This window comes from Paenibacillus sp. GCM10023252 (genome assembly GCF_042653305.1).
Taxonomy (GTDB): domain Bacteria; phylum Bacillota; class Bacilli; order Paenibacillales; family Paenibacillaceae; genus Pristimantibacillus.
Genome location: NZ_JBHSHW010000036.1, coordinates 114,267 through 171,937, shown reverse-complemented (window position 1 = coordinate 171,937; position 57,671 = coordinate 114,267). Strand labels below are relative to the sequence as shown.

Genomic DNA, 57,671 nt, shown 5'->3' with positions numbered 1-57,671 from the left:
GGCTCTCGTTCAAGAATGTATCCTTCGAGCTGCGTAAGGGTGAGATTCTCGGCATCGGCGGACTTGTCGGCGCGCAGCGGACGGAAGTCGTGGAAGCGCTGTTCGGTCTGCGTGCGATCAGCGAAGGCTCCATCTCTATCGGAGGACGCAAGGTTGCGATTAAGTCCCCGGTTGATGCGAAGAAGCATCGGATGGCACTGCTGACGGAGGAGCGGCGGGTGACGGGTATTTTCCCCGTGCTGTCTATTGAAGAGAATGCACTTATCGCGAACCTTGACCGCTATATGAATCCGCTGGGACTGCTGAAGCAGAAGAAGTACAAGCGGGAGATTAAGGCGAGCATTGAGAAGCTGCGGGTGAAGACGCCGAGCGTGGCGGAGCTGATCCGGAACTTGTCCGGGGGCAATCAGCAGAAGGTGCTGCTGGCGCGGTGGCTGCTGACGGAGCCGGACATTCTGCTGCTGGATGAGCCTACGCGGGGTATCGACGTCGGCGCGAAGTATGAGATTTACTCAATTATTGCGGAGCTGGCGAAGCAGGGGAAGAGCATCATTATGATCTCCTCCGAGATGCCGGAGCTGCTGGGTATGTCCGATCGGGTCATGGTCATGTGCGAAGGCCGGGTGTCCGGCATCCTGAACGGAACGGAGGCGACGGAGCAAGAGATCATGCGCCTCGCGACCAAGTACATGACTTCATAGGAGGGAGAATAACATGACGGCTGCAAGAATCAATGGTTTCCTATTGAAGTACGCGATCTATATCGTCCTGCTGCTGCTTATCGCGGGCATTGCGATCTCGGATCCTACGTTCTTATCGATTGATATACTACGAGATATTCTGCTTCAAAATTCTACCAAGGCCATTATCGCCCTAGGTGCGGCCTTCATCTTAATTACCGGCGGGACGGACTTGTCGTCCGGGCGGGTCGTGGGCCTATCCGCGGTCCTTTCTGCTTCTATGCTGCAGATGGCCGACTATCCGCGTAAGTTCTTCCCTAATCTGGGGGAACTGCCGCTCTTCGTTCCGGTCGTACTGGCGATTCTCGCCGGCCTCGTCGTTGGTCTGATTAACGGGATCATCGTCGCGAAGCTGCGCGTTCCGCCGTTCATCGCGACTCTCGGAACGATGGTCATCGTCTACGGGGCGAACTCGCTCTACTTCGACATGAAGCCGAATGAGTCGCAGCCGATCGGCAGTCTGCGCAAGGACTTCACCGATATTCTCGGCACGGGCTACTTCGGCAAGGACGGCACGTATTCCATCCCGTACATCGTTATCATCGCGATCGTCGTGGCGGTCATTGTATGGGTGATCTTCAACAAGACACGTCTTGGCAAAAACATGTACGCCATCGGAGGCAACGAGCAAGCCGCCGCCGTATCCGGGATCAACGTCTCCCGGAACCTGATCTACATCTACTCCATCGCGGGCGCGCTCTATGGTCTGGCCGGTGTGCTCGAAGCCGCTCGGACGGGAGGAGCGACGAACAACTACGGCAACATGTATGAGCTCGATGCCATCGCAGCCTGCGTCGTGGGCGGTGTGTCCACCGCGGGCGGCATCGGTACGGTGCCCGGCGTCATGGCAGGCGTGCTTATCTTCGGCGTCATCAACTATGGCCTGACGTTCATCGGCATCAGCCCTTATTGGCAGCTCATCATCAAGGGCCTCATCATCGTCGCGGCTGTGGCGTTCGATATCCGAAAGTATCTAGCTAGGAAGTAGTGAAGTAGGGGGCAGCCCAGCGAGCCGTGTTCGGCGATGCTGGGCTGTCTTAGTTGAGCGGGGGCTCGGGTGTGGATAGGTGCTGACGGGACATTTAGGCAGTCGCAGCGTGGCAGCAAGGCTATGGAACCACACGTTTTGCTAGTGGCGGTCCTATGATTTTGATTGCTAAGCCCCATTGAACGGCTATGCGGCGAACTGTAACATTGGAAGTAGATAGATAATCCGCAAGCTTACATCCCACCCTAGGATGTAGGCTTGTTTTGTATGGTTCAAATCATTTGACACCAGGTTGGGGATGTGGTTTCCTATTATCACACCATTCTGCAAAATATATCAAATTTCGACAAATACTTCGACAAATTTCGCATAATGGTGCTGTTGAGCAAAGCCAACGTCAGATTCTAAGCCCCGTGCGTACTTATGCAAAGTCCAACGCCGACTTCGCGATGTCCCACGCGGACTTACTAAGTCCGAAACGGACTCTAGCTGGAGGGTAGCCGTAAGATGAGATCACGACCTTCCCGGTTCTTCCTAATGCTATTGATCCTATGCGTCTTAGCAGCAGTGGTCACTACATGCCTGAAGAAGCGGCCATCCGAACCACCCGCGAGCCTCAGCATTCTGCCTCCCCACCGCTATGGGGCAGAGCTGGCGAAGGAGCCGCAGCTCGCGCTGCGCCAATTCATTGATATCGGCCTGACAGGGCCGGACGGAATCTACACGAACTACTTCGATACTGATCAAGCTTCGGAGCAAGCGACCGGCCATGAAGTGCTGAGCGAGTCAGCCGGCCTGACCATGCGCGCTGCCGCGCTGAACCGAGGGCACTCCCGCTTCGACGAAGCGTGGGAGCAGGCGAAGCGTACCTTCGACCTCACCACAGGGTTCAGCTACCGCTACAGCCCGAAGCTGGCGAAGCGCTACACGCTGAATGCTGCGGTAGATGATCTGAGAATGATCCGCGCGCTGTATGAGGCAAGCGAGATTTTCACAATAGAGAAGTACAAGACCTTAGCCGACACCTACAGCCGCCGCTTCTTCCTGCACAATGTGAAGAATGGGTATCTGTACGACTTCTACGACGAGACCTACAAGATCACGAATTCCTTCATTACCTTATGCTATATCGATCTATTGACGCTTAAGCAGCTGCCTATTCCGCTTGCGGAGCGGCAGACGCTCCTGACGAATATGCAGAACCTTGCAAGTGAAGGATATCTGACCGACGAATTCCCATTCTATGAGACCAGATATGATTATTCCACCCAGGCTTACAGCAATCCTACCCACAATCGAATCAACACCGTAGAGTCGCTCCTGACCATCCTGCACTTGGCCGAGGTTCAAGCGCATCAGCCTGCCAGCATCGCCTACCTGAAGGAGAGAGTGACGAAGGGCGATTTGTATGGTCAGTACACGCGTGAAGGCGTTCCGACCACGACGATTCAGTCGACGGCGATCTATGCGATAGCGGCGATGATCTTTTCTCAGGTAGGAGACGTGTATATGTACAAGGAGAGTATTGCGCGGATGAATCAGTACCAAGTGCAGCAGGAGGGCAGTCCGCTGAATGGCGGCTTCGGCGACCCTGCGACGGGTCAGGCCTATTCCTTCGACAACTTAATGGCACAGCTGGCTTACGCTTACTGATTACGAATACACCCCCACACATCGCAGCCTATGAAAAGAGGTCCACAACATGAACGCATCCGAAGAGATTCGTCCTACACAACTTAATCGAATCCTTGCCTCCTCCGGACGTTATCTAACCCCCTCCTTGGCTGCTGCTATGGGTGTCTTCCTGATTACAGTGGTCGCGCTGTTCATGCCTCCCTACATTGGCATGGCGGATAACGGCGACTACTTCCGGGTGCTGTACAGTAATGGCCTGTCCCAGATTACCCCGGATTACGGCAGCCAATACTTAGGCTACTTCATCAAGCAGTTCGGCATTCTTCACTACTATAACGAGTTCGAGGACGGCTTCTTCTCCTCCCAATCCTTGTTCATCCAGCTCGCCCTAGCACTTAACAAGGTGTTCTACAGCAGCCAGCTGTTCGATGTGCGCTTCCAGGCTGCTATTCTGCTCGTGCTGCATACGGCAGCGGTCTACTTGTTCGTGGAGAGTCTGACCTGGAGAGTGCCGCGCAAGTACGGCTACCCCATCGCGGCTCTTGCTGTGTTCATATTCGCGGATACGGCTTATACCGCTTACTTCAGTTCGTTCTACAGCGAAGGCATTGTTCTCATCATGCTGCTGTTCCTCTTATCCGCCGGCTTGCTCATCTATCGGCAGCGCTATCCTGATTGGGCGCTAATTGCCTTGTTCGCGATTAGCTCGCTCATCCTGACGACCAGCAAGCAGCAGAATGCACCAGTCGGCTTAATAGTGGCCGCTGCGGGGGTCGGACTGCTGTTCCTTCGCAAGGCGAAGTCCTTCCGTGCAGCAGTCGCCACTTGTCTAGCGGCGGTTATGCTGGCTGGTATCGGCACCTATGTGCTCATTCCGCAGGAATTCGTCAATATCAACAAGTATCATGCGATGACGCGGGGGGTGCTGCTCAGTGCGGAGGATCCGGAAGAGACACTGGGCCAGTTCGGAATCGATAAGCAATATGCCATTCTCAAGGATACGATCTACTATGCCCCTTATACGACGGTGGATGTGAATTCTCCCTTGCTCGAGAGCGAATTCTACAGCCGGTACGGCTTCGGATCCATTCTACTCTACTATGCCGCTCATCCTGGGCAGTTGAACGACATGCTGGCGCTCGCTGCCAAGAATGCCTTCACCATCAGGCCGGAAGCTATGGGCAACTATGAGAAGGCTACGGGTCGATCCTTCGGCGAGCAGACCCGCTTCTTCACCGGCTACAGCTTGCTGAAGCAAGCGTTAGCGCCGAAGACATTCGGCTTCATCGTCATCTGGATGATCCTCATTGTTGGTCTGTATCTCCCTTCCTTCTGGTCAGCCTTCAAGGCGAGGGATGCGAGAGGGGCACTGCGACTTCCCCTGCTCCTAATGCTCATCCTCATTGGGCTGTCCGGTATCCTCGTCTCGATTATCGGAGCAGGGGATGCGGATCTGGCGAAGCATGAATTCCTGTTCACAGCGGCCTTCGATCTAGTCACCTTCGTCGTAATCGCTGATCTCGTCCGGCGCAAGCTGTGGCAGAATGATTCAGCGGTTGAGGAGGCGGGAGGATGAGGAACAGGCAGACAGGTAAGATCAAGACTGGAATTGCGCTGCTTCTCCTGCTTACCCTACCGCTGGCGCTGCTTCCTGTACAGGCTGAAGCGAACGGGGTGAACGATGCCGCTGCTCCGGCCCCCCATGTCCTGCTCGTCTACGATAGCTTGGCACGGGGGACCACTCGTGAAGGCAATGTGGAATCGCTCCAGCTGATGCTTGCTGCCTTCGGAGCGAAGGTGACGATTCTCTCCATGGATGACTATGAGCCCGCTATGTTGCGGAGCTATACCAAGGTTGTGGCGGTTCACAATCAACCTGGTGGAGCATCAGGTCCAGCCGGCTCCAACAGAGAAGCCTACAACCATGACCTGACGGTCTACAATGGTGATTATATGTACATCGGTTCCTCTTCCTCCTTGCCAGACAACGTAAGGAAGGAGCTTCAGCTGAAGACCGTGGAGGCACAAGCTGACGGACTGGACGCTCTGCAGCTCACAATGGGGCAGTGGTCACAATCGGCCATTCCAGTGGAAGGGATCGACTATGTCACCGATGTGAAGGAGGATGTGGTCCGCTATGGCACACTCACCTCTGAGATCAGCTCCCTGCAATCTCCTTATGCCATTCGAGGAGGGCCTTACGCAGTAGTCCCTTATTATGAGCGGGGGAACCTGAGTGAGCTGGCCATTAGCTATGTTCTGCGGGATTGGCTCGGTATCGTGCCCGCTGAAGCACAGACCTACCTTCTGGTTCAAGATGTCTATCCCTTCAGTGATCTAGGTCTGCTGACCAAGCTGTCGGATGAGCTGTATGAATCGGGAATTCCCTTCCTCATCAGCGTACAGCCGGTGTTCAGCAACACCGATTACCCTGCTATGCAGCGGTATGTCGATGCGCTGAAGCAGGTGCAGTCGAATAACGGAGCAGTGCTTGTGAATGCCCCTGTCGTGGCCTCTACCTTGCAGCCGGATCAAGTGACCTTGCGGACCCAGATGGCCTCCTTCCTCGATGTGCTGACAGAGGGCGGAGTCGCGCCGCTTGGTGCTGCGGCAGAGCTCTATTGGTCCTATGATGAGCATTATGCCGTGCAGGGTCTCAGCTTCTTCGACTCGGGGGTGCTTAGGCGGACGGAGCGTCCGATGTACCGTGTACCGACGAACACGTCGAAGCCGTTCCGCTCCTCCTTATACCCTTTGTCTCCAGATCAGCTGGCCGCATTCGAGCAGGATGGACCTGTGATGAGCGGGCTGCCGATCAATACGGCCCTTACGATTGGGCTGCCGAAGAGCGAGGAGGAGCTGGAGCAGACCGTTCAGATGCTCCAAGAGCTGTGGATTTCCTTCTCCGACTACAAGCTGGAGCACCATCGCGTTCGGACGGATGCGAACACGGTTGAATCTCGGAATGGGCAGCTGATACTTAACGGGGAAGTGATTGGTCTTGATGAAGAGCATCTCCCTATCACCGAGGACTTCAAGTATACGGAAGAGCATCGGAAGAGCTTTACGAGGCTGTTTGCTTGGCAGAATAGATTTTTTGTCGCGGTCATTATTCTATCATTAATCGTGTTCGGCATTCTGTTCCGAATCGGCTACAAGCTGCATCGGCGCAAGTATCTGAAGTGAGGAGGACCCTATGACTATTGCAGATATTCTCATGTTGATCGCGGTAATCTGTATCTGGTCGCTGCTGCTCGTCAATGTGGTCTTAATCATTGCCGGATACTTGTACTATGTGAAGTCGGAGCAGGAGCCAGCGCCAGAGATCAAGGGCGAGCCCCCGATGGTCACCATCATGGTGCCTGCCCATAATGAGGGCAAGGTCATTACGAAAACGGTGGAATCGCTGCTCGCCCTCGACTACCCGCATGACCGGTATGAGATTATTGTCATCAACGATAATTCCTCCGACAACAGCAGCGTGCTGCTCGGTGAGCTTCAAGCTAAGCATCCCGGGCGGAACCTCATTATTATTAATACAGACAAGATTACAGGCGGCAAGGGCAAGTCCAATGCGCTGAACATCGGCTTCCAGCAGAGCAAGGGAGAGCTGATCGCCATCTATGATGCGGACAACACCCCGGAGCGGACGGCCTTGCGCTACCTAGTGGCTGAGCTTACGAATGACAGCACCCTTGGAGCGGTCATCGGCAAGTTCCGCACACGCAATCGGGATACGAATCTGCTGACGCGCTTCATTAATATTGAGACGCTGTCGTTCCAGTGGATGGCACAGGCGGGGCGGTGGAGGCTTTTCAAGCTGTGCACGATTCCGGGGACGAACTTCATCATGAGGCGAAGCATCGTGGAGGAGATTGGGGGTTGGGATGTGAAGGCGATTGCCGAGGATACCGAGATCTCCTTCCGCATCTACATGATGGGCTACCGAATCAAGTTCCAGCCGAAGTCCGTCACCTGGGAGCAGGAGCCGCAGACCGTCAAGGTATGGTTCAAGCAGCGAACGAGGTGGGCGAAGGGCAACATCTATGTCATTGTCAAAAACATCCCGCTCCTCTTCGACCCCGCCGCTCGCAACATCAGATTCGACATTCTGTATCTGCTATCGATCTATATTCTGTTGCTCACCTCGCTCGTCATGTCGGATCTGCTGCTTATCCTGCATGCGCTTGGTTATGTCCATACGACGATCGCTGGATTCAGCTCATTCTTGTGGGCTCTTGCTATTATTCTCTTCATCGTGGGGACCTATATTACACTGACGACGGAGAAGGGCGAGCTGAATCTGTCGAATCTATGGATCATTATGTTGATGTATGTGACGTATTGCCAGCTGTGGATGGTGGTAGCTGCGTATGGCCTAGTGCTGTATATCAAGGACCAGATCTTGAGGCAAGAGGCGAAGTGGTACAAGACGGAACGCTTCTAGCGTAGACAGAAGGGGAGTGGAAGAATGAGTAGGATAAGGAAGAGGGGAAGGATAGCAGGACTGCTGGCAGCCATGCAGCTGGTTATGGGAGCTGCCTTGCTGGTCGGCAGCGGGGCAGGCGTTGGCGCTGCTGCGGCTGCGGGGTCAGCGGCGACGGTGTCTCCTGAGGGTGTTGGGGCAGCAGGGATGGCGGCGACCGTGTCATCAGATGCTGTTCCGGCCGCAGCGGGATCAGCTTCCGGTAAGGGACAGGGCACACCGCAGATCTATTCGGTGCGCTTCGCGAATACGGAGGATTCGCTGAACGGTCGTGTGGCGTCCAGACAGCAGTACTGGGAGATTGCGGACTACTGGGACGTCAGCGGTGCGAGTATTACGCTGGATTACCAGGTAACACCTCTAGCTGTTGTGGAGGAGTCGAGTGCGACGCTCACGGTGAACGGTGTGAAGCTGCACTCGTTCCGCCCTCAAGTGAAGGATGGATCGAAGCAGCGTCTGCGAGTGGAGGTGCCGAAGGAGCTGCTCGTTCAGGGCAGCAATGTGCTGTCCATTGAAGCGAATACCCGGACAGGTGAGCGGATCGAGCTGTGCACGCCGGAGGACAGTCGGGACAACTGGCTGCAGCTGTACGAGACCTCGAGGATTGATGTGAAGTATCAATGGAGGCCCATTAAGGCCAGCATTGGTGACTTCTCCGAGCGATTCGAAGGCATGGATACGGTTCGTGCCGGTGCAGGGGCGATAGCTGTGCCGGAGGATAGTCTGCCGGCTGAGCTGGAGTCCGCGGTCTATGCGCTGTCGGGCTACGCCAAGGGGAACACCCTGAAGGACAAGACCATTCCACTACTAGCATTCGGTGATGCTCGGCTGGCAGACAAGGGACTCGTTGTAGCCATTGGTCTGTACGACCGGCTGCCGGATGAGCTGCTGAAGCAGCTGGGCACTGAGCAGGAAGCGGCGCTTGCTGGAGGCAAGGCCATCTTGACGCTCGTTGACGTTGGTCAGCGGCCTACGCTGATTATTACGTCGAAGGAGGAGAAGATGCTCGTGCGGGCGGGCCGCTTCGCAGCGAATCGGGAGCTGATGGCGCAGGCGGACCGTGCCACTGTCGTTGTGGGTGAAGACACAGCGGTGGCCTCGCCTACCGCTGCGGCAAGCCGCACGGTTGCATTGACTGAGACGGGCGATAAGCTGACCGGTGTATCCCATCAGGAGCGCACCTACTTCATTCGTCTGCCGGCGAATCGCTCCCTGGCAGACAACAGCAAGCTGAGCCTCGACTTCCGCTACGCGAAGAACCTGGACTTCAGCCGTTCGATGGTCACCGTTCTAGTGGATGATAAGCCGATCGGCAGCAAGCGTCTGAGCGAGGCCGTGGCGAATGGAGATCAGCTGAAGCTGCCTATTCCGAAGAACCTGGATATCTCGGGTAATTTTGCCGTGACGGTGGCCTTCGATCTGGAACTGGAGGAAGTGGTATGCGCGGCGAATCAGCAGGGGCAGATGCCATGGGCTTACGTGACGAAGGATTCCATCCTTCAGCTGAATACGAAGGATCGGACGGAGCTGCTGCTCAGCAATTATCCGTATCCGTTCCTACGTGACGGGATGTACAATCAAGTAGGCGTGGTTGTGCCTAAGGACCGGGACACCTACGTGTATGAAGCGATCTCGAACTTGTTCAATCTGCTTGGGCAGTCGGCTGAGAGCAATATGGGTGAGGTGCGATTCTACGAGGGGGATACGGCTGCCGCTGAAGAGCTGAAGGATCGGAATCTGATTGCGATCGGCTCCTATCCGTCGAATAAGGTTATTCGCGAGACTAATGATAAGCTCTACTTCCGCTATGCGGAGGATGGCTCAGGCTTCGTGTCCAATGAGAAGATGAGCATTGAGAAGGAATATGGCAAGCGGATTGGCTCGCTGCAGCTGCTGGAGTCTCCGTATGCCGATGGACATGGATTCATGGCCGTAACCGGAGCCAGCTCGGAGCTGGCGGCCATGGCCTCCAAGCTGGTAGCAACGGAGAGTAACGTATGGAAGGTATATGGAGACGGAGTGCTGGTGGACCGGGATGGCGGGCTGAATGCCTTCCGATTCAAGGTGAAGGCTGAGCAAGGTGAACCTGAGCTGGTGGATGAGCTGCTGGAGCGTGGAGATGTGCTGAAGTTCACTGTTGCCGCCGTGCTGGTGATGGTCATGGTGCTGTTATCGCTTCTGTTCCTCTACCGGAAATACCGCAAGATCGGAGGGGAGCGCGAATGAGGCGGAGATCGAGTTACCTCCTATCGGACGGAGCCTTGCTGCTCCTGTTCGTCCTTTGTTTTGTTAGTGTGCTGTTCACGGCGGGGGATCCGAACCGATACGTGGAAAATATTATTTTCCTCAACGGGGCCTTCCTGCTTGCCATTGTCACTTACTTCACCACCGTAACGACCGGACTGATCCTGAACATTCTGTTCATCTTCGGGTTCGGGACCTACACGCTGTATCAGGCGGTCGTTGAGGGAGAGGCGGTCGGCGCTCAGAGCTACTTCTGGCTGATCATGACGCCGGCCTTCACAGTCGTTGTCTGGATGCTTACTCTTGCCACGAAGCGGCTTCAGGCGGATAATGAGCGGCTGCAGCGGGCCAACAGCCGTCTGGCTACACTGGATGAGAGTACGAGCCTGCGCAACAGCTTGTCGTTCCAGAAGGACGCTTCTGTCTTCATGGCAATCTCGGAGAGGTATAACATCCCGCTCACGCTGCTCGTCATGAATGTGAAGTATTGGGATGAGCTGAAGCGGATCGTCAGTGAGGACGAGATGTCGGAGGCAGTCCTCGAGCTGTCGAAGCTGAGCGAGACGAGTCTCCGGACGAATGACTCTCTGTACATGCTGAACAAGGACAACCCGACATGGGGCGTGCTGCTGTTCACTGATCGCGAGGGGGCTCGTGTCGTTGTTGAGCGGCTGAAGCAGAAGATTGTCGAGTTGGGTGCATCCGAGTTCGAAGGCAAGTTCAAGGTTGAACTCAACCTGCGCATCGGGGTGCTGGAGTACCGGCCAGACGAGATCCCAACGCCGCTCGACTTCATCGTCAAGGCGCGCCAGCAGCTGGAGTATGATGTGTAGGGTGGGCGGTTGAGGCGGAATGAATGCCCCTCCAGTGCCCAGCTTCCCCATGCCGAAGCGTCTAGTGCTGAAAATCAGCACTAGAGCAGGCGGGCCGCCACACAAAGTCAGCCGCACTTGAACGCGATTGCAATTTTCTGAGAGAGGCGATGAGATGAAATTTAGTTATAGTAAGGTGCTCATTGCATTATTATTCACTCTATCAGGTTGCTCAATGAAACAGGCGGATCCAACGACATTGGTAACTTTGGATCAAGTTGAAGAAGCCTTTCGTACAGAAGGTATACAACTAGTTCCTAAACAATTATCTGACGATTGGAAGATAAGGAAAGTTAAAGCAAATCAATACGTAGTTGATAATACTCAACCATACGATCAAATTTTTATATACATCTTTGCTTCAGAGGAAGCTCGTAAAGATGGGCGTAAAAATTTTGATAAACAAAAGGAAAAAGAAGAATACAACCATGACATCTACGAAAGTAAAAATGTCTTAGTTGTTTATTGGAATCAAGAAAGCAGTAAAGACACTTCATTCAGCAAGACAGCTATGGACGCTCTGCACAAGTCATAGAGCCTATTCTACATAAAGTCCGACTCTAGAACGGGCAGACCACATGGTCCGCCCGTTTATTTGCATGCACATTATCAATCGCGATAGACTTGCTGATCACGTCTGCTCCCTCTCCCGCCAGGCCTTAGGGCTGAGACCCGTCCACCGCTTGAATTGCCTGCTGAAGTGTGCGGGAGCTGTGTAGCCCAGCTGATAGGCGATCTCCTCGATTGAATCCTCCGGCTGTGCCAGCCGCTGCTTGGCTGCCTTCAGCAGGATGCTGCTGTAATACTCCCTTGGCGGAATACCATACACCTGGGTGAAAATCCGATTACATTGGGACTTGCTGAGCTTCAGCTCATCGGCTGCACACCGAAGCCAATCCCGGGAGGCGGAATGGCCATCACTCAAGGAGCGGCGGCTGATCCATTCCTCCAGGAAGGCTGCAATTCGAATCGCCTTCGCAGATTGCTCGGATGGGAGCTCATCCATCGAGCTCGTCTCTAGGATTGATTCCGCAGCTGCAGCTAGCACCTCCATCACCGCAGCTTGCTGATGCATACGTGCGATGCTTGCCGTTCTCCGGCTAGACCTATTGGAGTCCAACAGATGCCGCAGCTTGCTATGGATACAGGACGCTCCTTGCTGCGATAGCTTGTGCCACGGCCTACAGGCGAAGAGTGAATTCAGGAAGTAGTCATCCAGCTTGGCGTGCAGGGTGAAGTACTCCATCGGCTGATCTCCTGCATTCCAGCAATGATGAACACTGCCCGGACGTATAATCAGAACATCTCCCGCCTGCAGCAGGACCTCCTCCTCAATGAAGCCTACATATTTCTCTCCTTCAAAAACAGCCAACAGCTCAATCGTATTATGCTTGTGATGATGAAACGACCAATCGGCCGCCACAATCCGATGGTGCATATAATAGATGTCCATGCTTTGCTGCGTATCGGCAAACAAAGTTTCCTGCAGCACATGCTTATTCGACATGGCGGTCCATCCTCCGTTCAGACCATGCGTTCTTTGGGTAAGCACTTGCAACCTAAGAGTATGGATACACCTTAGCCTGCGCGTTACCATGATTATAAACATTATGCAATCAAAGGGGTATAAGCGGATGGCGAAGGGAAATATTTTTTACAACGCTCACCACTGTCCGATTGGGGCAATGGCTACCTTCACACTTGGAATGAAGGGGAACAAGGGAGGGTTCGGTATCGAGCTGAGTAAGCCTTCCGATCAAAATATATACATCGGACTGCAGGATGCTGTGGATCCTGTACGGTACAATCTACTGCCGTTCTTCAAGTACCAGGAGGATGAGAGCTCGCAGTTCGACGTAGAGAAGACAGAGAATCAGGGCAAGGTCCGGCTGAAGCCGTTCCCCTCTGAATCGATAGAGCGGGATTATCAGCTGACATCGGATATCTGAAGCAGGCGCTGCTTCCTTCCATTCTCTGTGAGGTTGAGGTGGACAATACAGCGGGCAGCTATACCCGCCGTGCGATATTCGGTTACGTTCGGACAGATCCCTACTATGCGCTGCGCCATCTGAACGATACACAGAGCGGCTTGGAAGGTGTGGCATACGGACGGCAATTCGCTATAGCGAGCAAGGATGCGGATGTGCATAGTGCTGTCGGTACAGGCATCAACACGCTGCTCGAGGAGGAGCATGTGGACAATTGGAAGGGCGGTCTCGGTGCGACAGCCCTTATGATTATGGAGGTTCCCGCAGGCGAGCGGCGCACATATCGGTTCGCAGTCAGCTTCTATCGGGGCGGGCTAATGACGACGGGGTTGGACGCAACGTACTATTATGCACGTTACTTCCAGTCCGTTGAAGAGGTAGCCGCTTATACGCTTGAGCGTTATGATACCCTGCGCGCATCCATGCTGGAAGGAGGCAAGCTGACCGAAGTTCCACACCTTACGGAGGATCAACGCTGGATGCTGAACCACGCCATTCGCAGCTACTATAACAGCACCCAGCTGTTCGATCATGGCGGAGAGCCGCTCTGGGTTGTGAATGAAGGCGAGTACAAGATGATTAACACGTTCGACTTGACTGTTGACCATCTGTTCTACGAGATGAAGATGAACCCGTGGGTCGTGAAGAATACACTTGACCTGTTCGTGGACCGCTATTCCTATGAGGATAAGGTGGGGCTCCCTGGAGAGGAGGCGGTCTACCCTGGCGGCATTAGCTTCACACACGATATGGGTAAAATCAACTCATTCTGGAAACCCGGTTATTCCTCCTATGAGCGAATGGGATATGAAGGCTGCTTCTCCTATATGACACACGAGCAGCTAACCAATTGGGTGTGCTGTGCAACGGTATACGTAGCACGGACCAAGGACCAGGAGTGGGCCGAGAAGCGGTTGCCTGTATTTAGGGCCTGCCTCGAGAGCATGGTCAATCGGGATCACTATGATCCAGCTCAGCGTGATGGACTGATGAGCCTGGAGAGCTCCCGTACCCGCGGCGGTGCGGAGATTACGACCTATGACAGCCTCGATACCTCGTTAGGTCAGGCGCGCAACAACATCTACCTGGGGAGCAAGAGCTGGGCCTCCTACGTCGCGTTGGCCAAGCTGTTCCGTGAAGCAGGCGAGCCCGAGCTGGCTGCGCAGGCGGAAGACCAGGCTCTTCGATGCAGCCGCACCATCACCGCTCATGCCACAGCAGAGGGCTGGATTCCTGCGGTGCTGGAGGGCGACCATCCGTCGAGGATCATCCCTGCAATTGAAGGCCTAGTCTTCGTATATATGATTGGGAATGCGGATGCTCTCCAGCCGGACGGACCGTACGGCGAGTACATCCAGGCGCTGAAGCGCCATCTGGAGACCGTCCTCGTCCGTGGAATCTGCCTGTTCGAGGATGGCGGTTGGAAGCTCTCCTCCACGAGCATCAATTCCTGGCTGAGCAAGGTCTATCTGTGCCAGTTCATCGCACGGCACATTCTCGGTCTGCCGCAGGACGAGGCACTTCTTCGCGCGGACAGCACACATGTAGAGTGGCTGCTCCATCCGGAACTATCCTATTGGTGCTGGAGTGACCAGATTATCTCTGGACGTATTACAGGCAGCAAGTATTATCCACGGGGTGTTACCTCCATTCTGTGGCTGGAGGAGGGGAAGCTAGCATAAGTGTTGGCGGAGCAAGGCAGCGAATTCCAGAGTTCCTTATTGTGAAGCAGAGGAACACAGAACAGGCAGACCCTAGGGGCTGCCTGGTTATTAACGTTCGTATTTATAGTGACTATAGTCCATATTATTGAAGCTTGTTCAGGGGTATCATGCTATACTTGGGAACAGGGACAAAAATGAGGTGGAGCGGTCACGGCGCATCCTTCCGAGAGGAGGTGATGCCACGTGATCCACTTGTGACGCGTAAGATCTACCGCTGGGTGAGACGCAAGATCAACAAGCAAAAGAAGGACAAGGCACATCCGTGAATATTCTTTTGCCAAAGGAGGGGCTGGAGGTGGGTGAGATCACTTTATTTAATAGACGTAAATTATGGATAGTTGGACTCATACTCGTCCTTCTTGGAACAGCAGTATGTTTCATCATAAGCAACAAACATATGAGTGGGACGTTATATTAATTAAAAAAGGACGTAGTTCTTGGAAAGTCGTGGAATAGCCACATGCAACATGAAGGAGACTCACTATGGAAACTAAAGGAAAGATAATCGCAGCTATTCTATCCGTGAGCATTCTGGCTAATGTATGGGGAGCCTATCACTTACATACAGTCAAGCAAGATAATCAAGAAGAAATGTATCGGCTGTATCAGAATTCTACTATATTCGAAGGTCACTTGAGTTCTGCAGTTTCCTCCATGGAGAATGTACTTGTCAACCGGAGCAAAAAGCCGGATATTAAGGTCATAAGCAGCATGCATACGCTTGTTTTTGCTACTGCTGGATTAAGTTATTTCTTCGATTACAGTGCTGAATCAGCCCTAGGTGTACAAAGCCACCTCTCTACAACACTAGGGCTATACGAGAAAGATATTTATAAATTCTATTCAAAAGCAATGAAGGGGGAACTAACGGACAAAGATTGGGAGCAGCTTAAAATAACGACCGAGAAATTGAAGGAAATAACTATTATTCTCGATCGTGATAAGCTCTTCCAAGCGGATAAAGAAGAGCTTACAAAGCTTCTAGCCCAACTTAAAGATTAATTCCGACTCTGCTGCACCTAGGCGGGGGCATCTGTCTCCCTGCTGCCATCTGCCTCCCTTGACGGAGCGGACATTCGCATCAACCACCCGATATAGGTTATGATGGGGGGAACATATTCTATAGGAGTTGTGTGCAGATGGCGGAAGAAGAGATCATCCTGACGAAGGAAGGTCTGGCGAAGCTCGAGGAAGAGCTGGAGGATCTGAAGGTGAGAGGGCGCAGGGAGCTGGCGGAGCGGATTAAGCTAGCGATCAGCTACGGCGACCTGAAGGAGAACAGCGAGTACCACTCAGCGAAGAACGACCAGTCCTTCATGGAGACACGGATCATCATCCTTGAGAAAATGATCAACAAAGCCAGTGTCGTAGATGCCTCCGAGCTCAGCTTGAGCAAGGTTAGCGTAGGGTGTACGGTTGTACTTCACGATATCGAGTTCGATGAGAAGCTCGAATATCGGATTGTCGGCGCAGCCGAGGCGAATGTCGCCGAGAACAACATCTCATATGAGAGCCCGCTCGGCGCGGCGCTCATGGGCAAGGAAGTGGGCAGCGTCATCGCAGTCGCTGCCCCCATGGGTGAGATTCAATATAAGCTGCTCGAGATTCGAGCGTAATCGCACGCCATTGAAGGTGGCAGCCCCTGCAAGGTCGTATGGACCTGGCAGGGGCTGTTTTTTGTTTTTTTTTGCAACGCTGGTGGGCGTTCGTCTATACTCCCGGGCTGCTGCCTGCATAGGCTGATATCATCTAGTGGAGCGAGGAGCTGAGCCAATGCCTGGTAAGGTGCGCAAGAGGAACCCTGCTGGGGATCTGGATCTCCAACTCGATCTGTCTGCTGACGATCTGGCCTTGTTGTCCGCTGTCATTATTGTTGTAGGGGATGTGCTAGGGTTGTTATCCGTATTGAAGGCAAGGCTTGAGAGCAGCGAAGAGGAGAAGGAAGGGAAGAGGTGAAGGGATAGTGGCGAAGGATACAGGCATTACGTCAGATCAGCTGGCTTATCTTGCTCTTACCCTGTCATTCATAGGAGACGGTATAGGGCTGCTTGCATTAGAGAAGCTTAAGGAGGAGACAGAAGCGGATGCTGGAGCAGGATTGGTCGAACGCAGGAAGGCTCAGCAGACACAGAGAGCGATGCAGCGAATGCTGAAGCGCAGGCGGTAGATCATTCATGCACACCTGCTGACTGACAACTCTTATCTGTCGGCGTACTCGTTCTACTCTCTCGAGAAGATTAGTTCAGCAGAGGGGGTGTCAGGGGTTGACGCAGGGTTCAGCTCCTTGTATAGTTGTATGTACAAACAATATTAATGCGGTTAGAGGGAAGAAGAGGTGGATGGTCCATGTTAGATGACTATGCTAAGCATTGCATGTTCTTCGCGTCGAATCTGCTGAATCGCTCATTAACCAAGATGGCCGATGAGGCATTCGGGCCAACAGGACTGTCACCCACTTACGGCTTCCTGCTGATGGCCGTTGAAGAGAAGCCCGGTATCACGCAGAAGGAGCTGGGAGAGGCTCTGCATGTGACTCCGTCCACCATTACCAGGTTCATAGAGAAGCTGGTCTACAAGGGATTAGTCACTTCACGCACCGAAGGCCGCATCTCTCGCATTGACCTGACCCCAAGCGGGCAGCAGCTCATGGTGACGGTGAAGCAGGCGTGGAAGAGTCTTGGTGCACGGTATTCAGAAGTACTTGGCAGCGAGCAGGGGAAGCAGGTTACCTCACTATTGTACGAGACGGGACGTAAGCTGGGGCAAGAGGGGTAGTGACGATACTCTGTCAAGAGCGGGCATGATGCAGAGGCAGGGTATTTTATTTCAATTAATTAGTTGTATGTACACACAATATGAAGAGGAGAGGAACAACTATGAGAACCTTAGTAATCGTTGCACATCCCCGGATGGAGGCATCCAGAGTGAATCGTGCGCTTGCCGAGACGGCGGCCACAGTTCAAGACGTCACCGTTCACAACCTATATGAAGTATACCCTGACGAGAAGGTGGATGCAGCACGGGAGCAAGCTCTGCTGGAGGCACATGACCGTATCATTCTGCAATTCCCGTTCTATTGGTACAGCTCCCCCTCGCTGCTGAAGAAGTGGCAGGATGAAGTGCTCGCCTATGGCTGGGCTTATGGTTCCGGGGGGGATCGCCTGCACGGCAAGGAGCTTGGACTGGCAGTCTCAACCGGCGGACCTGCGGAGGCGTATCGTCCAGACGGATATAACCGATATACGTTAGAGGAGCTGCTGCTGCCGCTGCGTGCAACAAGTAATCTTGTCGGCACCATTTTCCTGCCGATCTTCTCCTTAAGCGGAGTGCGAACGATGACCGATGAGGAGCTGGCAGGTCACGCACAGTCTTATGCTGCGTACCTCACTCAGCCGATAGCAGAAGTTTCTCATCAGAAGTAAGCTGGCTGCTCCGTTCCTCTTGGGAACGGGGCTTTTTTTTATAACCTTCTATAGAGCTGCTGAGGCGAGTTCGTTGATTATATAACATAAAGAATTGATTATATGGATAGCCAATGGTCGGGACGATTCTCTACACTGTATTCATCAAGGATGAAGCGGCAGAGAGGAACGATGCAGACCATGATTAATAACAAGCTTCCCAAGGTATGGTACGGTGGAGATTATAACCCGGAGCAATGGGACCGAGCGATCTGGGCGGAAGATATGAAATTATTCGACAAGGCGAATATTGATATCGCTACGATTAATGTATTCAACTGGGCGATGCTTCAGCCGAGCGAGGAGGAATATGACTTCTCGGTGCTCGATGAGGTGATGAAGCATCTGCTGGATCACAATATTGGGGTGTGCATGGGAACGAGCACTGCTGCTCACCCTGCCTGGATGGCGAAGCGATATCCCGATATTCTGCGCGTCGATTGGGAAGGGCGGAAGCGGAAGTATGGCGGCCGGCATAACTCCTGTCCGCATAGTCCCACCTACAGGAAGTACTCGGTTAGGCTTGCGCGCAAGCTTGCCGAGCGATATGGAGATTGGCCGAATCTGCTGATGTGGCATATCTCGAATGAGTATTGCGGCTACTGCTATTGCAATCAGTGCGCAGCCGCGTTCCGGACATGGCTGAAGGGCCGATACGGTACGCTTGATCAGCTCAATACAGCATGGTACACCAGGTTCTGGGGACATACCTTCTACGATTGGGAGGAGATCGTACCGCCCAATATGCTTAGTGAAGGGGTTCACTGGAACTATCAGCGCAGCAATCAGAACAGTATCTCGCTCGACTATTGCCGGTTCCAATCCGACAGTCTGCTGGAGTGCTACCTGCTGGAGAGAGAGGAGCTTCGCGGCATCACGCCGAGTATTCCGATTACAACGAACTTCATGGGGACCTACAAGGAGCTGGACTACTTCCGGTGGGCGAAGGAGCTCGATGTCATCTCCTGGGACAGCTACCCGGCTCCCCATCAGCCGCCTAGCGTCAACGCGATGACGCATGATCTGATGCGCGGCTTGAAGGCAGGCCAGCCGTTCATGCTCATGGAGCAGACGCCAAGCCATGCGAATTGGCAGCCCTATTGCAGTCTGAAGGTGCCGGGAGAGATGCGGAAGTGGAGCTATCAAGCCGTATCACGCGGTGCGGATACCGTCATGTTCTTCCAGCTGCGCAAGTCAGCCGGCTCCTGCGAGAAGTTCCACGGCGCGGTCATTGAACATGCCGGGCATGGCAACACGAGGGTGTTCCGGGAATGTGCAGAACTCGGGGCAGAGCTTGCCCAGCTGGGAGAGGCCTTCCTCGACGCTCGTGTAGAGGCCGAAGTCGGCATCCTGTACGATTGGGAGAACCGCTGGGCGGTCGAGCTGTCTAGCGGGCCAAGTAATGATCTTGACTATGTGAACGAGGTTCATAAGTTCTATGGTGCGCTGTACGCGGAGCATATTCAGACGGACTTGGTTGGACTAGACGCGGACTGGAGCAGATATAAGGTGCTCATCGCTCCCGTACTCTATATGGTGAAGCCGGGTGTGGCGGACAAGCTGGAGCAATTCGCTCGGCAAGGCGGCACCATCATTACCACCTACTTCTCCGGCATTGTGAGCGAGAGCGACTTGGTTACAGTTGGCGGCTATCCTGGGGAGCTTCGTTCCTTACTCGGAATCTGGTCGGAGGAGATTGATGCTCTGTATCCTGGGAAGCACAACAAGCTCGTGCTGGAGCGGCCGTTCCCAGGAAGTGAACAGCTTGAATACGCTTGTGAATTCCTATGTGATCTCATTCATGCTGAGACCGCAGAGGTGGCTGCGGTATATGGAGGAGACAAGTTCTACAAGGGCCGTCCTGCTCTCACGGTGAACAAGTATGGCGAAGGGGAAGCTTGGTATATGGCAACGACGCCGGAGCCTGCGTTCATGCAAGCGTTCCTACGGGAGAGATGCGAGGCGGCTGACATTAAGCCGCTCATTCCGAAGCATCCCGGCATCGAAGCGAGTCGGCGGACGAAGGACGGGGTTCATTATCTGTTCCTGCTTAATCATACCGAGGCCGAGATTGAGGTTCGGCCGGAGCTGCGGCAAGCAGCTGTGAATATCCTGAATGGTGAAGCGGCAGCGGAGGCGATTATGATTCCTCCGCAAGGGACGGTTATATTAACCTATCCCAGTTAGGTTTAGTTTTGCTTATGCTCCGTTCCTCTTGGGAACGGGGCTTGTTTGTGTCTTTTTTTTCTGTAGTAACCACCTGTTGTTCCTGACGCTGCTTATGTCTGCCTATAGCCCTATCGAGTCATGACGGAACTTCCGCCAGTTGCTATAATGCTCTGGAAGTCTATAGACAAGAGAGAATACAGAGAACAGATCAGAGAATAGGGGAAGATACGGCGATGAATGAACAGAAGGTACATGGAGACACGGCTGGCCGTGCTGGACTATATCGCTTCATCTGGCGCTGGCACTTCTATGCCGGGCTGCTATTCGCACCAATCCTAGTCATGTTGGCGGTGACTGGAGGACTCTATCTATTCAAGCCTTATGTGGAGCCTCTGATGCATCCGGGCTTGCATAACGTGCAAGTTGGAAGCGAGGCGCTGCCTCCGAGCAAGCAGCTTGCCGCCGTGGCGGAAGCTTATCCTGATGGTTATGTGATGTCGTTCACCGATGTGGACGATAAGAAGCGGGCGACGGAGATTGGCCTGATGAAGGGCGATACCGCGTATACCGTATTCGTAAATCCCTATACGGGCAAGTTGCTCGGCGAGCTGCAGAATGACAAGCGGCTAATGAGCATCCTCATTGCTCTGCACGGGGAGCTGATGGTTGGCGAGAAGGGAGACATCATCGTTGAGCTCTCCGCCTCTTGGGCCATTATCCTGCTGGCGACCGGCCTCTATCTCTACTGGCCGCGCAGCAAGCAGACATTCCTGGACGTATTCCGCATTCGTATGAGGCAGGGGAAGCGCTTGTTCTGGCGTGATCTGCATGCGTCGACCGGCTTCTGGATGTCGGCCATTCTACTGGTGCTCATCTTGACCGGCCTCCCTTGGGCGAGCTCATTCGGAGATCGTCTAGGTAAGGTCGTCGAGGCAGGCAACCTGTCGAATGCACCGGTGAATCTGTATGGAGCAGAGTCGACGATGGTCATGAAGGATGTTGCAGAGACGAACTGGGCCGCGGAGAATCTTCCTCTTCCTGAATCTGTCTATGCTCATACGGGTATGCTTCCCATTGAGTACATGATTCAGCTTGCAGCGGATAAGCAGATAGAGCCCGGCTACACGGTTACGATGCCGGAGGGCGACACCGGTGTGTATGTAATCTCCACCTATGGCTGGGCGGCGAAGAGCGTGAGCAACTATGCTACAATGAATATCGATCAGTACAGCGGGGAGGTGCTAGTCGATTACCGCTGGAAGGATTACAGCCCCTTCGACAAGACGGTTGAGATCGGCATCGCTCTGCATGAAGGCCGTTACTTCGGCTGGCCTAATCTGCTGATTGGCTTGCTGGCTTGCTTGTCACTCGTTCTCATCGCAGCGAGCGGTATAATCATGTGGTGGAAGCGCCGGCCTGCGGGCTCCTTCGGTGCTCCTGCTTCAAGGAAGCTGGAAGGCAACCGTGTGCGGATCGGACTTATTGTCCTTACGATCCTCTTAGCCGCACTGATGCCGCTAGTAGGGATATCTATTTTAGCAGTTGTCGTGATTGATCTGATCGCAAGACTGGCCAGGCGCCTGCGTCGTTCCTAGCCAGATGTTAGAGGATAGGAGCTGCACCCGATAGATGATGATGAAAAAAACAGAAAAACAAAACGGGCTAAACAAACTAGCCCGAAAATTAAATAGGCTACCGCTGCTCCTCGCGCTATCCGTTATGATGCTGGCTCTCGCTGGCTGCGGAGGCAGCGGGGAGAAGGGCTCGACCCCTTATCTCGACGGGATAAGCGTCTCTCTCGCCGACGAGTCTACAGGCGATTCCTTAGACCATAAGTATACCGTGAAGCTGAGGGATGCGGATGGTAAGCCGGCAGAGATCGACTCGGTAGGTCTGTCGCTCACGATGACTGGCATGGATCACAAGCAGGAAGCCGAGCTGGAGCCTGCAGGCGAAGGTGTCTATGAGGTGAAGCTGACCATGCTCATGAACGCGAACTGGCGCAAGGTGGTCATCCTGAAGAAGGATAATCACGTCCGCAAGGTCGCAGGTGCAGCGATTCGCACGCAGCTGAAGTAGAGGGAGAGTGCGTCTGCGGACTCACTGTCTATAGTCTTATTCATCAGCGGCATTGGACCATGCTGTAACGAGGAGTGAAGGTGTGAACAACGAACGGCAAGACCATCTATCAAGCCGTGTGCAGGAATGGGCTGTGCAGGCAGCAGCGGGTAAGGGCGCAATCGTCCTTGGGACGGAGCGCCTGTATGGCGGAATGTCTGCATTGATGCATAAGGTAATCTTACAGAGTGCAGAAGGGGCTATCAGGCAGATCGTAGTTCGACAGTTCACGAACCAAGACTGGCTGCAAGAGGAGCCCGATCTAGCACGCCATGAGGCAGGAAGCCTGCGTCTGGCAGGGAGAGCAGCTATACAGACACCTGAGCTCATCGCTTACGATGAGTCAGGCACGGATTGCGGGATACCCGCTGTCGTCATGTCGATGCTGCCGGGGAGAGTGATCCTGCAGCCGCCAGATCGGGATACATGGCTGGACAAGCTGGCTGAAGCCCTTGTGCGAATCCATGCGGTAGATATAGAAGCGGCCTCGCCTGATGACGCAGATGGATTCCATTGGCGCTACTCTAGCTATCAGAATCATGACACCTTCGAGGTACCCGAGTGGTCCCGTTATCCAGAGCTGTGGACACGGGCAATTGCAATCCTTAGAGGAGGCGGGCCCAAGAGCCCGACCTGCTTCATCCACCGGGATTACCATCCGAACAATGTGCTGTGGGAGGATGGGGCAGTGGGCGGTGTAGTAGATTGGGTGAACGCCTGTGAAGGTCCACCGGGCGTTGATATCGGTCATTGCCGGGTGAACCTCGCTCAGCTGTATGGCATAGATGAAGCAGACAGCTTCCTTAGCGCCTACATGCGCTATTCCCATGCGCTACTGGATACAGAGTTCGATTACAATCCGTATTGGGATCTGGTCTCCCTGGCGGATATCTTGTTCGGTCCGCCTACCGTCTACGCCGGCTGGACGGATCTCGGTATGACAGGCCTCACGGATGAGCGAATAACCGAGAGGCTGGACGAGTACTTCGTCAGCATCATGCATAGGCTCGAGTAGCCCGCACCGCTCATCTATGGTCCGGCTGTCCGCGTTCAGGACTTCAATCGATAGATGAGCTGCACGACACCAGAGGAGAATGTTCTAGTATGAACCAGCTTCAAGTTCAACCTCTGACCAATATCCATGAATAGCGGAGTACCTGATCCCAGTACCACAGGATGGACGGACAGTCTGAACTCATCCACTAGGCCTAGATGAACGAAGGTTTTAATAAGCTTCCCGCCGCCATACAGCCAGATGTCTTTACCTGGCTTCCTTTTTATTTTATCAACTTCGTCGGCAATCGAATCATTGATGAAGATAGCGTGATCGTCAGTCCCCTGCTGCTTCCTGGAGAACACATATTTTTGTTTACTATGGATTGAATCCCACATCTCCTGTTCTGATTCTGTAAGCTCCGTATCTGGCGTGAATTGTCCCCATAAGTCATAGCTCTTCCTTCCGTAGAATATCGTATCAATCTCGTTCAAAAAGTCATGGAAATTCATATCAGGGTCCATGATGCACCAGTCGACTTCCCCGTTAACCCCTTCAATAAATCCGTCTAAAGTAACGGCTAAATCCAAAATAACCTTTCGTGTCATCCCAAACTGCTCCCCTCGACAATTTCCTTGATCTCCACCCATTATAAAACTTAAATAAGTCATCTTCCGTCTTATATATAACCAGTCGCAACTGCGACTATCCTCCTTGGCTACCGTCTAGACAGCATGATAGACTGAAGGCAGCTATGTACAATTACTATTCTCATCCAGATAGGGGGTGATGCAGTATAAGTACCGGGAAGGAAGGGAGTCTGATTATCCAAATGCTCGTCCGTACCTATTGTCCGCCACTGCCACTCGCTGATTATGTAACGTACTTCTGGTATATGAGGGGTTATGCCCCGTCTCATCACAAGGAGCTGTCTATCCCAGACGGCGGGGCCGTCGATCTGGTGTTCGATCTGAAGGAGCCGACCATTCGCCTATGGGATGCAGACAACAAGCCCCACCACTTAAGCCATTCCATCCTCTGCGGTCCGCACACAAGGCACTTCGTTATTGATACATTAAGCCAATCCCCTACTTGCGCTCCGTCCGAGGTGGCAGGCATTCGCTTCAAGCCCGGCGGAGCTCGGGCCTTCTTGGGCGCGACTAGCCTTGCGCTGCGAGATCAGCTGCTCTCGCTGGATGGTCTGTGGGGCAGCGAGGCTGGCGAGCTGCGCGAGGAACTCCGGCTGAGCGACACGCCGGAGGAGAAGTTCCTGGCCATGGAGCGGCGGCTGCTCGCGCGGCATGGCCAGTGGCTCTTGAAGCAGCGGCGGGGGGACAATCATGGCGCCGCCGTAAGTCATGCTCTGGAGCGGCTGAAGCGGGACAGCGTTGGGGTTGTGGTGGATGGGGTGGGGATGAGCCACCGGCGGTTTAATGAGATTTTCCAAGGGGAGGTGGGGTTGTCCCCCAAGCGGTACGCGAGGATGATTCGGTTCCAGCAAGCCCTCCACCTGCTCGGCAGCGGAATGGAAGTGGACTGGACGGGTCTGGCCATTGACTGTGGCTACTACGATCAGGCGCACTTCATCAAGGAATTCCGGTCGTTCTCCGGCCTGTCTCCAACGAGCTATACCCCAATCGCAGGGCGGCACTCCAATCATACTCCCGTCCGAGCGTGACGAAGGTCAGAATTATACAATACAACCTAGAAGCCACAGGCTATCCTGATGAGGAAGAGGCCTTCCGTGGCTTCTTCACCATATTCTCTACTAATCGAAGGAGGTTCATCACATGAGCGAGATTCAACCATCAAGTCCAGCAAGTTATGCCCCGAAGGGGTTCCGTTCGGTCACCAGCTACTTCACCGTGGAGGATGCGAAGGCGTTCCTTGTGTTCGTCCAGGGAGTATTCCAAGGGGAAGTGCTGCACCAAGCCGAAGTCTCTTCCGGCCGAATCCAGCATGCCGAAGTTCGAATCGGCGACAGCATCATTGAGGTATCTGATGCTCATGATGCCTACCCGGCACGCCGTAACACGCTCCATGTGTTCGTACCGGATGCGGATGCGTGCTACGAGCGGGCACTCGCCGCAGGTGCGGTATCCGTCTATGAGCCAGCCGACATGCCATACGGGGAGCGGAGTGCCGGCATCGAGGACGCGTTCGGCAACCACTGGTATATCGCTACCTTCACAGGCGGCGAGGGGAAGGGATATTATAGCTAGAGCATTATAACTATATGATGATTTAAAAAAAGAGCCGCTCGGACAATGCCCGAGCGGCAACTCTAGTCTAGTATGAGTCAAACTCAGCGTTATAACCTCATATCCTCAATGTTGACGTTCTTAGTATGCTCTGTACGAACCCATACCCGTCTGCTGGAGGTTACCATCGACCACATGAACAACGGAACATACGTGTAGTTGATGAACAACAAGCTGATGATGGCTCGGAACCAATCAATCTTGTGTGCAGAATCACGGAGTGTGGCTGATACATAGATGAAGTTGAAGGTAACTAAGCCAAGCCACACCCATAAGGGGAGAATCGGCTCTACAATTGATACGTTTGTGAAGTAGGCCGTATAGAATATTGCAGACGCAATTGCGCCAATTACGATTTTGCCAGGATTAATCAGATACAGGAATCCGTCGAATGCTCGTATATCAAGCTTCCTCACAGCTCTCCATAGAAGCGGCCCGGCATACTTGAAGCATACGTCCCAATGACCTCTTGCCCAGCGCAGCCTTTGAATGCAGGAAGCCAAGAATCCTGTCGGTTTCTCGTCGTACACTCTGGCATGGTGACACCATGTTGCTTTTTCTCCTCGCAACAAGCATTGCACGGTGAATTCCAAGTCCTCGGTTAAGCTCTTAGCCGTCCAGCCCACTTCCTCCAACAGGCTGCGTTCTACACAGAACCCCGTACCGCCAACCGCATTACCTAAGCCGAGGCGATACTTGGCCAGTTGCCAGGAGCGGTTCATATAATAATAAGAAGCGGCATAACCCAAGCTAATGACATTGTCATTAGGGTTTTTGCTATCTAGATAGCATTGAATAAGGCGCTCACCTGAGAGCAGGTGATCATTCATTAGCTGAAGGTAATTAAGCGTCACTAGATTATCAGCGTCGAATACACACACCGCATCGTATTTCTCCATAGGTAGCTCTTCGAGAGCATATTTGATTGCATAAGGCTTGCCTTTGGGTTCGCCTGGTACACTGAAGTGTTCCAAGACGATGGCGCCGTGACGCCTTGCGATTGCTGCTGTATCGTCATCACTGTTATCAGCGATGACTACGATATCATACAGCTCTTTCGGATATTTCATTTTACCTAAGTTCTGAACCAGGTTACCGATAACGGCTTCTTCGTTGTGAGCCGGTACGAGGATAACGAACTTTTTCTCGGGAGCCTTATTGCGAAGCTCCCCAGCCTTGCCGAAGCCGAACAGTGATACAATGAACCAATAACTGAACCAGAATAATAGACCGTACTGCAGAATGGTGAAAAATATCATGATGTAAAATCCTCTCTAAGATGTGCTATAGGTTCCACATACACCTCTGATTATTATATTTTCATAGGGCTGGTACTTCTAATAGTACATAATGGTAAGGAATAATATGGACAGCAAAAGGAGTGCTCATCATCCATACACATCAGCAGCTTCTCTTCATCTATAATGCGCAGAGCGGTCTGGTTAACGGCATGCTGGACATGGTGCATAAGCTGGTCTCCCCCGGGACTTATCCCTGTCACCTGTGTGCGGTCACCTATGGACTGACTGGTATGCGAACGGATTGGAAGCAATATGTGAAGAAGCTCGAAGAGTCATACACCGTTATGTTCCTGCATCTGGACGAGCTGTACCCAGATCTGCCGACTACCGAATATCCTTGCGTGCTGCTGGCTCGGAATAGTGGTTACCTTGAGCTTGTCACGGCAGAGGAGATGAAGGGCTGCGCCACGGCGACCCAGCTCATGGCTCTGTTGGATAGGAAGCTTGCTGAGACAGATAAGAGTTAGCCTTGGGCTAGCTCTAACGAGTGATTACGGGGGTAAGGAGAAAGAATGTATCCATTCTGTCGATAGGTTGTAACCGGATTGGGCTCCGCGGCCCAGATATCATGAGCCGTAAGCTGTCTGAAGGGATTGCACGAAGAATGTCAATCATGAACCTGCCGTTGAAGCTTATCGTATTCATCTCGCCAATCCGGGTTAGGGGATATACTTCTTCGGATACATGTCCGATTGTGGCAGCTCTCGCTGATAATACAAGAGTTCCATTCTGAACGGTACATAGCTGAATAACATGACTGTCGCCTGCCAAGAGGGTAACTCGTTCGACAATCGCGAGGAAGTTCTGTGTGGAGAGGATAAGTTCATTCCCATAACAAGAAGATGAGACTCTGTCGAGAGAAGGGAAGGATCCTTCAATAACGGAAGATTGCATGACGAAGCCCGAAGAAGACAAGGTCATACTGGAGTCGTATAATGCGATCTCAGTAGAGCATTCCTCAGTGAGCAGCTTCGCATAACTGGCAAGATGACGCTTAGGAATGATGACTTCTATCCCTGTCTGATGGTCCAATAGACTAGAGAGGCTGCGGCTTGTCTTGCTTGAAGCAAATCGTACACCATCTGTTGCTGTAAGGTGAATATGGCTGCTGTCCATATAACAGTGTACTCCGCTAAGAACGGGTCTAGCATCTGAAGTGGAAGCAGCCCATGCCACCTCTCTTACTATACGTCTAAGAAGAGAGCTTGGAAGGTGTGCAGTTGCTAAGGGAGAGGCATTGCTAGGGAACTTGATTGATATAGGTGCTTCAGAACCGCATAATTCATATACAGCTGAGCCTGAGCGAATGACAAGGATGTTGCCTTGGCTTGCTTCTAAGTTGACAATCTCTTCGGATAATGAGCGAATAATGTCATTGAGAGTTGAACAAGGAAGTGCAGCCTGACCAGCCCTCATGATATGTAGTCTTGCTTGGTGATTCGGAATGGTATAGCTCAGCACCATGTCGGTCTGTCCAGCCGTAACCGTTAAGCCTTGCGCATCAGCCAGTAGAACGACATCGGCTGGAGTGGTCGTATTCCTCTTGCCATACAAGGCCGGCATGACCGCAGACAATGCACTCTTCAAGGTATGTGCAGCTACCTCAATACGCATGAACACATCCCCTATCTCTCTTGATCCATAGAAGACTCAATTATTCTGCGAAGCAATTCCGATCTGGAACAATCTAATTCACTGCATTGATGATCGAGTGCCGTCCATACTTCATCTGTCAAGGTTAGAGATACCTTCCTCGTCTCACCCGTTCTCTTCCTGCCTGCACCTGCTCGCGGGCCGCCTCTTGAGAACATCATGGCTACTTGGCCTTCTTCATTAGGAATTCCTAGCCTGAGCGTGGGATCAGAGTTCGTCATACACTTTCATCCCTTCAAAAAGTTCAATTATGATTGATTAAGGTAACTAAATTCAAATAATCATCTAAGCTAAGCTTATCATATAGCCTCACCAACTGCCAATAAATTCTGAACACCTAACAGAGCGTTACATCCGCTCCCTCTCAATCGAGTATAATAAGAGACAGTACATAAGACATCCAAGCAGAATGAGGTTATCCGATGAATGATAAGCAGTTCACCGATTACGGATTAAGTGAAGAGATTACAAGGGCGCTGGACAGCCTCGGCTACAAGGCACCGACGGATGTACAGGCGCGTGTGATGGCTATCGCGCTGAAGGGCAAGGACCTCGTCGTGAAGTCGCAGACGGGAAGCGGGAAGACGGCGGCGTTCGGCATTCCGCTATGCCAGATGGTCGATTGGGAGGAGAACAAGCCGCAAGCGCTCGTCCTCGCCCCTACCCGCGAGCTGGCGATGCAGGTGAAGGAGGATCTCACCAACATCGGCCGGTTCAAGCGGGTGAAGGCGGCGGCCATCTATGGGAAGCACCCGTTCGCCTTGCAGAAGGTCGAGCTGAAGCAGAAGTGCCACATCGTTGTCGGCACGCCGGGGCGCGTGCTGGATCATATCGAGAGAGGCTCGCTGCCGCTCACTCGAATCAAGTACCTCGTCATCGACGAAGCGGACGAGATGCTGAATATGGGCTTCATCGAACAGGTGCAGGCGATCATTCAGGCACTTCCTGCCGAGCGGATGACCATGCTCTTCTCCGCGACTCTCCCTGGAGACATCGAGAAGCTGAGCCGCCGCTATATGAACGATCCTGCTCTCATTGAAGTGCAATCGGAGGGCGTCACGACGAATAAGATCGAGCACTCTCTCATCGAGGTGCGCGAGGCGGACAAGCTGCAGCTGCTGAAGGACATCACCACGGTCGAGAATCCCGACAGCTGCATCATCTTCTGCCGCACGCAAGAGCAAGTAAACCTCGTGTTCCGGCAGCTGGCTGCTGCGGAATACCCATGCGACCGCATCCATGGCGGGCTGGCGCAGGAGGAGCGGTTCGAGGTGATGAATGCCTACCGCAGGGGGCAGTTCCGTTACTTAATCGCAACGGATGTCGCCGCGCGAGGCATCGATATCGACAACATTACGCATGTCATTAACTATGACCTGCCGCTCGACAAGGAGAGCTATGTGCATCGGACAGGCCGGACGGGCCGCGCGGGCAAGACGGGCATCGCCATCACGTTCGCTACCTCGAAGGAAGAGCGGTTCGTTGCAGACATTGAGAGCTATATCGGCTTCGAGATTCCAAGGCGGAATGCTCCGACGGAGGAGGAGGTTGCTGAAGGGGAGCGGGCTTTTCACCAGAAGATTAACAAGACCCCTGCGCCCAAGAAGGCGAAGAATGAGCAGATTAATCAGGATATTATGAAGCTGTACTTCAACGGCGGGAAGAAGAAGAAGCTGCGGGCGGTGGACTTCGTTGGGACGATTGCGCGGATTGACGGGGTGACGGCGGACGATATCGGCATTATTGCGATCCAGGACAATGTGACGTATGTCGACATTCTGAACGGCAAGGGTCCGCATGTGCTCAAGGTGATGAAGGATACGACGATCAAGGGCAAGCTGCTGAAGGTGCATAAGGCGAATAGGTAGGGGACGGGGGGACGCAGGATGGGAGAGGGAACGAAGCCTGGCAGGAATCTGAGGTTCGATTGGCCGTATCACTTCGCGGCTATGCCGCTGTTAGTTGCGGTGCTCATCGGGTCAATTGTGAATGTAATTGGAGCCATTCGTGATGACGAGCAGACGGGGATGGACTGGCTGCTCGTCGTGCTGGGCGTGTGTCTGCTGTTCGCTGTGACGCGTATTCGCGTATACGCAACGAAGACGCAGGACCGCATCATCCGGATGGAAGAGCAGTTCCGTTATTATCGGTTAACGGGCAAGGAGCTGGATTCGAGGCTCACGATCAACCAGATCATTGCCCTGCGCAACGCGGGGGACAAGGAATTCCCGGCACTATGCGACCGCGCGGCTGCTTCCGGGATGAAGCCGGCTGACATCCGCGAGGCTATCAAGGACTGGCGTCCGGACACGATGCGGATCTAATTAGGCATAGGATATTTTGAGTAGAGGGAGCGTTTGGCTTCCTTTTTGTCGTTATTAAGCCCTGTTAACAGCATGATGTCGGAGAGAAGAGTATGGGGTTTAAGGGGGTTAAGCCCGGTTAGCGGTCTTAAGTCAGTAGAGAGAGGTGGAATTGGTGAGTTTAAGCCCTCTAACCGGTCTTAACTTTCCAAGAGGCCAGCGTTTTGGACGCTTTGGGGAGATTTAAGCCCATTCAGCGGTCTTAAGTCGGCGAGATGAGAGGGTAGTTGTGGGATTAAGCCCTCTGCAAGGTCTTAAGTTAACAATTAGCCGATCCCCCTCGACGATATCTTACAAATACAGCCAGCCCAATTGTGGTACACTATGAGGGCTAATATTTTTCCACGCCTTGTGGTGAGAAAAGAGGTGAGCCGTTAATGTCCTTCGTGACACGGCTTCAGTGGTTTTTCAAATGGAGATGGGGCTATTATGCTCTAGCAATTACGATAATGGCGGCAGTGAATCTGCTCATGACCGTGCCTCCCCGCATGATTGGTGATACAATCGACCGGATTAAGGTTAGTTCTCTAACCTCAGCTGAGCTGAGCCAGACGGTCATGCTGCTAGTAGGTCTATCCCTGCTGCTCTACGTCCTTACATACATATGGATTACGACCTTATTCGGCAATTCTGCCTTAATTGAGAAGCTGCTCCGCGGACGGCTGCTGGCTCACCTGACGAAGATGACGCCATCGTTCTTCCAGCGCAACAGCACCGGACAGCTGATGGCGCTCGCGACGAACGACATTCTGGCTATCGGCCAGACGGCGGGCTACGGCGTCATGACGCTCGTGAACACGCTGGTCGGAGCATCGGTCGTCATCATCACGATGGTGACGCTCATTAACTTCAAGCTGATGCTGGCTGCGCTTATCCCTCTGCCGTTCCTGGCTATAGTAATCTCCAAGCTGGGCAAGCAGGTCCGCACACGCTTCCTCGAAGCGCAGGCCTCCTTCGGCGTCATGAATGACCACGCGCTGGAGTCGATCTCCGGCATTCGGGTCATTCGCTCTTACGTCCAGGAAGACAATGACCTTAACGCGTTCGACAAGGTAACGAAGCAGGTAATGGTGAAAAACCAGCGTGTCTCCATCCTGAACGCGCTGTTCCAGCCGCTCATCTCGCTCATCGTCGGGGTCAGCTATACAATCGGGATCGGCTACGGGTCATACCTGGTATTCCAAGATGAGATTACGCTCGGGCAGCTGATCTCCTTCAACATCTATCTCGGCATGCTCATATGGCCGATGATCTCCTTCGGGGAATTCATTAATGTACTCCAGCGCGGCAGCGCCTCGGCCGATCGGCTGGACACTTCGCTTAAGGTAGAGCCTGATCTGAAGGACACGGCCTCGCCCGCGAAGGTGGATATCCCAACCTCCATCGAGATGAAGGGGCTGACGTTCACTTATCCGACCGCGACGCAGCCGAGCCTAGTCGATGTCTCCTTCTGCCTGGAGCGCGGGCAGACGCTTGGCATCGTCGGGCGAACGGGAAGCGGGAAGAGCACGCTGCTGAAGCAGCTGCTTCGCCAGTATCCGGTGGAGCAGGAGAAGTTGTTCTTAGCTGGTCACCCGGTGGAGCAGATTGCCATCGACCAAGTGAAGCGCTGGGTCGCCTACGTTCCCCAGGAGCATCTGCTCTTGTCCAAGTCGATTCGCGACAATATCGCCCTGGGCAAGCCGGATGCGACGGACGCCGAGATTGCCCGCGCGGTCGAGATGGCCTCGTTCACCTCGGATGTGGAGGGAATGCCGGAAGGGCTGCGCACGATCGTCGGCGAGAACGGCGTTATGCTCTCCGGAGGGCAGAAGCAGCGCCTCGCCATCGCGCGTGCGCTCCTCATTGACTCCGAGATTCTGCTGCTGGACGATTCCCTGTCTGCCGTAGATGCTCGTACGGAGAGCCGAATCCTGCACCATATCAGATTGGAACGTGCAGGCAAGACGACCTTGATTAGCACGCACCGTCTATCCGCGGTGAGCCATGCGAACTGGATTCTTGTGCTCGATGAAGGGCGTGTGGTAGAGGAAGGGACGCATGAGGAGCTGATGCACATCGGCGGCTGGTACCGGGAACAGTGGGATCGGCAGCAGATGGAAGCGAGTCTGGAGGAATGATTGAACGATGAAGCCTAATCAATCAACGGCGAGAAGACTTATTGGATATGCTCTCGGCTACAAGTTCAGAATTATCGGCGCCCTGCTCATCCTGTGTGTAGCAGTCGGTGCGGAGCTGGGCGGACCTTATATTACGAAGACCATTATTGATAAGCACCTGTCGAACCAAGGCGATCAGGACCTGACTGCCGTACTTACGCTGCTAGGCTTATACCTGGGCTTGCTGCTGCTCGCGGCGGTGTGCAACTTCGCACAGTCCTACATCTTGCAGTCGACAGCGCTGCAGATCATTCGCAACATGCGAATGGACTTGATGAAGCACATCCAGCGGATTCCGCTCCGTTACTTCGACAACACGCCGATCGGGCAAGTGGTGTCGCGGATAGCGAATGATACGGAGGCGGTTCGCGATCTGTTCATGAGCTTCATGGCGACGTTTGTTGTGAGCTTGGTGCAGCTGACGGGGATTTTCACCGCCTTGTTCATCCTGGATGCTCGTCTCGCCTTGTTCACACTGCTGCTGCCGCCGCTGTTCGCCATCATTATGGTTGTTCATCTGAAGTACTCTAAGGGCTTCATTACGATTATGCGCGCGCGGCTGAGCGATATGAATGCCATGATTAACGAATCCATCACCGTCATGCCTATCATACAAGCGTTCCGTCGGGAGAAGGTCACCCTGGACGAGTTCGAGACGCTCAATCAGGACCGCTACATCAATCAGGTGCGTCAGTTCCGCGTATTCTCGCTCTCCTCGCGTAATATTGTAGGAACGATCGGCTCTCTGGTGACCGCCTTCGTCATCTGGTACTTCGGACGGGAATCGCTGCAGACTGCTATCTCCTTCGGCGTGTTCTATGCGTTCATCGATTACTTGGGCCGGATCTTCCAACCCATTATCGGGATCTTCGACCAGCTGACGAATGCGCAGCGAGCGTTCGTATCGGCCGATAAGGTGTTCGCGATTATGGACATGGAGGGCGAGGAGGTCGCGAAGACCGATTCGGTGCCGCGTCCACAGGGCGTCGTGAAGTTCGACGATGTGACGTTCGCGTACAAGGAAGGCGAGAATGTGCTGAAGCATATCTCCTTCGAGGCTCGCCAAGGGGAGACGATTGCGCTGGTGGGGCATACCGGTTCCGGCAAAAGCTCCATCATGAACCTGCTCCTCGGCTTCTACGAACCGAACGCAGGCGCCATTACGATCGACGGCCGCAACATTAGCGGCATGTCCAAGCAGGCGCTGCGCAAGCATATGGGCATCGTGCTGCAGGATCCGTACTTGTTCGCCGGTGACATCAAGTTCAACGTCAGCCTGTACAACGAGGAGATTACGCTCGACCGGGTGAAGACCGCGCTCCGCGACGTAGGCGCAGCCCCGTTCATCGAGCAGCTGCCGAACGGCTACGACGAGCAGGTCGTCGAGCGGGGCAGCACGCTGTCGTCGGGACAGCGGCAGCTCATCTCCTTCGCGCGGGCGCTCGCCTTCGACCCGTCCATCCTGATTCTCGATGAGGCCACGGCCAGCATCGATAGCGAGACGGAGGGCCTCATCCAGCAGGCGCTCAAGGTCGTCAGCCACGGCCGGACGACGCTCGTCATCGCGCACCGGCTCTCCACGATCCGCGAGGCGGACCAGATTCTGGTGCTCCACCGCGGCGAGATTGTGGAGCGCGGCAACCACGAGGCGCTCATGGCGCTGGAGGGCCGCTACTTCAAGATGTACCAGCTGCAGAAGGGTGCTGGGGCTGGAGCGTCAGCCTCTTCCGAGGCGGCTGAGGCTGTCTCGAAGTAAGTATGATATAAATTACAGAAAACCGTCAGTATGACAGCATGTAGCCGCTGTCTTCTGACGGTTTTGCTTTCCAACAAAATAATTTATTACGCGCCTAATTCCGAATTAGTCTCAAGGTTAATGGCAGCATAGGCAACGAGGATTCAACTTAAGTTCATTCATCCACCAGTACGATCGGTATCACTCTTTTTCTCCTTTTGAACACTATCCCCTTCACTCAGTAGCAGGATGTCCAGATATTCGATACCCTGAGTGAAGGGGATAGTAGAGAAAAGGAACGCAAAAGCCGCAACGTACCTGGAAAGAGACAGGTGCATCTACCCAGTGTTAGCGCGGGTATCGTGACGGGCGTCGTCTTGCTGACCCGCCCGAGGTGCTTTTAAAGCAACAATTCAAGAAGCCTTGGCGTCCGAATAAAGAGATGTGCACTCAGAGGGGGGATGGCAAATGATTAGAAAGAAGACTGTTGTCATGATGCTTAGTCTAGTTCTGCTGATAGTGACGGGATGCGCGAACAAGCCTTACGGACATTACAAGGACAATGAAATGATTGGGTTCGTGGAGAGTGTGGACGTGGATGAGCAGACGATCAACTTCGACATCTCCGAGTGGACGAAGCGTGATATCAGTGGTCCGAATATGAATGACTGGGGTGCTGGGTATACAGCGAAGCTCACAAAGAGCACGATCGTGGAGGACGAGAGCGGCAATCCCGTGAATTGGCAGGAGCTGAAGTCTGGCCAGAAGGTGCAGATTATTCCACCGAAGACAAGCAACGACACCCCGAAGAAGCTGCTGGTCTTAGAAATGTCCAAGCACGAGTTATACAAGAGAGCAGGATTGCTAGCCAACAACAAAGGTACCTTCCGTACAACGGTCATTGATGTCCCAGGCGGGTCCAATAAGCTGAGTAATACCGTGTTAGGCATGAAGCTTGAGGGAGGCGTAAATGTCGGAGGAAGCTACGATTCCAATCAGGTGCTGGACGTCAAGAAGGAATTCGAAGTGGAGTCCCTGCCAGTCATTCTTGTCTTCGATACGGATAAGCTAGTCCTGAAGACCGAGCGGTTGGAGGAATTCAAGAAGTTCATGGAGGAGCACAAGGAATGACGATTGCAGCTCACCCTAACCCGCCAGCGGTGTTCATATAGAGCCAAGAGACCCTGCCAGCCAGAATACGTTCATAGACCGTCAGTAAGACAGCTTGGCTGCTGTCATACTGACGGTATTTTGTTGTTGCAGAGAAGGAGCCTATCCATTACCGTATACAGGAAGGACGTGAACGGAATATCATGACTAATATGCGATAGGGGGTATAGGAGTGATTCAGAAGGTCAGAAGCTCCTTGCATTTGAAGCTAATTATTCTTATCTCAATGATTATCATTATGGTGGTAACAGCGATAGGAAGCTTCAGCTTCTACAAGAGCTCATCGGCGATTGATTCGGATGTAACCCGGTTCAGCAATCAGATACTGAAGCAAGCGAATTATAATTTAACCCGCTATATTAATGACAATGAGCAGTTTTTTCAGACGATCGCTGGAAGTCAAGATTTCCGTAAATGGTCAAGCGCAGCTCCTGATGATACATTCGGGTTATACCATGCTTACAAATCCATAGAGGATCGGTTCATCATCCCCTATATCAGCTATCATCCGGAGGTGCTCTCCGTCATTCTCTATAATCCTAGCGGCAGTGAGAGTATCTATCAGAATCCCGATCTTACGGATACGGTGCTTGATCCCGAATATAGCCTCGCGAACCTAGACTGGGTTCAGAAGCTGGACGCAACTGGGAAGGCACTCCCCATTGTGAAGGTTCGAGATGAATATTATGATCGTGCCCATAGGCAGCTTAAAATTCCTGTACTCACTTACTACCAGAAATTGACATATGATAATCATACCTCCTACTTAGCACTTGATATCTCTCTGCTGCATGTTCAAAAGATATTGAATGAGATTGAGCTTGGTGCGGATGGGGTAGCCTTAATCGCTGATCAGACGGGCAGGGTCCTCTCCTCGCCGGATATGAATCAGATTACGAAGATGCTTGAGCCATCTGTAATGGAAGCGATTACTAAGGAGAGTTCAGGCTCTACCTATGATGCCGAAGAGAAGCGGTTCATCGTGTATCAGTCGATCCCTAAGATGAATTGGAAGGTCATCGTCTTCGTCCCCTATTCGAATCTGGCTCAGAGTATTACTGAGATACGGAATTGGACGATTGTTATGACAGTGGTCAGCCTGCTGGTAGCGATAGCGTTAGTGTACTGGGTGTCGCATTCCATTACGAGCCGAATTATGGAGCTAATGCGTGCGATGAAGATGACCAAGATGAACCGATTCGATGTTCGGATTGCGCTGAAAGGGACCGATGAGGTAGCAGAGCTCAGTGATGCCTATAATCTGCTGCTTGATCGTATCGAACAATCTATCGTGGAACTAACGGAATCCCGGCTTGTCCAGCAGCGAGCCATCTTATCTGCTCTTCAGTCTCAGATCCATTCTCACTTCTTGTATAATGCGCTTGAGTCTATTAATGCCATGGCCAATCTAGCGAATCAACACCATATCAGGCGAACAGCGATCGCCTTATCCAAGATGCTTCGCTATACGTCCAATTACCAGGAAACGCTGGTTAGGGTAGAGGATGAAATAAGCCACATCAAGGACTATCTGCATATTATGCAAAATCTGTATCCAGACAAGATTGAATATTCCGTTGATGTTGATTCATTAGTCAGCCACTGCAGCTGTCTCAAGGCGATTGTTCAGCCATTCGTAGAGAACTCCATTAAGCATGGATTCGAGATGACAGGTCATAGCACATCCATTCAGATTAGAGTAAGGTTATATCAACAGGAATACATTCGAATTGACATTGAGGATGACGGAATAGGGATCATGGAGGACAAGCTTCAAGAGCTGCAGCAAGCGCTTGATCAGACGAAGCCCGAGCAGGAATATCTGCTGCTGTCACGGGTCGGCATGCTGAATGTCCAGTACCGACTCAAGACCTTCTATAATCAAGATCCGCACACAGGAATCACCATTGAACGAGTGACGGAGCTTGGCGGCAATCGGATATCGCTTACCTTCCCAATTCAATCAAGGAGTGGATAGAGCTATGATTAGAGTGCTTATTGTTGATGATTCTGCCTTAATTCGTGATAGTCTGGCTGCTTCTGTCGCTCATTACAGTGAATCCTTCATCGTGTGCGGAACAGCGGAGAATGGCGGGGCCGCCCTAAGCTGGCTGGAGCTTCACTATGCAGACTTATGTATTACCGATATTCGAATGCCTGTTATGGACGGATTAACGTTAATCGGAGAGATTAATAACAAGTACCCATGGATGAGATGTATGGTCATTTCCTCTTATGATGATTTTCAATATGCCAAGCAGAGTATTCAGTTGAACGCGCTTGATTATATTATGAAGCCTGTAGAGGACGAGATGCTTCATGCGGCGCTGGATAAGGCTTCGGAATGTATTAGTAGAGACCGTAATCATGCAGCTGCGCAGCTGATGCTGAACAAGCTGCCGCATCAGCGAAGGATGATTGATCGCTGGGTGAATCAGATTCAGACCCTGCATGTGGAGACCTTGCCGCTTCTCATTGTGGACACGCTGGAGCTGCTTGAGCATTGGGTAGACGGCAATTATCCATTATTAGCTCCGATATCTAATCTGTGGCTGCGTATGATGATTGAGGAGCTATCAACGAATAGGCTTCAGCTGGAGCTTGAAGAGGGGACAGATGCAGGGCTGGGAGATAGAATTCTTACTCTGCAGCAGATTCGCAGCTACTTCCGCTTGTGTTCGGTCCGAAGGCTGGAGGAAGGAGCCTATCAGATGGTTGAGGTGATGCGCGGAGTACGTGATCAGCAATCGATTAAGGTTATTAGTAATATTATCGCATTCATTAATGAGCATTACACCGAGCAGATTAACCTGCAGGATCTAGCGGATTATGCAGACATGAATAAGAATTATATGTGCACCCTGTTCAAGCAGGAGACCGAGATGACCATTGGTAATTACATAGTCACGGTTCGAATGCGAGAGGCACGCAATATGCTTCTTGAGTCCTCTGATAAGATCTATGAGATTGCTAACAAAGTAGGAATAGAGGACGTCAATTATTTTTCGCAGCTGTTTAAGAAGCATTATGGATTAAGCCCTTTAGATTACAAAAAGAGAATGAAGTCATAATTATGCTCATGGACAAGATAGCCGCAGAGAATTTTGCTGGATATCTTGTTTTTTTTGTAGATTCTGAAGAATACCATGAATTTCCGAAGATTCACTATGTTTTTAAAAACCTGGATTCATTACACTTACGATAGTAAGAGTAACTCATGAGTTATCGAAGCATGAAGCAAGGAGTGGAGCGGGATGAAGAGAGAAGGAGCCAGCGGTGTAACGCTTGACAGGCAGCAGATTACCGCTGCAGCTAGCAGCAGGAGGCAGTCTAAGGATATTTCATTTATCCGATTTGTTAGGAAGAATAAGGCTTTATACTTGATGCTTCTGCCGGCCATCCTTTATTTTATTGTTTTTAAGTATGTGCCTATGGCGGGCAGTGTGATTGCCTTTAAGGATTACAATATTTTTGACGGGTTTGCGAAGAGCCCGTGGGTAGGATTGCAATGGTTTGAGATGATGTTTACCAACCCCGTTTATATCCGGCTGTTCAAGAATACGTTGATCATTAGTCTCTATCAGATTCTATTCTCATTCCCGGCCCCCATTATTCTGGCTTGCCTTCTTAATGAAGTTCGGCAAGTAGCATTCAAGAGATCGATTCAGACCATTCTGTATCTGCCGCATTTCCTGTCCTGGACGCTCGTATATGGGCTTGCTTACATGTTGCTATCGGAGCAGTCGGGGCTTGTGAATCATGTGCTTGCTAATCTGGATATGCCAATCGTCAATTTCCTCCAATCGAATGAGACCTTCCGCTCCGTCGTTATCGGATCAGGCATATGGAAGGAGATGGGCTGGAGTACGATTATCTTCTTGGCTGCTCTTGCTGGCATTAACCCGTCCTTGTATGAAGCCGCCAAGATCGATGGAGCAGGCCGCTGGAAGCAGTTCCAGTATGTGACCTTCCCAGGCTTGCTCCCAGCCTTAGTCATCCTGCTCCTGCTTAAGATTGGGAATGTATTAGATGTAGGATTCGAGCAAGTCTATATTTTCTTAAGTCCGATCACTTATCAGGTTGGGGAGATTCTGGATACGTACTCCTACCGGCTCGGTATTCAGAATGGTCAATTCAGCATAACGACGGCAATTGGCTTGTCCAAGTCTGTCATTGGTCTCATTCTGCTCGTTGCTGCTAATAAGCTAAGTAAATCGATAACAGGAGAGAGCTTATATTAGGGGGTATACCATGCAAATCAGACAATCTCTAGGGGAACGAGTTTTTGACATCTGCAATATTATCTTTCTCAGTATGCTAAGTGCTGCAGCGCTGTTCCCTCTGCTCCATGTGCTTGCCGGCTCGTTAAGCTCCGTGAATGCCATTATACAATCGAAGGTTACGATCTTCCCGGTAGAGCCTACCTTAGAGCACTTTCGCTTAGTTACCAGAACGGACAGCTTCTGGCAGGCAGGCTGGATGACCATTAAGGTTGTATTCGTGGCGACGCTGCTCAACATGGTCATTACAGTGTTCGGTTCCTATCCATTGTCGAAGATCTACCTAAGAGGACGCAGTGTCATTCTATTATTTATTGTCTTCACGATGATCTTCCACGCTCCCTTAATTCCCGTCTATATGGTAGTGAAGGAGCTGGGCATGATTAACACCATGTGGGCGCTTATTATTCCTAGTGCTGTAAGCGCATTTAATATGATCCTATGCATCACCTTCTTCCGGAACCTGCCGGAAGAGCTGTTCGACGCTGCCAAGGTAGATGGCATGGGGGAGTTCCGAATTGTCCTGCAGATTGTCGTTCCACTATCGCTTCCTATTCTAGTCACCTTGTTATTATTCTATGCCGTGGGCCACTGGAACAGCTATATGACTCCACTGCTCTATATAACCGATAAGTCCATGGCCACGCTCCAGATGTATCTCTACTCACTCATCGCAGCGGGCTCCAGTGATACAGCAGGGGCTGCCAATGATACTGGCGGGATGCTCGTGCCCAAGGCCATTGAGATGGCAACGATCGTCTTGGCAACGATTCCTATCGCTATCCTCTATCCCTTCCTGCAGAAGCACTTCGTTAAGGGCGCCACACTGGGCTCTGTGAAGGGGTAGTCAGCTTAGTATGTTGGCGAACAGCCTTCATATAGATGCAATTGGTCATACAGATGAAAGGGAGGCAATGTGAATGAATAAAGTGAAGAAGTGGATGGTCGTAACCTTAGCCTTAAGTATGACGGCTATGGCAGCATGCTCAACGGGGAATGAGAAGAATACGGTTGAACCAGCAGCAAGCAAGGCACCACCTGCTGAGGCTTCCAAGGATCCAGTGAAGTTCACCTTCTGGACAACGGACGGGAATCAGGCCGTGCCTGGAGGCAATCTGATGGAGGACCCAACGATTAAGTATCTAGCTGAGAAGACGAATACGATTCCTGAGATTACCTTCCTTCCTCATGGACAATTGGATAATCAGAAGCGAGTGAAGTTCGCCAGTGGGGAATTACCGGATGTATCGATGGACTTCGGAGTGAATGGTGACCTGTTCCGCAATAATCAATTAATTGCTCTAGATGAGTATATCGAACAGTATGGTCCTAACTTGAAAAAAGAAATTCCTCAAGAGGCTTGGGATGCGGTGAAGCGCAACGGCAAGATCTACGCCATTCCGACTGTGCAATATGGCAATATCCCTGTCAACCGAATCATGTACGTCCGTAAAGATTGGATGAACAAGGTAGGCATTACAGAGAATCCAAAAACGTCGGATGAGTTCCTGGCCATGCTGCGTGCCTTCCGGGATAAAGATCCGAATGGTAACGGACAGAAGGATGAGATCGCCTTCTCCGCACGTGAGCAATTCACTTGGCTCGATAATGTGCTCGGCATGTTCGGCACCTCTGTATTCGGCGGTGTACCTGTAGACGGTCAGCTGGTGCCGAGGAATACGACGCAAGAGATGAAGAATGCGCTCGGCTTCGTGAAGCAGCTATATGATGAGAAGCTGCTGGACAGTGAGTTCATGACGAACAAACGGAACACATGGGAGCAAAAAATATTAAGCGATAAAGTAGGCGTATGGGTTCATGCTCCTAATCTAGCTTGGGATTGGCAGGATAAGCTGAACAAAGCCTACCCTGGTAAAGAGTTAGAGGTCATTGCTATTCCAACTCCGAAGGCTCCTGGTGTAACAGAGTCAGGCTTCATCAAAACTCCGTTCAACCAAGCCTTCAACATTACAAAGAATGCCAAGGATCCAGCTGCTATTGTCAAGTTCTTCGATTGGCTTGTATCGGAAGAGGGTCAGGAATTCGTAAGCTTCGGTATCCCTGGCGTTACCTATACGAAGGAGAATGGAAAAATTACTTACAATGCTCAAAAGGATGCCGATGATAAAACCGATCTATGGCGCAAAGGCACCTTCACGATCTTGGGCTGGAACGAGGAATTGGAGAAGGTGAAGCTTGGTGAGAAGGCGGTAGCTAAGCTGAAGGAGGTCTATGCCGTTGGAAATGCAGACGGTATGACCAACTATACGCTAGGCATTCCTCCGTTCAAAGCGGCTCAGCCTGAAATCGGAGAATTCGGCACAGCCGGCACGATGTTCGTTGAAACAGCGGGCAGAATCGTAATGGGCGACCAGCCGCTTGAATACTTCGACGAATACGTAGCAACTTGGAAGAAGCAAGGCGGCGATGACTTGATTAAACAAGCGACGGAGTGGTACAACACGAACAACAAGAAGTAGACATTCGGAATACTTACAGTAGTAAAGTCAAAGGCTGCGCAAGCCTTTGACTTTATCTCAAGTAATGTATGCGGTTACTAAATGAATAGAGGAGGAATTCATCATGTTCACTTCAATATCAAAAAGAAGAAGGATAGGCCGAGTCGTCATCCTGCACGTTATTGCAGCGATGCTGCTTACCCTAATCCCCCCATTCAGCCATAAGGTACAAGCTGCAGAGGTTGCCAGCATACTGCCTGAAGCAGATGCCTACGTCTCCAGCAAAGAGGGTGAGAAGGATATCAACTATAATGGTGCAGTATCTCCTCATCAGATTGTAGTGAGGGAAGATAATACGGCGCTTACGAATTCCAAGCGCGGGTATATGAGATTCGATCTGTCCTCCATGCCGGCTGAATCGGAAGGCATATCGGTCAAGCTGAAGCTGTATGCGGAAGCGGGCGGAACATCAACCACCATCGATATACACGAGGTTGCTGCGGATACATGGGATGAGACAGCTATAACGTGGAATACTCGGCCGGATAACGGTGCTTATGGTGATCGAGTCGCTCAGATCGTCATGGCGCCAGAGGCAGGATATTATGAAGTAGACCTTACAGACTACGTCCTAAGTCAGAAGTCGCTTAACAAGAAGGCAAATCTTATCTTGATGAACACGGTTGGCGGGGGACAACGCAATCTTAAATCAAAAGAGCGTTATGTCGGACAGCAGCCCTTCCTTGTTGTGTCCAAAACAGTAGTTGTGAATCCTTGGATACCAGCAAGCTTGAACGTAAGCAACTACGAGAAGAAAGTGACGATTACATTCAATGACACCGTTACCGATCTTACTGGTGGACGTCTTAGAGAAGCTGTCTCCATAGCCAGTGATAGCGGTGCAACTTATAAAGCGCTTACCGTATGGGATAAAGTAACGCTGTCTGGCAACCAGCTCATTATCGATCTGCTTAATCCATTGTCAGGTATTACGAACAAAATTAAAATAGCAGCACATTCATTGCAAGGCGGTGCAGCCACTAGCCAGCCCAATGATATCTTGACGAATACCTTTGCAGCGGGGTTAATTCCTGATCCGAAGTTCTATCCCAAGCTCCCTGCTAATGACTTCTATACTCATACACCAAGCCAAGCTGCATTAGACCAGTATGAGAATGTTCATCCCAAGCTGTTCCTTGACAGCGACAGAGTAAGCGAGCTTAGAGAAGCCATTAAGCCTGGAGGCACTCATGCTAAGGTGTGGAGCCGGTATCAGGTTCAGATGAATTCGATTCTGCTCAAGAAGCTGGTCTACGGAGACCAACCGGAATTCAGTAAGGATGAATCTAATATTGTTAAAAACACAGCAATTGATACGAAGGGGCTCGTTGCAGCTGCGCTGCTGACCCAGTCAGCTTCCGTACCGGTGACCAGATGGCTTGAGGCCGAGGAGGCCATGCTGACTGCAACAACGACAGCGGTGCTGGATGGGCAGGCTTCAGGCGGCAAATATGTGGATACAGGTATAACAGACGCAGTCGAGCTTCCTAACGAAGCAGAGACGGCAGATGTTGAATTCAGAGTGACACTTCCTGCAACGCAGGGGTACCAGGTATGGGCCAGAGTATGGGCGGATACGGCTGCTCCTGAACTACATCTAGCTGCGGATATCGGTGCTTATCAGCCATCCTCTGCGATCACAGCCGGAGATTGGACATGGGTCAAGGCAGCTGATTATACAACACTTGCTGAAGGCGAGCATATCCTTAAGGTCATGACGAATACGAAGCTGGATAAGCTCATGATTACAACGGATTCCGGTTACACACCTGCAGGAGTTGAGAAGGAAGAGCATTGGACAGAGGTAGAGAATGCAGCAGTAGCAGCTCCCATGACTCTATATTCTGATGATTCAACAGCTTCGCGCAATCGTTACGCTACAGTCCGAACAGGCTCAGATGCGAATACGACTCCAGCTAGCGGGGCAGCCGGAGATATTAGCTACACCTTCCACTCAGGTGAGGGAGGGAATTACAATGTATGGGTTAGAGTGAAGACGGAGGATGTGGCCAGGAACGGGTTCTATACCAGCCTGGACGGCGGAGCGTATGCAGTCGCAGCTCCTACAATTGATAAGGCACAAGAGTGGCAGTGGGTCAAGGCGGCCTCCCTAGAGGGGCTTGCATCCGGGCAGCATACGATTCAACTGAAGTTCAAGCATATTAAGCTGAAGATGGACACTATGCTGGTTACCTCAGATATGGAGGCCAGTGCGCCTGTCGATCCTAATAAGTACTTGATGGCAGCCAAGGAATTCGCAAGAGCATCAATCAGCTATCCTACGTGGGAGTCGAGCATGAAGGATCCAGCCAATCCCCAGTGGAACCTGAACCGAGACCTTGGTGCGGGACATAGTCTGGAATCGCTCGGGCTCGTCTACGATTGGTTCTATGACAGCTTGAATGAGGCGGAGAAGAAGAGTCTTCGTGACAAAATGATCTACATGGGCGAGTATCTCTATGACACGCTGGAGGGAGAAGATGGGCAGTATAGCTGGTTCATGTACTCTTATCTGAATAACCATCTGTGGATATCAGCTGGAGGGCTTGCTGCAGCAGGTGCAGCTATCTATGGCGAATATCCTGAAGCGAATAAATGGTTCACCTTGTTGACGAAGAGATTCGACAATGTACTTGCGAATATAAGCGATGACGGGAGCAGTCAGGAAGGTCCATTCTATGCCCTGTACGGCGGATTCAGCTTAATTAAGTATATGGAGATAGCTAAGAAGTTCCTGGATATCGATTACTTCGAGACAGATGGAATGAAGAACTTCTTCGATTATAGGCTGTATAATCAGATTCCGCTCAACTCCAGTACGCCTAGGAACATAATCGTTGATACGGCGGATACGCCGCGTGATAACTTCGGCCAAACCTACGACGCCCTCATTCGTAATCTGGCCAAAAACTATCAGGATGGAACCGCACAGTGGCTCGTTGATGAATATGAAGCTAGAGGCATTAATACGAGCAATACGATGGAGTTCGGTGATCTTGTCTTCTATGATGCTTCCGTTGCGCCCGTTGATCCTGTTACGGCTAACAAGCCTTTCTTCAAGTTATTCGAGGATCTGGGGCTTGTCTATGCAAGGAATGATTGGTCGGGCAATGAGTCGCTGGTCACCTTCAAGTCAGGGCCGTATGTGGGCAAGAAAGCAATGGAGCTGAATCCAACGACCCGTGAAGCTTATGCGAATGGCGGACATGTCCATCCGGATCAGAATAACTTCACAATCTATGGAAACGGGGAGTGGCTCATTCGAGATGACGGGTATGCGGCCAAATATACGAGCAACCATAATACACTTCTTATTAATGGTCTCGGGCAGCTAGGAGATAGGAATGCAGATAGCGAACTCGGCAACGGCCCGCTGTGGGGCGGCAGCGATACCGAGCAGATGAATATTCAACGAAGCGCACCAACGATCGACAAGACGGAATCGACACCATTGCTCGATTATTTCGTAGGTGACGCTGCATCACAGTACCATCAGAACAAAGGGCTGACTAAGTACAAAAGACATATGCTGTACCTGAAGCCGGATGTGGTCATTGTTGTAGATGATATAGCCTTAACTAGTCCGCAAAACCTTGAGCTGCGTTTCTTCCCTGAGCAGAACAGCTTCCTTAAGCTGGCCGGCAAATATCTGACTGTTGGACAGAAAACAAAGCTGGAGTACACACCGCTTACAACAACGAATGTGACGGTCAAAACGGAAAACGTCAAGTATTATGACAAGGATAACAAAGCGCTGCAAAAGCTTGCCTACCGCGTCCAAACGAATACCGACAGCTGGAAGAATGTGTCTGCCTTCGCTTGGTCGGATCTGAACGGTACACCTAAGCAGGTAAGCCTTACAGGGAACAACGGTTCGCTATACACGTTCGAAGTGGACAATAAAAAAATAACGCTGGATGTAACCACGATGACGACGGAGGTTACAGATCTTACCGTTAGTGAGAGACCAAAAGGAACGGATGCGACAGTAGCCGGCATATATTCGGAAGGTCTGCTGATGAACGGATTCTCGCCGGACCAGCTGACTTATGAGCTCACAGCAAAAAGCACGATTCCACCAAAATTGAATATTATCCCTGCTGACAGCAAAGCGATTGTGAATGTGACGAAGCCGGTCAGTATTCCGGGAGAATTCAAGATTGAGGTAACATCTGAGGACGGAGCTTCGCAGAAGATATATACCTTGAAGTATAACTTCACACCTAATACAGGGATAGGTAATATCCATGTAGATGCGATGGAAGAATCAGAGCCCTATATTGGTCTTAAGGTTGCTGCAACAGGTGAATACGCGACACTGGACAAGAATCTTAGTACGAATGTAGCGAAAAGTCCTTACGGATCTTGGATTCAATATGACTTCGGAAAGTTAAATAAAGTGGATACGGCTCTAATTGGCTTCGGCAGCGGGAATGCTAGAACCGCGAAGTTCGAGGTCATGGTATCCAAGGATAAGGTGAACTGGACGTCAGTATTCGCTGGACAGAGCAGCGGCACGACGTTAGAGCCTCAGAGCTTCGTATTTGATCCTGTCATTGCTAGATACGCTAGAGTTGTAGGCTATGGCAACTCGGCTAGTGTATGGAATACCTTCACCGAGATCGGCTTCCTTGGGGAAGAAGCCGTAGATCCAGGTGTGGATAGGAGTATCCTTACTGGCGCAATAAACGCAGCACAAGCGATTATAGGTGCAGCAGTTGAAGGCTACAACAACGGACAATACCCGACAGGTACGAAGGATAGGCTGCAGAGTGCGGTGTCGGCAGCAGCTGCTGTACGAGATCTTAATGAAGCAACGAACGAACAAGTCTCGCAAGCGGCTGCTGAGCTGCAAGCTGCGGTCAACACATTCCAGAGTCTTGTCATTACTAGTAAGACGGGAGACTTCAACTTCGAGCAGCGTCCGGGTTATGACCTTGAAGACTTATGGGTGGTGTACTCCAATTATGGGAAGAACACGGGCTCAAGTGATTGGACTACGGTTAAGAGGCTAGACATTAATGGGGATGGCAAGATCGGGTGGTATGAGCTGTCCTTCGTAACCAAGCGGCTTCTGAATAAGTAACAATGATGGCGCAGGACCGTTCTGGCGAGAACGGTCCTGCAATTACACATGAGAAGAGGAGTGAATGATGAATGAGAAGGCAGTTGAAGCGGTTGACAACGTTCGCAGGAGTGGTGACAGGAGCAGTCATAACCTTGTGGTTAGCACCGGCACATGCTTCTGCCAGTGAGCTGATTTTCCAATCTGGATTTGAGAGCGGTTCCAATCTGACCAATCAGTCTGCGCAGTTCGATGACATTACAGGTACAGACACTTCGCTGAGCATCAAGAACAACTGGGTCACAGATCTGGAGGATCATCCTCAGATAGGTAAGTTCGAGATTCAATATGAAGGGGGAGCCGCCACGGATCGATATGCCGATATTATTCAAGATCCTGCAGACTCGGGTAATCAAGTGCTCCACTACTGGATGAAGAACGCGGTTATTCAAGATAATGGGTTCAAGAAGGGGAGGATTCAGACCAATATATATGATCAATCAGGCAATCCGCAGCAGTCGCTCAATGAAGTGTATTATAAGGTTCGTCTCAAGCTTCATCCAGATATGCAGAAGCTGGAGAGCTACGGCAATGCAATTCCTTGGATAACGCTGGCGGAATTCTGGAATGATGCGACCTGGACGGGAAGCCCTTACCCATTCCGCATTACCTTCGGACTGAACAAGGAGGCGAATGCAGGTTCGAACAAACCATTGTACTTCCATGTAATCTCGGAGAATATGGACAATAATACACGAGTGGAGATATGGAAGGAGGATGCCAAGTCCTTCCCTGTGCAGTATGGTGAGTGGATTACCCTTGAGTTCTACTATAAGAAGGGGAACGCTGCCACTGGACGATTCTACGTGGCAGCAACGCCGGAAGGCGGCAGCAGGCAGGTGCTGTTCGATGTGACGAACTGGACCTATAATGACAAGAATCCTTCGCCTAACGGTCTGGCTCACTTCAATCCGCTCAAGCTCTATACCAGTGAAGTCTATGTTAATCATGTAAGGAATAACGGAGGCATTATGCAGCTATACTGGGATGACTTCGAGCTATGGAATGGATGGCCGCCTAATGTGTATGAAGCCGAAGAGATGACGGTTGGAACAACATCGGGAGAGACGCTGACAAGTGCTTACGACCAGAGCTGCAGCGGTGATGTATGCCATATATTCAATAGTAATGGAGCAGGAGATTATGTGAACTACTTCGCCAATGTTCCGCATACTGGCAAGTATGATATCGTAGTCGGTGTCAAAAAAACGAGTACCCGCGGGATGTTCCAGCTCTCTGTAGACGGGGTGAATAAAGGATCGATTCAAAACTTATATGCCAGCTCGGCCCAATACACAGAAATGTCTGTCGCCAGCGATGTCCAGCTGAGTGCCGGAGACCGCAGATTCAAGTTCTATGTGACAGGCACGACTGGAACGGGGTACCAGCTGGGAATAGACTATATCAAGCTGATTCCCAAGGATTAGTATAGACCAAGTGATCAACGGATGCTGACTGAGGTAAGCAGTCTGTATACTTGAACGAGCTTGTACCCTTCTGATAGAATGCAGGTAACTTACACGAGCGAACATAGATGAATGATCGGCAAGCTGGAATCGTGGAGCACAGGCTTTAAGCCTGTGTTCTTTCCTTTGAATACCCATATACGAGGGCTAGCTTGCGATAGGAGGGAGGGGTGGTTTTGCAGCCTTTTACAGAGAGAGTGGTTGCCATCATTAAGAGCATTCCAGCCGGACAAGTGGCCTCCTACGGTCAGATTGCGGAGCTGGCGGGAAGCCGGCGCGGGGCGAGGCAGGTCGTGCGCATCCTTCATTCCATGAGTATGAAGTACGATCTTCCGTGGCATCGGGTCGTGAACAGCAAGGGCGAGATTGCCGTTGCAGACGAGGAAGCGCGGGATACGCAGGTGTATCGCTTGGAGCAGGAGGGTGTGTACGTAGACCATCTGAACCGAGTCGATCTGGAAGCTTGTCGGTTCATTCCGAGCCATGATATAGTTGATCCTCCATCCTTATAGAGCTCAAGTTCATCTTAGGAAAGTCCAACATAGGAAGAAGGATCTGCATATGCCGAGGCTCGTCTACATGGCACTTATCGGGCTCAGCCTCATCTGGGGCGGCTCGTTCTACTTCGTTAAGGTACTGCTGCACGACTTCGGTCCTGCCACCATCGCCTTCCTGCGATCCTCGGCGGGGCTCGTGACGGTAACGTTGATTATGCTGGTGCTGGGCAAGCCGTTCGGCTTCCGCACCATCCCTTGGGTGAGGATGGCGGTAATGGCCACCATCAACACGGCGATCCCCTGGTCGCTCATTGCACTCAGCGAGACGAGGCTGACCAGCTCGATGGCTTCCATACTGAACGCAACGACGCCTGTCTGGACGATTATCGTCGGAATCCTGCTGTTCGGCCAGCGCTCCAGTCGGAGCCAGTGGCTTGGCATTGCTGCTGCAAGCGTGGGAGTCGTGCTGCTAGTTGGCTATGAGCCGGGGGCCGTCGGCTCTGTTAATCTGGTGGGATTCCTCTGCATGCTGGGAGCGACGCTATGCTATGCGGTCGGTTCGCAGCTGTCGAAGCGTCTGCTAGGAGGCTTCTCCATGTATCAGATTACGTTCGGCACACTCATCAGCGCGATGGTGGTGAGTGGAGGTGTGGCGTTCAGCACGGAATCTATCGCACTCAGCGATCTGGTGACGAGTACGAACCTGCTGATGATCATCGGACTTGGCGTGTTCGGCTCCGGGATCGCGTACATCCTGTTCTACTATATGGTGCAGCAGGGCAGCGCGGAGTTCGCCACGATGGTCACGTACCTGGTTCCTTGTACCGCGCTCATCTGGGGCTACACCCTGCTCGGCGAGAGCATCGCGTGGAACATGGTCGCCGGCCTCGTTATTATTCTCGGCGGCGTGTATGTGGCGGGGAGGAAGCGGGCGGAAGAGAGAGCGCACTAGTTTTAATCTGATGAAGGCTGTCCTACAAGGTCATACCGACCGGGGGCAGCTTTTTTTGGTGTGGAGTAAAATTTTGGTGGGAATTAGTAACTATTTGGTATGATTGGTTGTCTTACATAGAGAGGAGATCCTCCATAGGAATAATTTATAGATAAGAAAGGAAGATTCGATTGGATAGCCAGCTATACTTGTTCTTTCATATCTTATCTCACAGCTTATTAGGAGCCGCTATCGCTTACGTGATGCTACCACAAGACAACTGGAGACAGAGAATGGTGTCCTTCTCACTCGGAGCACTTAGCGGTGTTACTCCAGATTTATTTGGAGGCCGCGATGGAGCGCCGTGGTCACATTCCATCTTTTTCACACCTGTTCTAGTAGTATGGATGGTCTTTATTGTGAAGAGGTTGATGAGAGAGGTACGCTTCACGAGGTTATGGGCGGCTTCCATACTAGCGGTATGGGTTGGACATTTGATGCTTGATTTGATGGGACATGATGTTCCCTTATTATTTCCTTTCAGTGACAAGTCATTTGTTTTGGGTGTAATTACTTTAGGTGATCCATGGATATGGTTGCCGTTAACGATTGGGATTGCCATAAGCTTCGGTCTCAAGTTTAGAACTAAGCTTCCTGTCATGACGGCAATTTTGTTTGTTCTATTGTATCTGATGCTTAAGTTGATGGCGAAGGAGATTATTGCACACAAGGTCGAGGCTGCTTACCCCGTATCAGAGCAATCACATTACATAATAGAACCGGATACCTACCTTGAATACACATTCCAGCCTGCGGCATGGTTGAAGTACCGATATCGAATCGTAAGCGAACATCACGTTAGAGGAGGTCGTGCAGGATGGTTTGGTGAGAAGCTTGGAGGGGTTAGCTGGCATTATTTTCACCCGGAAGGTCTTGAACTCATGCGAAGCCGCGGGGTTGTTATCGCGGTGCCTCGAGCTAACAAGGACATCTCGATAACGGTTACGGATGAATGGGCGAGGGAAGGTGTGAACTATATTCAAGGGAAGGCGGAGGACACTCTCTACACTTACAAGGAAGTAACGGATGGTCAGTGGATTAAGGTAGACTCGGATGTGGGGGGGTAGCGGGTTAGAAAAAAGCTGTAAGGGTACAAACTCCCTTACAGCTGTTGTGGTGCTTGCTCACCCGATTACTTCGGCCCCTAGATATCGCGGCGAAGCGCCTTCAGCACGTCGATCTCGGTGGCGCGGCGAGCGGGCCGCATGCCTGAGAGGATGGCGATACCGATGCTAATAGCCGCACTGATCGCGACTAACGAGAACGGAATGTAGCTGAAGGTGAAGTTGATATCCTCTGCTCCCTCCTGCTGGCTGGCGAGAATCATCGGGATGATCTTGTTCGCCGCCATGCTCACCACATACGCGACGGCCGTGCCGATGAGCGTCCCCACAATGCCAATATAGCTAATCTCCATTAGAAAAACACTCCGTATGGAAGCAGGCGATGCGCCAATCGCCTTCATAATGCCAATATCCTGGGTCCGCTCGGTAACCGCCATCGTCATCGTGTTATAGATCCCAATCGCCGCAATAATGACGGCAATCGCACCGACGAACAGCAGTCCAATATTGACGAATTGGAACACGGTGTTCACAGACTTCAGCTCGCTCAAGATGGAGTAGACATGGTAACCGCCCTTGTCCTTCAACGTCTCGACGATACCATTCACATGCTTCATGTCGGATGCATAGAGCTTCACGTTCTGCACAGCAGTCAAGGAGCCTTGCTCCTCCTTGCTTACGAGTGTTGCCAGCTCTGGCAGCAGCGAACGATCCAGGAAGACGCGGGGATCATTCAGCCAATCGCGTGAAGGCTGCTCCATGACACCAACAATGGTGAAGGTCTTCTCCACAGGAGCCGGAGCGCTGCCTGAATCCTGACCAGCGACACCTGCGGCTGAAGTGAACGTCACCGTCAGCTTCTGATTCAGCACTTCCGGCTTAGCCACTGAACTTGCCGAGCTGGCAGCTTGACCGGCATTCGCGGCATTCGCTTCAGTAACGCTGTCCTCACCAGCAGTCCCTACACCAGCGCTGTCCTCACCAGCAGTCCCTGCTCCAGAACCCCCTTCTGCACCAGCCGCCTTCTCTGCGAATAGCGCACCGAAGCCGCTCCCGACCACAACTTCATTGCTTTTCTCCGGGTAACGGCCTTCAGCCAGCACCATCGTGCCCTTCGGCTCGGCGGCCATATCTGCGAAGATAGGAGGAGTCACTCCCTCTGCCAGCTTCCCGCCAAGAGAGTACTTCGTCATCAGATGAGGAGAGTTCTGCTTCGTCACGGCTTCTACATGCGGCAGCCCTTCCAGATAAGCGAGCTCATCTGCACTGAACAAGAAGGCGTCTGGTGAAGGATCGCCTTCGCCTTCGAATCTCTGATCAAGGGTGATCTCGGTGACCTTGCCATTCGACGTAATCTGCTCCGTAATACTCCGCTGGAAGCCGAAGCCGACCGATGCGAGCACGACGAGGAAGCAGCAGCCCATGGCGGTTGCAAGGATGGTCATGAACAAGCGTGACTTGTTCTTCTTCATATTCTGTCTAACGAATCGGTACTTGTCCTTCCACTTCATACGTTCACTTCCTCCTGCTTCTTCTGCGGTTCGTGCTGCTCTGCCTCTGCTTGCTCTGCGAGCTGCCCATTATGAATCGTCACTGAGCGATGCGCAATAGAAGCGACCTCAGCATCATGCGTAATCATGAGGAAGGTCGTTCCCCACTGCTGGTTCAGCACGCGAATGAACTCCAGCACGGACTTCTCCGTCTCACTGTCCAGACTGCCTGTCGGCTCGTCCGCTAGTATTAACGCTGGCTTCAGAGCCATCGCCCGTGCGATGCCGATCCGCTGCTGCTGCCCGCCGGACAGCTCGCTCGGATAGTACTGCTCATGCTCCGACATGCCAACGAGCTCCATCGTCTCCTTCACCATGCGCGCACGCACTCTCTCATCCAGCCCCTTCAGCGTTAGCGGAAGCTCAATATTCTGGAAGGCGGTCATGCTCGGAATGAGCTGGAAGCTCTGAAAAATAAAACCCATATGAGCCAGCCGGAACTTCGCCCACTCGGTCTCGTTAAATCCGGTCACATCCGTCCCGTTGATGACGATGCGTCCTTGCGACGGCTTGTTATAGCCGGCAACGAGATTAAGCAGGGTGGACTTGCCCGACCCGCTGCGGCCGAGTACGGATACAATCTCTCCCTTGCCGACCGTCAGGTTAATATCTCTAAGGACAGGAACGACCTTCGTGCTGCCCTTCTTGCCTATGTGGAATTCATGAGACAAGCGGTTGATAGTAATCACTAGCTAACATCCTCTCTAAGCTGCTCTCGCAGATACTGCGGTTCTGTACATTCACATGAGAGAGACGGTTGTCGAGGCGATTATGTAACAGTCGAGGTAGATTCCAACTTCCGGCATATAATGCCAGTTAGTCCGATAGTGGGATGGGGTTAACGGGGAATAACCGTGTTAAGTCGGCGTGGACGGGGGTTGGTGGGGGGCATAACGAGGAAATTCCTCGTTAAGTGTCGGGATTGTGGTCTGGAAGGTGATGTGGGATGAGGTTAACGGGGAATAACCGTGTTAAGTCGGCTTGGATGGGGGTTGGTGGGGGGCATAACGAGGAAATTCCTCGTTAAGTGTCGGGATTGTGGTCTGGAAGGTGGTGAGGGAGGGGGTTAACGCGGAATAACCGTGTTAAGTCGGCTTGGATGGGGGTTGGTGAGAGGGTTAACGAGGAAATTCCTCGTTAAGTGTCAGGGTTGTGGTCTGGAAGGTGATGTGGGATGGGGTTAACGCGGAATAACCGTGTTAAGTCGGCGTGGACGGGGATTGGTGGGGGGCATAACGAGGAAATTCCTCGTTAAGTGTAAGGGTTGCAGTCTGGAAGGTGGTGAGGGATGGGGTTAACGAGGAATAACCGTGTTAAGTCGGCTTGGACGGGGGTTGGTGGGGAGCATACCGCCTGCCTCTAGATCGAGGCAAGCGGTAATAAGCTAACTCTTCACTCTCATTCTCTTACAAAGATTCATTAAACTTCTTCAACAGCCTGCCGAACACCTCGCGCTCTTCGTCCGACCAGTCTTGGACAATCTCCATAACGCGCTCATATCTCGCTTGCTTGTATACCTGCAGCTCCCTCGCACCCAGCTCCGTAAGATCCAGTGAATAGGCCCTCCGATCCTGCGAGTCGGGAATCTTGTACACATAGCCCTTCGTCTCCAGCGCAGACACCTGCCGGCTCGCCGTCGAGATATCCAGCTGGAACTGTCCGGCGAGCGTCTTCACTCCAGCTGCCCCATTCATGGAGAGATGATGAAGCAGGAGGTATGCGGATCGATCGAGATTCCCATACTTCCTGTCCGAGGTAATGGCTGTCACCCTGCGCACGAGCAAGGCGATCTGAAGCTCTATTATTGCTACTGCATCATTATCCATCTAACAACCACCTTACCGCCTCAATAGAAGTTATCACCTGTTGCCATACCCGTTGTCCTCTGTCGCAATCAATCTCCTCCCATCCTACCACAGGAACATGACCGATGGCATCTCCCCGAGCATTGACATCCGGACATATAGTTGTATAATACAATTATATTATAGTTGAATCATACAACTATTCGTCAACATCTGGTCCAGCGTTGCAAAAAAAAAAACAACCTACAAAAAGGAGATATATCTGATCATGGCATCAACATCTGCATCGACTTCAACATCGTCATCTAGCGCGGCAGGCATGCCGCATTCAAATAAGCAAACGAGCTTGCTGCAGCAGCCGCGAGCGTTGTGGGCGGTAAGCTTCGCGATCGTTATTGCCTTCATGGGACTTGGGCTAGTCGACCCTATACTGCCGGCAATCGCGCATAAGCTCGAAGCTACGCCGAGTCAAGTATCCCTGTTGTTCACCAGCTATAATGCGGTAATGGCAGTAGCTATGCTCATTACAGGGGTAATCTCATCTAAGCTGGGCATCAAGGGCACACTAATGACGGGTATCGTCATCATTGCGATCTTCTCCGGTCTGGGCGGGGCATCGGGAGGTATCTGGGAGCTGATCGGGCTGCGCGGAGGCTGGGGGCTAGGCAATGCCTTGTTCGTAGCGACTTCACTGACGGCTATCGTCTCTCTGTCGGAGTCGGGCACAGCGAAGGCCATTATTCTATATGAAGCAGCAATCGGCATCGGAATCTCGGTTGGACCGCTGCTTGGCGGGGAACTGGGCTCTATCTCTTGGAGAGGACCCTTCTACGGGGTGGCTGGACTGATGGTCATCGCCTTCATCGGACTTCTCTTCCTGATGCCCTCATCACGCTTGAAGGCGGCACCTGGAGCGCTTGCTCCATCACCATCTCCTTCGGCTGCCCCAGTTCGCCGAGCGTCCTTGCTCGATCCCTTCCGGGCGCTGAAGCATCGTTCCCTTCTCGTCCTGGGGGTGGCAGCTTGCTTGTATAACTTTGGTTTTTTCACCCTGATGGCCTACTCGCCCTTCGTCATGGGTCTTGATGAGCATGGTCTAGGCTACGTCTTCTTGGGCTGGGGCTTGCTCCTGGCTATTACATCAGTGTTCATGGCACCGAAGCTGCAGCAGAAGTTCGGCACAGTGAAGTCGATGAGTGCGATGCTGTTCCTGTTCGCTCTTGTCCTGCTCGCGATGGGCATCTGGGCGGATACTCCCACGGTCATCATTGGATGCGTCATTGTGGCAGGTGCTCTGCTGGGGAACAACAATACACTGATTACAACCGCGGTGATGCATGCTGCTCCAGTCGAGCGCTCTACCGCATCTGCGGCCTATAGCTTCCTCCGGTTCCTCGGCGGAGCTGTCGCACCTTACCTGGCAGGGAAGCTGGCGGAATGGTACAATCCGCATATCCCATTCCTAGTAGGAGCGGGATTCGTCATGCTGTCTGTTGTATTCATCATCATGAACGGTCAGCATGTGAAGCATGTTGATCTAGCGGAGGGACATTAAGGATGGAATGGAAGCAATCGAATGAAGCCTTCGGGCAAGCACTGGTGAAGTCGCTCATTGGAGAGCGAGGGCATCTACCCGTTGCCAGAGGGGTTGGCGATATGAGCTGGGAGCTGGCAGGGCGAGGTGCTGAGGGTATTCCTTATACGATCTATCAGCTCGTATGGCATATGCAGTATTGGCAGACCTTCATGCTCACTTATGCGGAGGGAGGACAGCCTACTCGTCCGACAAGCGCACAGGACAGCTGGACAGAGCAGCGTAATGCTCCATCCGATGAGCAATGGAAGGAGCTTCAGCAGCAGTTCCTCCGTGGAATCGACAGGGCATGTGAGCTGGCCCAGACGATTGCGCTGGATGAGCTCCTGCCCGGATTCCCCGTGCCTGAGACCAGAGGAGGCATGCTGCGCAACATCGCTTCGCACAACTCGTACCACTTGGGCGAGATTGTCCTGCTTCGGAGGCTGAACGGAGCATGGCCGCCAGTTGGCGGCGGGTACCCGGCTTAATCCGACTTAACCTGACTCTTAACCCGACTTGACTGCCCTTGCTGAGCAGCGCTCCTATTGTGCAGCAGACGCAGCAACTTCGCTCATAAGCGCTTGAGTATTGAGATCCGGATCACGGAAGAAGGCCATCCAAGTCTGAATGCCATTCATCTCTGCAATAATGTGGGGCTTGCCTAGGAAGGTGACATCGCGGGCAAGCAGCGTCTCATAGGAAGCATGGATATCCTCTACGTTGAAGTAGAAGATGGA

The 57,671-nt window shown here is 52.1% G+C and carries 48 protein-coding genes and 1 pseudogene (2 of these 49 cut by a window edge); 40 read left to right on the top strand and 9 right to left on the bottom strand.

The annotated features are described in order from the left end of the window. From ACFO9Q_RS20650 to ACFO9Q_RS20610, 9 genes are all read left to right on the top strand, one after another. Positions 1–701, top strand: partial view of a sugar ABC transporter ATP-binding protein gene (locus ACFO9Q_RS20650; RefSeq protein WP_379185462.1) — the end only. The gene continues 826 nt to the left of window position 1, outside the view; only the last 701 of its 1,527 coding nucleotides appear in the window; the start codon falls outside the window, past its left edge; it ends in the stop codon at positions 699–701. Positions 702–714: 13 nt separating this feature from the next. Further along, a complete protein-coding gene (gene mglC / locus ACFO9Q_RS20645) occupies positions 715–1,728 on the top strand; it encodes a galactose/methyl galactoside ABC transporter permease MglC (RefSeq protein WP_379185461.1) in 1,014 nt (337 codons plus the stop codon). Between the two features lie 507 nt (positions 1,729–2,235). After that, positions 2,236–3,381 carry a hypothetical protein gene (locus ACFO9Q_RS20640; RefSeq protein ID WP_379185460.1) on the top strand — a complete coding sequence of 382 codons (1,146 nt, stop codon included), beginning with the start codon at positions 2,236–2,238 and terminating at the stop codon, positions 3,379–3,381. 49 nt (positions 3,382–3,430) lie between these two features. Then, on the top strand, positions 3,431–4,939 hold the full coding sequence (locus ACFO9Q_RS20635) for a hypothetical protein (protein ID WP_379185459.1): 1,509 nt from the start codon (positions 3,431–3,433) through the stop codon (positions 4,937–4,939). After that, positions 4,936–6,549, top strand: a complete 1,614-nt coding sequence (locus ACFO9Q_RS20630) for a hypothetical protein (protein WP_379185458.1) — start codon at positions 4,936–4,938, stop codon at positions 6,547–6,549. Before ACFO9Q_RS20635 ends, ACFO9Q_RS20630 begins: the two co-directional genes overlap by 4 nt. 10 nt (positions 6,550–6,559) lie before the next feature. Beyond that, a complete protein-coding gene (locus tag ACFO9Q_RS20625) occupies positions 6,560–7,810 on the top strand; it encodes a glycosyltransferase family 2 protein (protein WP_379185457.1) in 1,251 nt (416 codons plus the stop codon). Between the two features lie 24 nt (positions 7,811–7,834). Further along, on the top strand, positions 7,835–10,075 hold the full coding sequence (locus ACFO9Q_RS20620) for a cellulose biosynthesis cyclic di-GMP-binding regulatory protein BcsB (protein WP_379185456.1): 2,241 nt from the start codon (positions 7,835–7,837) through the stop codon (positions 10,073–10,075). Continuing rightward, positions 10,072–10,926: a GGDEF domain-containing protein gene (locus ACFO9Q_RS20615; protein WP_379185455.1), complete on the top strand. Its 855-nt coding sequence runs from the start codon at positions 10,072–10,074 to the stop codon at positions 10,924–10,926. Before ACFO9Q_RS20620 ends, ACFO9Q_RS20615 begins: the two co-directional genes overlap by 4 nt. 154 nt (positions 10,927–11,080) lie before the next feature. Continuing rightward, positions 11,081–11,500: a hypothetical protein gene (locus ACFO9Q_RS20610; protein WP_379185454.1), complete on the top strand. Its 420-nt coding sequence runs from the start codon at positions 11,081–11,083 to the stop codon at positions 11,498–11,500. A 96-nt stretch (positions 11,501–11,596) separates the two neighbouring features. On the opposite strand, the gene ACFO9Q_RS20605 is transcribed toward ACFO9Q_RS20610, so the two are convergent. Further along, positions 11,597–12,472 (bottom strand): AraC family transcriptional regulator, encoded by an 876-nt coding sequence (locus ACFO9Q_RS20605; RefSeq protein ID WP_379185453.1) that lies wholly within the window; start codon positions 12,470–12,472, stop codon positions 11,597–11,599. On the opposite strand from ACFO9Q_RS20605, the pseudogene ACFO9Q_RS20600 reads away from it, so the two are divergent. The 11 genes and pseudogenes from ACFO9Q_RS20600 to ACFO9Q_RS20550 all read left to right on the top strand — a co-directional run bounded on the left by ACFO9Q_RS20600 (position 12,411) and on the right by ACFO9Q_RS20550 (position 23,440). Next, positions 12,411–14,635 (top strand): annotated as a pseudogene (locus ACFO9Q_RS20600) (glycoside hydrolase family 52 protein). The gene ACFO9Q_RS20605 and the pseudogene ACFO9Q_RS20600 overlap by 62 nt on opposite strands. A 525-nt stretch (positions 14,636–15,160) precedes the next feature. Continuing rightward, positions 15,161–15,679, top strand: a complete 519-nt coding sequence (locus ACFO9Q_RS20595) for a hypothetical protein (protein WP_379185452.1) — start codon at positions 15,161–15,163, stop codon at positions 15,677–15,679. A gap of 137 nt (positions 15,680–15,816) precedes the next feature. Beyond that, positions 15,817–16,293: a transcription elongation factor GreA gene (gene greA / locus ACFO9Q_RS20590; RefSeq protein ID WP_379185451.1), complete on the top strand. Its 477-nt coding sequence runs from the start codon at positions 15,817–15,819 to the stop codon at positions 16,291–16,293. 157 nt (positions 16,294–16,450) lie between these two features. Next, a complete protein-coding gene (locus tag ACFO9Q_RS20585) occupies positions 16,451–16,633 on the top strand; it encodes a hypothetical protein (protein WP_379185450.1) in 183 nt (60 codons plus the stop codon). Between the two features lie 7 nt (positions 16,634–16,640). Then, positions 16,641–16,844 (top strand): hypothetical protein, encoded by a 204-nt coding sequence (locus tag ACFO9Q_RS20580; protein ID WP_379185449.1) that lies wholly within the window; start codon positions 16,641–16,643, stop codon positions 16,842–16,844. Positions 16,845–17,023: 179 nt separating this feature from the next. After that, entirely contained in the window at positions 17,024–17,452 is a 429-nt protein-coding gene (locus ACFO9Q_RS20575) for a MarR family winged helix-turn-helix transcriptional regulator (protein WP_379185448.1), read from the top strand. Between the two features lie 101 nt (positions 17,453–17,553). Continuing rightward, positions 17,554–18,099 (top strand): NAD(P)H-dependent oxidoreductase, encoded by a 546-nt coding sequence (locus tag ACFO9Q_RS20570; protein WP_379185447.1) that lies wholly within the window; start codon positions 17,554–17,556, stop codon positions 18,097–18,099. 180 nt (positions 18,100–18,279) lie between these two features. Continuing rightward, entirely contained in the window at positions 18,280–20,325 is a 2,046-nt protein-coding gene (locus ACFO9Q_RS20565; protein ID WP_379185470.1) for a beta-galactosidase, read from the top strand. A 215-nt stretch (positions 20,326–20,540) separates the two neighbouring features. Further along, positions 20,541–21,902 carry a PepSY-associated TM helix domain-containing protein gene (locus tag ACFO9Q_RS20560; protein ID WP_379185446.1) on the top strand — a complete coding sequence of 454 codons (1,362 nt, stop codon included), beginning with the start codon at positions 20,541–20,543 and terminating at the stop codon, positions 21,900–21,902. 124 nt (positions 21,903–22,026) lie between these two features. After that, positions 22,027–22,386, top strand: a complete 360-nt coding sequence (locus ACFO9Q_RS20555) for a FixH family protein (protein ID WP_379185445.1) — start codon at positions 22,027–22,029, stop codon at positions 22,384–22,386. An 82-nt stretch (positions 22,387–22,468) separates the two neighbouring features. Then, a complete protein-coding gene (locus ACFO9Q_RS20550; protein ID WP_379185444.1) occupies positions 22,469–23,440 on the top strand; it encodes a phosphotransferase family protein in 972 nt (323 codons plus the stop codon). Between the two features lie 35 nt (positions 23,441–23,475). Here ACFO9Q_RS20550 and ACFO9Q_RS20545 read toward each other — a convergent pair whose 3' ends face one another. After that, positions 23,476–24,027, bottom strand: coding sequence for a dihydrofolate reductase family protein (locus ACFO9Q_RS20545; RefSeq protein WP_379185443.1), 552 nt, complete (start codon positions 24,025–24,027; stop codon positions 23,476–23,478). 224 nt (positions 24,028–24,251) lie between these two features. On the opposite strand from ACFO9Q_RS20545, the gene ACFO9Q_RS20540 reads away from it, so the two are divergent. Together ACFO9Q_RS20540 and ACFO9Q_RS20535 are read left to right on the top strand one after the other, a co-directional pair. Next, entirely contained in the window at positions 24,252–25,097 is an 846-nt protein-coding gene (locus ACFO9Q_RS20540; protein ID WP_379185442.1) for an AraC family transcriptional regulator, read from the top strand. Positions 25,098–25,209: 112 nt separating this feature from the next. Then, entirely contained in the window at positions 25,210–25,641 is a 432-nt protein-coding gene (locus ACFO9Q_RS20535; RefSeq protein WP_379185441.1) for a VOC family protein, read from the top strand. Positions 25,642–25,730: 89 nt separating this feature from the next. Here the strand turns inward: ACFO9Q_RS20535 and ACFO9Q_RS20530 are convergent, their stop codons facing one another. Next, positions 25,731–26,939, bottom strand: coding sequence for a glycosyltransferase family 2 protein (locus ACFO9Q_RS20530; RefSeq protein ID WP_379185440.1), 1,209 nt, complete (start codon positions 26,937–26,939; stop codon positions 25,731–25,733). Positions 26,940–27,061: 122 nt separating this feature from the next. Between ACFO9Q_RS20530 and ACFO9Q_RS20525 the strand changes: the two genes are divergently transcribed. Next, positions 27,062–27,448: a hypothetical protein gene (locus ACFO9Q_RS20525; RefSeq protein ID WP_379185439.1), complete on the top strand. Its 387-nt coding sequence runs from the start codon at positions 27,062–27,064 to the stop codon at positions 27,446–27,448. Positions 27,449–27,461: 13 nt separating this feature from the next. Here ACFO9Q_RS20525 and dnaN read toward each other — a convergent pair whose 3' ends face one another. Then, positions 27,462–28,595, bottom strand: coding sequence for a DNA polymerase III subunit beta (gene dnaN / locus ACFO9Q_RS20520; RefSeq protein ID WP_379185438.1), 1,134 nt, complete (start codon positions 28,593–28,595; stop codon positions 27,462–27,464). Between the two features lie 11 nt (positions 28,596–28,606). Beyond that, complete coding sequence (locus ACFO9Q_RS20515) at positions 28,607–28,855, bottom strand: hypothetical protein (protein WP_379185437.1); 249 nt, start codon at positions 28,853–28,855, stop codon at positions 28,607–28,609. A 201-nt stretch (positions 28,856–29,056) separates the two neighbouring features. On the opposite strand from ACFO9Q_RS20515, the gene ACFO9Q_RS20510 reads away from it, so the two are divergent. The 15 genes from ACFO9Q_RS20510 to ACFO9Q_RS20440 all read left to right on the top strand — a co-directional run bounded on the left by ACFO9Q_RS20510 (position 29,057) and on the right by ACFO9Q_RS20440 (position 52,006). Further along, positions 29,057–30,502 (top strand): DEAD/DEAH box helicase, encoded by a 1,446-nt coding sequence (locus tag ACFO9Q_RS20510; protein ID WP_379185436.1) that lies wholly within the window; start codon positions 29,057–29,059, stop codon positions 30,500–30,502. Positions 30,503–30,520: 18 nt separating this feature from the next. After that, complete coding sequence (locus ACFO9Q_RS20505) at positions 30,521–30,958, top strand: DUF6526 family protein (RefSeq protein WP_379185435.1); 438 nt, start codon at positions 30,521–30,523, stop codon at positions 30,956–30,958. Between the two features lie 416 nt (positions 30,959–31,374). Then, positions 31,375–33,117, top strand: a complete 1,743-nt coding sequence (locus ACFO9Q_RS20500) for an ABC transporter ATP-binding protein (protein WP_379185434.1) — start codon at positions 31,375–31,377, stop codon at positions 33,115–33,117. A 7-nt stretch (positions 33,118–33,124) separates the two neighbouring features. Beyond that, positions 33,125–34,912 carry an ABC transporter ATP-binding protein gene (locus ACFO9Q_RS20495; protein WP_379185433.1) on the top strand — a complete coding sequence of 596 codons (1,788 nt, stop codon included), beginning with the start codon at positions 33,125–33,127 and terminating at the stop codon, positions 34,910–34,912. A gap of 447 nt (positions 34,913–35,359) precedes the next feature. After that, entirely contained in the window at positions 35,360–36,022 is a 663-nt protein-coding gene (locus ACFO9Q_RS20490; protein ID WP_379185432.1) for a hypothetical protein, read from the top strand. 211 nt (positions 36,023–36,233) lie between these two features. Then, complete coding sequence (locus tag ACFO9Q_RS20485; protein ID WP_379185431.1) at positions 36,234–38,039, top strand: cache domain-containing sensor histidine kinase; 1,806 nt, start codon at positions 36,234–36,236, stop codon at positions 38,037–38,039. A gap of 4 nt (positions 38,040–38,043) precedes the next feature. Continuing rightward, entirely contained in the window at positions 38,044–39,132 is a 1,089-nt protein-coding gene (locus ACFO9Q_RS20480) for a response regulator (protein WP_379185430.1), read from the top strand. Between the two features lie 183 nt (positions 39,133–39,315). Further along, the gene (locus ACFO9Q_RS20475; RefSeq protein ID WP_379185429.1) at positions 39,316–40,302 is read left to right on the top strand and encodes an ABC transporter permease; all 987 of its coding nucleotides are present in this window, start codon (positions 39,316–39,318) and stop codon (positions 40,300–40,302) included. Positions 40,303–40,312: 10 nt separating this feature from the next. Then, positions 40,313–41,188 carry a carbohydrate ABC transporter permease gene (locus ACFO9Q_RS20470; protein ID WP_379185428.1) on the top strand — a complete coding sequence of 292 codons (876 nt, stop codon included), beginning with the start codon at positions 40,313–40,315 and terminating at the stop codon, positions 41,186–41,188. 73 nt (positions 41,189–41,261) lie between these two features. Continuing rightward, entirely contained in the window at positions 41,262–42,821 is a 1,560-nt protein-coding gene (locus ACFO9Q_RS20465) for an extracellular solute-binding protein (protein WP_379185427.1), read from the top strand. 103 nt (positions 42,822–42,924) lie between these two features. After that, positions 42,925–47,946 (top strand): DUF7594 domain-containing protein, encoded by a 5,022-nt coding sequence (locus ACFO9Q_RS20460; RefSeq protein ID WP_379185426.1) that lies wholly within the window; start codon positions 42,925–42,927, stop codon positions 47,944–47,946. 71 nt (positions 47,947–48,017) lie between these two features. Further along, on the top strand, positions 48,018–49,412 hold the full coding sequence (locus tag ACFO9Q_RS20455; protein WP_379185425.1) for a carbohydrate-binding protein: 1,395 nt from the start codon (positions 48,018–48,020) through the stop codon (positions 49,410–49,412). 215 nt (positions 49,413–49,627) lie between these two features. Further along, a complete protein-coding gene (locus tag ACFO9Q_RS20450; RefSeq protein WP_379185424.1) occupies positions 49,628–49,963 on the top strand; it encodes an MGMT family protein in 336 nt (111 codons plus the stop codon). Positions 49,964–50,012: 49 nt separating this feature from the next. Next, on the top strand, positions 50,013–50,900 hold the full coding sequence (locus ACFO9Q_RS20445) for a DMT family transporter (protein WP_379185423.1): 888 nt from the start codon (positions 50,013–50,015) through the stop codon (positions 50,898–50,900). Between the two features lie 170 nt (positions 50,901–51,070). After that, positions 51,071–52,006, top strand: coding sequence for a metal-dependent hydrolase (locus ACFO9Q_RS20440; protein WP_379185422.1), 936 nt, complete (start codon positions 51,071–51,073; stop codon positions 52,004–52,006). Positions 52,007–52,083: 77 nt separating this feature from the next. On the opposite strand, the gene ACFO9Q_RS20435 is transcribed toward ACFO9Q_RS20440, so the two are convergent. The 3 genes from ACFO9Q_RS20435 to ACFO9Q_RS20425 all read right to left on the bottom strand — a co-directional run bounded on the left by ACFO9Q_RS20435 (position 52,084) and on the right by ACFO9Q_RS20425 (position 55,379). Next, positions 52,084–53,514, bottom strand: coding sequence for an ABC transporter permease (locus tag ACFO9Q_RS20435; RefSeq protein WP_379185421.1), 1,431 nt, complete (start codon positions 53,512–53,514; stop codon positions 52,084–52,086). Then, the gene (locus tag ACFO9Q_RS20430; RefSeq protein WP_379185420.1) at positions 53,511–54,242 is read right to left on the bottom strand and encodes an ABC transporter ATP-binding protein; all 732 of its coding nucleotides are present in this window, start codon (positions 54,240–54,242) and stop codon (positions 53,511–53,513) included. The genes ACFO9Q_RS20435 and ACFO9Q_RS20430 overlap by 4 nt, the downstream gene beginning before the upstream one ends. Before the next feature lie 717 nt (positions 54,243–54,959). Next, positions 54,960–55,379 (bottom strand): MarR family winged helix-turn-helix transcriptional regulator, encoded by a 420-nt coding sequence (locus ACFO9Q_RS20425; RefSeq protein WP_379185419.1) that lies wholly within the window; start codon positions 55,377–55,379, stop codon positions 54,960–54,962. A 298-nt stretch (positions 55,380–55,677) separates the two neighbouring features. Between ACFO9Q_RS20425 and ACFO9Q_RS20420 the strand changes: the two genes are divergently transcribed. Together ACFO9Q_RS20420 and ACFO9Q_RS20415 are read left to right on the top strand one after the other, a co-directional pair. Beyond that, entirely contained in the window at positions 55,678–56,913 is a 1,236-nt protein-coding gene (locus ACFO9Q_RS20420) for an MFS transporter (RefSeq protein WP_379185469.1), read from the top strand. A 2-nt stretch (positions 56,914–56,915) separates the two neighbouring features. Continuing rightward, entirely contained in the window at positions 56,916–57,422 is a 507-nt protein-coding gene (locus ACFO9Q_RS20415) for a DinB family protein (RefSeq protein ID WP_379185418.1), read from the top strand. A gap of 54 nt (positions 57,423–57,476) precedes the next feature. On the opposite strand, the gene ACFO9Q_RS20410 is transcribed toward ACFO9Q_RS20415, so the two are convergent. After that, positions 57,477–57,671, bottom strand: the final stretch of a protein-coding gene (locus ACFO9Q_RS20410; RefSeq protein ID WP_379185417.1) for a VOC family protein. The gene runs 198 nt beyond the window's last position; the window shows 195 of its 393 coding nt (coding positions 199–393); its start codon lies beyond the right edge, outside the window — the gene reads right to left on this strand; it ends in the stop codon at positions 57,477–57,479.

Excerpts from the sequence above, each read along its gene's own strand:
- ACFO9Q_RS20545 (WP_379185443.1), bottom strand. The coding sequence starts at position 24,027 with ATGACACGAAAGGTTATTTTGGATTTAGCCGTTACTTTAGACGGATTT.
- ACFO9Q_RS20560 (WP_379185446.1), top strand. The coding sequence starts at position 20,541 with ATGAATGAACAGAAGGTACATGGAGACACGGCTGGCCGTGCTGGACTA.
- ACFO9Q_RS20530 (WP_379185440.1), bottom strand. The coding sequence starts at position 26,939 with ATGATATTTTTCACCATTCTGCAGTACGGTCTATTATTCTGGTTCAGT.
- ACFO9Q_RS20605 (WP_379185453.1), bottom strand. The coding sequence starts at position 12,472 with ATGTCGAATAAGCATGTGCTGCAGGAAACTTTGTTTGCCGATACGCAG.
- ACFO9Q_RS20640 (WP_379185460.1), top strand. The coding sequence starts at position 2,236 with ATGAGATCACGACCTTCCCGGTTCTTCCTAATGCTATTGATCCTATGC.
- ACFO9Q_RS20565 (WP_379185470.1), top strand. The coding sequence starts at position 18,280 with ATGATTAATAACAAGCTTCCCAAGGTATGGTACGGTGGAGATTATAAC.
- ACFO9Q_RS20500 (WP_379185434.1), top strand. The coding sequence starts at position 31,375 with ATGTCCTTCGTGACACGGCTTCAGTGGTTTTTCAAATGGAGATGGGGC.
- ACFO9Q_RS20610 (WP_379185454.1), top strand. The coding sequence starts at position 11,081 with ATGAAATTTAGTTATAGTAAGGTGCTCATTGCATTATTATTCACTCTA.
- ACFO9Q_RS20420 (WP_379185469.1), top strand. The coding sequence starts at position 55,678 with ATGCCGCATTCAAATAAGCAAACGAGCTTGCTGCAGCAGCCGCGAGCG.
- ACFO9Q_RS20595 (WP_379185452.1), top strand. The coding sequence starts at position 15,161 with ATGGAAACTAAAGGAAAGATAATCGCAGCTATTCTATCCGTGAGCATT.
- ACFO9Q_RS20415 (WP_379185418.1), top strand. The coding sequence starts at position 56,916 with ATGGAATGGAAGCAATCGAATGAAGCCTTCGGGCAAGCACTGGTGAAG.
- ACFO9Q_RS20625 (WP_379185457.1), top strand. The coding sequence starts at position 6,560 with ATGACTATTGCAGATATTCTCATGTTGATCGCGGTAATCTGTATCTGG.
- ACFO9Q_RS20475 (WP_379185429.1), top strand. The coding sequence starts at position 39,316 with ATGAAGAGAGAAGGAGCCAGCGGTGTAACGCTTGACAGGCAGCAGATT.
- ACFO9Q_RS20445 (WP_379185423.1), top strand. The coding sequence starts at position 50,013 with ATGCCGAGGCTCGTCTACATGGCACTTATCGGGCTCAGCCTCATCTGG.
- greA (WP_379185451.1), top strand. The coding sequence starts at position 15,817 with ATGGCGGAAGAAGAGATCATCCTGACGAAGGAAGGTCTGGCGAAGCTC.
- ACFO9Q_RS20480 (WP_379185430.1), top strand. The coding sequence starts at position 38,044 with ATGATTAGAGTGCTTATTGTTGATGATTCTGCCTTAATTCGTGATAGT.
- ACFO9Q_RS20555 (WP_379185445.1), top strand. The coding sequence starts at position 22,027 with ATGATGCTGGCTCTCGCTGGCTGCGGAGGCAGCGGGGAGAAGGGCTCG.
- ACFO9Q_RS20620 (WP_379185456.1), top strand. The coding sequence starts at position 7,835 with ATGAGTAGGATAAGGAAGAGGGGAAGGATAGCAGGACTGCTGGCAGCC.
- ACFO9Q_RS20495 (WP_379185433.1), top strand. The coding sequence starts at position 33,125 with ATGAAGCCTAATCAATCAACGGCGAGAAGACTTATTGGATATGCTCTC.
- ACFO9Q_RS20510 (WP_379185436.1), top strand. The coding sequence starts at position 29,057 with ATGAATGATAAGCAGTTCACCGATTACGGATTAAGTGAAGAGATTACA.
- ACFO9Q_RS20540 (WP_379185442.1), top strand. The coding sequence starts at position 24,252 with ATGCTCGTCCGTACCTATTGTCCGCCACTGCCACTCGCTGATTATGTA.
- ACFO9Q_RS20615 (WP_379185455.1), top strand. The coding sequence starts at position 10,072 with ATGAGGCGGAGATCGAGTTACCTCCTATCGGACGGAGCCTTGCTGCTC.
- ACFO9Q_RS20490 (WP_379185432.1), top strand. The coding sequence starts at position 35,360 with ATGATTAGAAAGAAGACTGTTGTCATGATGCTTAGTCTAGTTCTGCTG.
- ACFO9Q_RS20585 (WP_379185450.1), top strand. The coding sequence starts at position 16,451 with ATGCCTGGTAAGGTGCGCAAGAGGAACCCTGCTGGGGATCTGGATCTC.
- ACFO9Q_RS20505 (WP_379185435.1), top strand. The coding sequence starts at position 30,521 with ATGGGAGAGGGAACGAAGCCTGGCAGGAATCTGAGGTTCGATTGGCCG.
- ACFO9Q_RS20535 (WP_379185441.1), top strand. The coding sequence starts at position 25,210 with ATGAGCGAGATTCAACCATCAAGTCCAGCAAGTTATGCCCCGAAGGGG.
- ACFO9Q_RS20470 (WP_379185428.1), top strand. The coding sequence starts at position 40,313 with ATGCAAATCAGACAATCTCTAGGGGAACGAGTTTTTGACATCTGCAAT.
- mglC (WP_379185461.1), top strand. The coding sequence starts at position 715 with ATGACGGCTGCAAGAATCAATGGTTTCCTATTGAAGTACGCGATCTAT.
- ACFO9Q_RS20570 (WP_379185447.1), top strand. The coding sequence starts at position 17,554 with ATGAGAACCTTAGTAATCGTTGCACATCCCCGGATGGAGGCATCCAGA.
- ACFO9Q_RS20575 (WP_379185448.1), top strand. The coding sequence starts at position 17,024 with ATGTTAGATGACTATGCTAAGCATTGCATGTTCTTCGCGTCGAATCTG.
- dnaN (WP_379185438.1), bottom strand. The coding sequence starts at position 28,595 with ATGCGTATTGAGGTAGCTGCACATACCTTGAAGAGTGCATTGTCTGCG.
- ACFO9Q_RS20465 (WP_379185427.1), top strand. The coding sequence starts at position 41,262 with ATGAATAAAGTGAAGAAGTGGATGGTCGTAACCTTAGCCTTAAGTATG.
- ACFO9Q_RS20455 (WP_379185425.1), top strand. The coding sequence starts at position 48,018 with ATGAGAAGGCAGTTGAAGCGGTTGACAACGTTCGCAGGAGTGGTGACA.
- ACFO9Q_RS20630 (WP_379185458.1), top strand. The coding sequence starts at position 4,936 with ATGAGGAACAGGCAGACAGGTAAGATCAAGACTGGAATTGCGCTGCTT.
- ACFO9Q_RS20635 (WP_379185459.1), top strand. The coding sequence starts at position 3,431 with ATGAACGCATCCGAAGAGATTCGTCCTACACAACTTAATCGAATCCTT.
- ACFO9Q_RS20435 (WP_379185421.1), bottom strand. The coding sequence starts at position 53,514 with ATGAAGTGGAAGGACAAGTACCGATTCGTTAGACAGAATATGAAGAAG.
- ACFO9Q_RS20425 (WP_379185419.1), bottom strand. The coding sequence starts at position 55,379 with ATGGATAATGATGCAGTAGCAATAATAGAGCTTCAGATCGCCTTGCTC.
- ACFO9Q_RS20460 (WP_379185426.1), top strand. The coding sequence starts at position 42,925 with ATGTTCACTTCAATATCAAAAAGAAGAAGGATAGGCCGAGTCGTCATC.
- ACFO9Q_RS20515 (WP_379185437.1), bottom strand. The coding sequence starts at position 28,855 with ATGACGAACTCTGATCCCACGCTCAGGCTAGGAATTCCTAATGAAGAA.